Source organism: Bifidobacterium sp. B4079 (assembly GCF_026537385.1).
Classification (GTDB): Bacteria; Actinomycetota; Actinomycetes; order Actinomycetales; family Bifidobacteriaceae; genus Bombiscardovia; species Bombiscardovia asteroides_I.
This window is the reverse complement of the sequence record NZ_JAFNMH010000001.1, coordinates 576714-634384: the sequence shown is the minus strand read 5'-3', so window position 1 is coordinate 634384 and position 57671 is coordinate 576714. Positions and strand designations below refer to the sequence as shown.

The following is a 57671-nucleotide window of genomic DNA, read 5'->3' as shown; positions in this document are numbered from 1 at the left end:
TGAGATCGGGTCGGAAGTGCATGTGGGCGCGGGAAACCTCTTCGTAGCACCTGTCCAGGTGGGCGACGGAGTCACCACCGGAGCAGGATCGGTCATCCGCCATCCGGTTGAGGACGGGGCCATGGTCTATTCCACCAATGACCAGCATCAGGTTCCGGAATGGAAGCCCGCTTGGGAGCGGTAACCATGACAGCATCTGTTCCACAAGAAGGAAAGGCGTGACAAGTGCCAGCATTGCAGGAATCCATTGACGCGGTCCGGGTGGCCGCTCGGGCTGCCAATGATGTCAAGGCCATGGACATCATGGCCTTCGACGTCTCCCAGCCCATCGCCATCACCGACATCTTCATGGTGGCCACCGGCAGCAACGAACGTCAGGTCCTGGCCATCGCCGAGGAGGTGGAGAAGCAGCTCCACCTGCAGAAGAACCTGGATCCGCGCTCGCGGGAGGGCGTCCAGGAGGCCCAGTGGGTTCTGTTGGACTACGGTGACTTCGTCATCCACATCATGCACAAACAGGCCCGGGCTTACTACGACCTGGAACGGCTCTGGAAGGACTGTCCCCAGGTGGACCTACAGCTGGAGCACCCCCTCACCCTTGCTGATGATGACCCGGACGGCCAGCTGGCCTCCAAGGCGGATGATCTGAACGCGGATGATCTGCGCAGCCGTTTCGCTGATCCTGAGGAAAGCCATGACTGATTCGGCTACCGCCGTTGAGGATGGACGGCATGTACGCTCCATGACCGTGGTTCGCCATGGGCAGACCTCATACAATGCAGGGCATCGGATGCAGGGTCAAATCGACATCCCCCTCAACAGCGTTGGCCGCTGGCAGGCGGAGAGGACAGCCGAGGAGCTTCGCGCTGAATACGTGGACGGCGCACCCCAAGACCGCCAACTGCTGGTGGTCTCTTCTGACCTGGGTCGGGCTGCCGCCACCGCTCATGCCTTTGCCGACCCCTTGGGCCAGACGGTTCATTTTGATCCCGGGCTGCGTGAACGCGGTTTCGGGGAATGGGAGGGAGCCAGTGCCGAGGAGGTTCGTCAACGCTGGCCAGAGGATTACGAATCCTGGTCCCGAGGCGCTGGGGGAGAGTTGCTCCACGGTGCCGAGACCAAGGCCCAGGTGGGCAAACGAGGCTTGGAAACCCTGAACCGATGGATCCACCGGGCTGGTCCGGACACCGATCTCATGGTCTTCTCCCATGGGTCCTTTATTGCCGAGGCCCTTCAGGCCCTATTGGGTATGGCCAGCGCATATCCTGAATACCTGGGCCTGGTCACCATGCGCAACGCCCACTGGGCCCGATTGATGCCGCGAGACCTGCCAGACGGCGGTCTGCGCTGGTCAATGATCGATTACAATCGCGGTCCGGCCATCGCCATGCGTGGGGACTGGGACAATCCCCGGGGGCTGGTCCAGACCGACTGAGGTTCCTGGGCGGTCGGCCGACCATCACAGTATCGCCATGACCACCAGCTACCATAAGAGCGCAGCAACCAGCCGTTGGATCAAAAGGGGTCGGAGTGAAGCAGTTCTTTCATGACATTTCATGGGCGCAGATCATCGCCGGTGCTCTTGCCGCCATGACCTCCTTTTGGCTGGCCGCCAAGATCGGCGTGGCGGGATCCATTATCGGCGTAGCCATAGGTTCCATCGTCTCTGCCGTGGCCTCGCAGATCTACAAGAATGTTTTGGAAGCCTCTGGCCAGAAGTTGCAGGAGTCCGTGGTCGGCGGTGCTGACCAGGACGATGACGACTCGAAAGCTGATTCGAATGCCGATTCAGTCGCGGATGGGCAGACCACGACGTTGCCGGCCCAGGGTAAGGGTCATTCGGACAAATCCAGCGATGCTGCCGATGGATCCACCCAGGTCATGCCCCCTGTCGGTGACGAAAAGTCGTCAGCCAAGACAGGCAGAACCATCTCATCCAGCAATGGTCCACGGACCCATGCGGCCTCCATTACGACAAACAGCAAGAAGAAGCTGGATCAGCGCCGCCGCAACGTCATCATCGTCTCCGTGGTCAGCGCCTTGGTGGCCGTACTGCTGTCCGCCCTAGCCATCAATGCCCTGACCAAGGGCGAAGGCACCGACAAGGTGGTTCGCAACGTGGTCAGCCCACCGACCAGCCAGGAGGTAAGCCCCAGCCAGGAGGAGACTCCCTCCAAGCCCGCGCGGCGCACCGAGGAGCCTGAGTATCAGGCGACCACGGGTGCCCCCCAGAATCAGCACCCTGGGACGAATCAGAATCAAGGCAGCGAAGAGGGATCCGGGCAGGGTCAGCAGCAGGGAGGGAACCCCACGGGCTCGCCTTCGCCGTCTGCCGATGCGACCGGCTCCACCCCCAGCCCCTCAAGCACGGCTCCTACGCCACTGTCGTCACCGACGGGCACGACCAGTCCATCTCCCTATAACTGACTTGTCGGTCGGCGCGGCACACCCATCCCGCCATATAATGTGACCAGTGTCACTTTCTGACGGGCAAGGTGCTCGTCACTAAGGACCAGGTCCCTAAGGCGGGATCAGCAATGAGAAAGGTGTGTATATGCGCAAGGTTCTGTGCTCTCCAGGCTCCTATGTCCAGCAGGAGGGCGCCATGGGAAAGCTGGCTGGGGAATACGCGGCTCTGGGCACCAAGGGCGCCCATCTGATCGTCGATCCGGTCATTGACGGGCTCTACCACGATGACATTGTTACCTCCTTTGAGCACGATGGGATCCCCTATGAACTCATGAAATTCGGCGGCGAGTGCTCCATGGAGGAGATCGACCGCCATCGTGCCCATTTGGGCGGCAGGGACGCGGTGATCGGCATCGGCGGCGGCAAGACCTTGGACACCGCCAAGGCCGTGGCCCACTTTGCCCACCTGCCGGTCATGATTGTGCCCACAGCTGCCTCCTCGGATGCCCCCTGCTCCAGACTGTCCGTGCTATACACGCCTGAGGGTGTCTTTGACCGTTACCTGCCCCTGCCTGCCAACCCCAACGTGGTCCTTATGGATACCGATATCATCGCTAAGGCTCCGGTACGCTTCCTGGTATCAGGACTGGGCGATGCCTTTGCCACTTACTATGAGGCAGCAGCCTGCGTGCAGTCGAACGCCGTGACCATGACCGGAGGCCACGCCACCATGGCCGCCTTCGCACTGGCCCGCCTCTGCCGTGACACCCTGTTGGAGGATGGGGTCAAGGCCGTAGCCGCTGCCAAGGCCGGTGTGCGCACAGCCGCCCTGGAGAAGATCATCGAAGCCAACACCTTGCTGAGTGGACTAGGCTTCGAAAGCTCCGGCCTGGCTGCTGCCCATGCCATCCATGACGGGATGACCGTCCTGGATGGCACCCACTCCATGCTGCATGGTGAAAAGGTGGCCTTCGGCACCTTGGCCCAGCTGGTTCTTGAGGATCGTCCCCTGGAGGAGACACGCAGGGTCTACGACTTCTTCCGCAGCGTGGGCCTGCCCACCTCCCTGGAGCAGATCGGCATCGGACAGGCCAGCGATGAGGATCTGCTCAAGGTTGGCGAACATGCCTGCGGTCCTGACGAGACCATGGGTAACATGCCCTTCGAGGTGACCCCCACCGATGTGGCTCACGCCCTGCGTGCAGCCGATCAGCTGGGCAAACAGTTCTGAGTCCTCTTTCTCAGCCCTCCCTCTGAAGGGCCAAGCGGCAGCCAGCATGAAGTCGGTGGCCGCTTGGCCCTTGCCTGGTTTTATGGTGGTCACCCTTGCAGGCGGGCAGGAGCCTTTCGTACGGCTTTTTCATCCGGACAGGTAGCTGAACCTGGCTGTGCAGCGGAAAGCGCTCCTGCGCAGAGGACGCCCGAGTGGGCATCGCCTGCACCATTGGTGTCTCTGGCGTGGACCCTGAGGGGTGGGAATGTACTGGCTCAGCCCTGCATCCCTGGTCTGGCAGCAACTGGCACCAAGGGCACCGGCCCTGAGAACCACCGGATTATGCAGTTCCAGCGAGAGTGAACGGCAGATGCATTCCAGTCCGGTTTCATCACGAACGTCGGGTTGGCGCCCCAGACGTCCCGCCAGAATTGGTCCCTCGCATTCATTCAGCGACCAGATCGGATGCAGTCCGTTGACCGTTTGCAGCACATCCGGTTCAATATCGGCCACCATGGGTCCCACATCGAAGAGAACCCGAAATGCTTCGCCCTGGCATATACGTGCGAATCCGACCAGGCTCTGGGTGTTGTCCTTGCAGCAGAATGAAGACCCGCTTAGGCAGATGACATCGCCGGAAACCGGGTTCATGCTTTCGTAGGTGCCCTCCGGTACTCGGGCCTGTTGGCTATTCCTACCGGGGCGACTCGCATGGCGGCCCCGTTAGCAGTGCCGGTCCTTCCCGTGGTCATGGTGTCTGCCCCGCGGCGAACCTGTTCCAGGGCCAGTTTCATCGAGGGCCCGAGCAAGTCGAGCGATCCGCGCGACTTCATGTCGTCCTCCCAGGTCAGAAGGCGCTTGACGAACTCTTTGGGATCGATGTGTCTTGCCCTCGATGATCAGTTCCGCCACAATCAGTGCCTGCTCGCTGTCATCGGTCGCGGATCCCGCTGGCATACCGGGAGCTACATGCCCAGCGTCCCCCAAGGACGACCCAGTGAGCGCGCCCAGAGCGCCCTTTTCAGTTCTGGCCATTGTTGCGCAAGCCTCCGGGGTCGTTGCCATAAGTCCATCAATCTGTCTGCAGATAGATTGCGAAATTATTCATCAGGATCATTGTAGGTCCTTGGAACATTGTCGACGCGACAGATGGAGCAGGCACGGCTGGCAACGCAGAGGGGAATCTGAGCGAGTTCCACCCTATGAAGAGGAAGATAAAAACAATGCAGGCAAGTTAGGATCAAGTACTTGATCAAGGTATGGGTTCAATAAAGTATGGACGGCTAATGGCTGAGATTGTCCGTTGATACCGTAACTGAGTTTGGCTCTGTATCTTAGTCCAGGCTCTCGCGGTTGCAGAGGTGTTTGATATAAAAAAAGAATCCCGAGATGACCTCGGGATTCTATCTGTGGAGCTAGGGGGATTCGAACCCCCGACCTTCTCCATGCCATGGAGACGCGCTACCAGCTGCGCCATAGCCCCGTACTTGCCTTGCTTGGTGAAGCCTTGCTTATAGTACACCGGGATTGGCGAATGGAGCAACTCAGTGTGTTGCCCCGGAATTACAGGGATTGTGAGCTATTTGATGGATTATATCCTCGAATGGTTTTGGGTCATTCATGAGCTTGCAAGTGCGCTAGCATGAGGGCAAGGGGCGACCAAAGGGGTCGGCGGCAACTGAAAGGCGGCGGGCCATGACAGGCAAAAATGATGCCGAAGTGCAGGCTGAAAAGCAGAGCAAGGATCATCCCGGGGACCAGCTCATCATCAACTGCCTGCCCTTGGATCAGGGAGAGCGACAGGAATTCCTTCGGGCAGCACCGGGCATTCGTCAGGAGTTCGTCGTCGGTACGGACATGCGGCAGCGCATGCAGTGGCCCATGGGTGTCCCTCAATCCTTCCGGTCGGAGGCCACAATCATTTTGGGCAATCCGTCGGCCGAACAGGTGGCTGCCTGTCGCAACCTGATTTGGCTGCAGACCAGCAGCGCGGGCGTGGATGCCTACCTGAAGCCGGGAGTCCTGCCCCAGGATGCCGTGCTGACCAGTGCCTCCGGCGCCTACGGTCAGTCAGTCTCCGAGCATATGTTCGCCATGATGTGGGCCCTGATGAAGGACCTGCCGGGCTACCGGGACAACCAGCGCATGGGTCGTTGGCAGCCTCGCGGGGCCGTCCTTTCGCCCCGTGGCTGCCAGGTTCTGGTCTTGGGCACAGGGGACATCGGAGCCTCTTTCGCTCGACTGGCCAAGTCTGTAGGCACTCGGACCACCGGCATCAGGCGCCATCCTGACCAGCCGGTGGATGGGTTCGATCGACTGGGCGGTTTCGATGATCTGGATGTCCTCCTGCCTGAGATGGATGTAGTGGCCCTGGCCCTGCCTTCAGCGCCGCAGACCAGGCACATCATCGATGGCCATCGTCTTGACTTGATGAAGTCCACCGCCCTGCTGATCAATGCTGGCAGGGGAGATGCCGTGGACTGCATGGCCTTGGCTCAGGCCTTGGATGAGGATGGCATTTTCGGTGCAGGCCTGGATGTGACCGAACCCGAGCCCCTGCCTGAAGACCATCCGCTCTGGAGCCAGCCACGCTGCCTGCTTACCCCGCATGTAGCCGGGGGAGCCCACTTGGCATCCAACGTGGATAAGATTCTGGAAATCTGCCTGGATAATCTTCACCGGTTCACGGATGGCAGGCCCCTGCGCAACCGGATGAGATGACCGCCATGCCGACAGAGCAAAGCCGCAGCGGCCGCAGCCATCGGCGGACGACAGCTCTGCGGTGGGCGACCTTCCTGCTGGCGCTTGCGTTGATTGCGGCGGGCTCCTTGGCCCTGGCTGGCAGACTGACGGGTGTCGGGCCTGGTCGCCATTCAGACAATCATTCCGGCAGACAAGCTGAAAGCTCCTCCGCCAACGGTCACGGGCCGCTTCCAACAGCCCTCCTGGGTATTCTCCCGAGCAGACTGCGGCTCATCCGCTTTTGACTTCTCCTGTGGACTATGACCACGACAGTGTAGATGACTACATGGCCATGGTGTCTGAGCCCATCAGGAGGCACTCCGCCATCCTCGTTATGACAGCGGCTACTATCAGGGTGGCTATCCGCCCGATGACCGAGGCGCCTGCACCGACGGGATCTGGAGGGCCTTTCGGCAGGCCGGCTATGATCTGAAGGCCATGGTCGACGCCGACATTGCCTCGTCTCCTGTGGCCTATGTCGGAGTCATCAGTAGACCTGATCCGAACATCGACTTCAGGCGCACCAAGGTCCTCGGCGTATTCCTGTCCCGGCATGCCCAGCGTCTGACCAACGACACTTCGGCAACTGACCAGTGGCAGCAGGGCGACATCGTCATTTTCAACGCCTCCTGGCACATCGGCATGGCCTCTGATAGAAGGGATAGCCGGGGCATTCCCCTGCTTCTGCACAAGATGGGCCAGCGCGCCAGGGAGAATGACTACCTGGGATCGCTGAGCCTCGCCCCGTCACTGGCCATTTTCGCTTCGATGCCTCCAAGATCCAACCCGCCGTCCTGAAGCCATGGCGGGGATGACCAGGGACTATCCTGCGGAATTGGACACGGCGGTAACTGGTTATCTGCTACTATCGGTTCGGCCAGACACGTCGGCCAGGTTCGAGCAGATCAGCAAGGCTTCCAAGGCTTATATGGATATGCCTGTCGGCATCTATTGATGTTGAGTTGGTCAACGTCTTAGTCCACTGGCATCGACTTGGCTGACCTGCGTGCCCCCTTGCACGATGAGGTGAGTTCGCGTGTGGACGTTGAGGATGAATGCACCATGGTCATCGTCGGCATTCCACGGACCGGGGAGCGCGACGGGGAGCTGCTGCGAGACGATTGCTCTGTCCATCATCCTCACCGAGGATCTGGTTGTCACCGTATGCATGCAGAACACCGTCCTGCTTTACTCCTTTTGTAAATTCGCCCTCATCAGCCAACCAAGCCACCACCAGTGAATCTACCGGGTTGGGCATTAAAGACGACTCCGGAGTCGAAGGACGGGTCCCGCATGGAGCTGTTCGCCTCGGTGGTCGCCGACGAGGCGAGAAAATCTCTCAGATTGGTCTCGAAGAAACTAGACTCCGATCTGTCGGAGCCATCGGAGATGCTCCTTCACTTGATGCGCACGGTGAGCATGACTTTGCAAGGGCCGCCGGTTACGTTCCGGATTCAGCGAACAACGCGACGAGTACGTGCCGTTGTTCTGATTACTGTCCGTGCAGACGGGCGACAGTCCGCGTGGCTGCCGTGGCTGCTCTAGCTGGCTTGGATTACCTATGTGGTAGTCCTCGCTTGGGCAGCAATGACCGATTGGTTCAACGCAAGGAGATAGCCGAACGCAGTCTTTTGCCTATGGGGCCGATTCCTTCGTGCACCGACCTTTTCTTCATAAATGAAAATCATTGAATTTTGACTAATTCAGGTTTGCTGCCAGCTTGAAATTGCAAGTGAATATTGCGAGCTTTGCTGTTTTCAATGCCTTTAATGTAGATTCTACGGCGTTGTGGAATCCCATACGAGAAGGGGCGGCCATGAAGAGGTCCGTCACAGTAACTTCTATTCTTTCTATACTCGCGATGCTCCCATGCCTAGCTATGACGCCATTGACAGCATCCGCAGCAGCTGCGGAAAGCCCTTACGGTGGCCTAAAACCGATCTTCTTTGGCGGTGAATTACACGGAACTAAGGCTTCTTCTGTAGAGGTTGAAGGACAAGGCACACTGTCTGTAACAATGAATTAAGACTCCGGAGAAATGTCATACAATGATTTCAACGGGGTCCAGATAATCATGTCACTCACTGAGCTTATTAATAAGGCAGCCGAAAGTATAGAGAAGATGCCGGAAGCACACAGCAACAGCAGCTTCTTCTACAGGCGCAGGGGCCAGTCCCATACGGCTACAGGAACAATGTGTGCTACCTTCTTGTAACCTACACGTAGGTCTTTTATCCATGATGGCGCATGGGCAGCCGTGTTGGCGCTGGTTGGCGCAAATCCTGCACTTGCTGCTGTCGTGGCTGTAGGCGGATCAACTTTTTGGTGGTGGATTTCACAATATTGCTGATAAAAGGGAATTAACTTGGGTTGGATTATCGTCATCACGACACTTGTAGGTAGCCTGTTGGGCTATCTATGGGGGAGAAGGCATAAGGACGACTAGTAATCAAAGACAATATCTTTGCCGCTGATTTTTTATCGACAGTAGCGGGTGTTCTCTTGATTCAGGCTCTATGCGGTCTCGGGCTCGGTGTCTTCAGACACCAAGCCCTTGTATTCTCAAGGCCGCGTCGGGGCGGCGTGTTCCCCGCTGACGCGTCGTTCGTGCATACCCGGTGTGCCGGTCCCGTGGCGACACTTTGTTCTGATTAATGTCCGAGCAGGAGGGCGAACGGTCGCTGGCGTTTTTGTCACACATTCAAAGAGGATGGCCGCTTTAGGATTTACCCTGGTATTGTGACCAGGCGGAGCAGCTTTGGCTCCATCAAAAGACGACTCCGGCATCATGACGGTCAGCGATGTCAATCGGTCTATGACTGATCGGGAGTACAGAACTCATACGATTTCTGGGAGGAAAGGAAGGAGCGAGGGATATGAGCGAGCCATAAACGACAGCAAAAATGGAATGCTGGCCTACGCTCGTCATCGATATTTGCACGGCACTGCGGCGACTGATCACTGGTAGTTGGGTGACATCGCCGTCTTTGACACCTCTCGACACATTAAGATGGCCTCCGGCATAAGGGGTAGCGGGGGCGTTCCTTTGCTCTTGCATGATTTGGGCCAATATGCCATAGAAAACGACTGGCTGAGCTCTTTGGTCCATCATTTCGGCACTAGGATTTTTCGCTACGATGCCTCCGAAATCCAACCCGCCGTCCTGAAGCCATGGCGGGGATGACCAGGGACTATCCTGCGGAATTGGACACGGCGATAACTGGTTATCTGCTACTATCGGTTCGGCCAGACACGTCGGCCAGGTTCGAGCACGAGAGGCGGTGATGGCGATGATGAGAGTATTCAGCACCATGAACGGGCAGATCGAGCAGATCGGCAAGGCTTCCAAGGGCTCATGGATATGCTTATCGGCGCCTACCGATGTCGAGCTGGCCAACGTCTCCCAAGCTACTGGCATAGACTTGGCTGACCTGCGCGCTCCCTTGGACGATGAGGAGCGCTCGCGTGTGGACGTGGAAGACGAGTACACCATGGTCATCGTCGACATTCCCCGGGCCGAGGAGCGCGACGGCCGGGACTACTACGAGACCATTCCTTTGTCCATCATCGTCACCGAGGATCTGATTGTCACCGTCTGCATGCAGGACACCGTCCTGCTCCACCCCTTTATGGAAGGCACCATCCGGGGTTTCAACACTTTCATGAAGTCCCGCTTCATCCTGCAGATCCTCTACCGCAACGCCACCCTCTACTTGCGCTACCTGCGCATCATTGACCGCGAGTCGGACCGGCTGGAGCTCAAGCTGCGTCACTCCATGCAGAACCGAGAGATCCTCATGCTGCTGGAGCTCAACAAGACCTTGGTCTACTTCGCCACCAGCCTCAAGTCCAATGAGATCGTCCTGGAGAAGCTGACCGGGTTGGAGAGGATCAAGCGCTACCCGGACGACGAGGACCTCCTGGGCGATGTGATCACCGAGAACAAGCAGGCCATTGAGATGGCCAACATTTACTCAAGCGTGCTTTCGAACATGACCGACGCCTTTGCCTCCATCGTCTCCAACAACGTCAACAATGTGATGAGGATCTTCACCATCATCTCCATCAGCCTGTCGGTGCCCACGCTGATTTTCTCCATGTATGGCATGAACTTCAACCAGGGCATGTTCGGCATGCCCTTCACCGACAAACCCTGGGGCTTCGCGGTCGTGGTGATTTTGTCAGGCCTGCTGACCGCCTTGGTGACCTGGTTCCTGACGCGCTCGAGAATGTTCAAGTAGGGGCCCGGTCATGTTTGCACGCAGAATTGCGGCGGCCCTGGTGGCGCTGGTCATGGCGGTGCCTCTGAGCGGGTGCGGCCGCCAGGAGGATCGCTACCGGGCGGGTTCCATCGGGCCCAAGATCAGCGTGGGCATCTCCTTCGACCAGCCCGGCCTTGGATTTGCCCAGTCCGGCCAGTACCGGGGTCTGGATGTGGATGTGGCCCAGTACGTGGTCCACGAGCTGGGATACGCCGAGTCGCAGATTGTTTTCCGCCAGGTGAAGCCTGCGGACCGCGAGCGCATGCTCGAACAGGGCAAGGTGGACATGGTCGTGGCCGGCTATTCCATTACCCAGGATCGGCAGAGGCTGGTGGATTTCGCCGGGCCTTACCTGGCTGCGGCGCAGGACCTGCTGGTTCGCCGCACTCAGAGCGACATCGCCGGGGTGGATGACTTGGCCCAAAAGCGGGTCTGCGTGGCAGCGGGGTCCACCTCCGGGGCTCTGGTGCGCTCGCTGGCTCCCCAAGCCCTGGTCCAGGAGCGGGAGGAGTTCCCTGAGTGCATCACGGCCCTGCTCAGCGGGGACACCGATGCAGCCAGCGGCGACGACTTTGTCCTGGCCGGGTTGGCTCATGTTCGCGGCGGCGGTCAGCTGCGCCTAGTGGGAAAGCCTTTCTCCCATGAACGATACGGCATCGGGGTGCCCCACGGGGATCCGGAACTGGTGAACGTCATTGACCAGGCCCTGAAGAGGATGATGCGGGACGGATCCTTCAGGGCCGCCCTGGGTAGAGCCTCAAGGTCAATCGGCTTCTCCAATAATGGCGCCGCTCGCGCCCTGCAGCCTGACGACCACTGAGCACGGCTCCCGCCAGGACGACGGATGTTGGACACTGGCCCGGCCGTGTCCATGTGAATGGCGATAATTCACCTTATGAACGCGAATGAAGACAGGGATCATCAGCAGACCCAGGAATCCGATCAGCCTCAATTCCGCTACGATGCCGCCATGGCGCAAACCATCGAGGAGCACTGGCAGCAGCGCTGGGACAAGGAGGGCACCTTCTGGGCCGCCAACACCAAGGGCGACTTGACAGATGCCCAAGGGGAGCACGCTGAAGGCCGCAGTCCCTACTTCGTCATCGACATGTTCCCCTATCCTTCAGGCAAGGGCCTGCATGTGGGCCACCCCCTGGGCTACATCGCCACCGACGTGGTCAGTCGTTACCACCGGATGAAGGGCGAGAACGTCCTGCACGCCATGGGCTACGACGCCTTCGGCCTGCCCGCCGAGCAGTATGCAGTCCAGACCGGCCAGCACCCCCGGGTCACCACCGAACAGAACATCGCCAACATGCGCTGGCAGCTGCACAGGCTGGGACTCAGCTTCGACGACCGCCGCTCCTTCGCCACCATCGATACCGACTACGTGCGCTGGACCCAGTGGATTTTCTCGCGCATCTACGAGTCCTGGTACGACCCTGACTACCGTCGTGCGGACGGGGGGACGGGCTCGGCCAGGCCTATCAGCGAGTTGGTCGAGGCTTTCAAGTCCGGGAGCAGGCCCATCCCTGGCCATGCTGATGCCTCCTGGGATGACCTGGACGAGGCTGAGCGCTCCGAGGTGCTCAACGACTTCCGCCTGACCTACATCTCGCGCTCGCCGGTCAACTGGTGCCCCGGACTGGGCACGGTCTTGGCCAACGAGGAGGTGACTGCGGAGGGGCGCTCCGAGCGCGGCAACTACCCGGTCTACCAGCGTGAGCTCAAGCAGTGGTCCATGCGCATCACCGCCTATGGTCACCGGCTTCTGGAGGATCTGGACATTCTGGACTGGCCGGAAAAGGTCAAGCTCATGCAGCGCAATTGGATCGGGGAGTCGCACGGGGCATCAGTGGACTTCACCGTGCCCAGCCCTGACGGCGATCAGATCATGGAGGTTTACACCACCCGTCCCGACACGCTTTTTGGCGCCACCTTCGCTGTAGTCTCGCCCGAGCATGACCTGCTGCAGCACCTGCCCCAGGAGTGGTCTGAGGACGTGCCTGAGCAGTGGAAGGGCGGCTATGCCAATCCTGCGGAAGGCGTGCAGGCCTATCGCAGGGCCGCCGAGGCTAAGACCGCCAAGGATCGCGTGGATGAAGGCGGAGCCAAGACCGGCCTCTTTACCGGCCTGTACGCGGTCAACCCCATTACCGGGGCCAAGCTGCCCATCTTCACTGCCGACTACGTGCTGATGGACTATGGCACCGGAGCCATCATGGCTGTGCCTGGTGGCGATCAGCGCGATTATGACTTCGCCGTTAAGTACGGTCTTCCCGTCGTCTATACAGTCAGTCCGCTGCCTGAATCCGGTCAGACGCTGGATGGCTATCGAGGCAAGGCGCCTTTCGTCTCTCACGACGGCATTGTGGTCAACTCTTCGGTCCGGGCCACACAGGCTGCTGGCGACCAGCTCAGCTTGGACGGCTTGCGGGTTGATCAGGCCATCGAGAAGGTAACCGAATGGCTGGAGTCGGCCGGTGTGGGCCATGGGACGGTCTCCTACCGGCTGCGTGACTGGCTCTTCTCCAGGCAGCGCTATTGGGGCGAGCCCTTCCCGGTGGTCTATGACGACCAGGGCCTGCCCCACCTGCTGCCTGACGACCAGCTGCCGGTGGCCCTGCCGGATGTGCCCGACTACTCGCCCAAGACATTTGATCCCGAAGATGCCCAGTCCAGCCCCGAGGCACCACTGAGCCGCAACCAGGACTGGGTGAATGTAACCCTGGATCTGGGCGACGGCCCCAAGGTCTACCACAGGGACACCAACACCATGCCCAACTGGGCTGGTTCTTGCTGGTACTACATGCGCTACATCGACCCTAAGGACGATCAGCATATGGTCGATCCGGAGGAATACGACTACTGGCTGGGCCCCAAGCATAACTCTACGGCCGGAGAGTCAGGCGGAGTTGACCTCTATGTGGGCGGCGTGGAGCACGCGGTCCTGCACCTGCTCTATGCCCGCTTCTGGCACAAGGTCCTCTACGATCTGGGATACGTCTCGTCCAAGGAGCCCTTCCACAAGCTCTTCAACCAGGGGATGATCCAGGCCTACGCCTACACGGACCGGCGCGGCCAATACGTGCCGGCCGCCGAGGTAGAAGAACATGAGGAGGGCGGCAAGGTCAGCTACTCCTGGCAGGGGCAGCCGGTCAACCGCGAGTTCGGCAAGATGGGCAAGAGCCTCAAGAACATCATCACCCCTGATGACATGTATCGCACCTATGGGGCTGACACCTTCCGCCTTTACGAGATGAGCATGGGCCCATTAGACGAGTCCAGGCCCTGGAACACACGCAACGTGGTGGGCGGCATGCGCTTCCTGCAACGGCTTTGGCGCAATGTGGTGGACGAGCAGACCGGCGAAGTGGTTCTGGACGAGGGAGAGCCCGACCAGAAAACCCTGAAGCTGCTCAACACCACCATCCATGATGTAACGGTGGAGATGGAGGCCATGCGGCCCAACACGGCCATTGCCAGGATGATCGTGCTCAACAACCATCTGACCGGGCTAAATCCGACGCCCAGGGCAGCCATTGAGCCACTGGTGCTCATGCTCTCTCCCATCGCCCCCCATATCTGCGAGGAGCTCTGGAGCCGGCTGGGTCACAAGGAGTCCCTGGCGCATGCCCACTGGCCGACCTGGGATGAGCGCTATCTTGGCGAGGACACAGTCACTGCCGTGGTCCAGGTCAAGGGCAAGGTCCGCGGCAAGCTGCAGGTCAGCCCCGACATCGCGCCCGACCAGCTCAAGACCTTGGCCTTGTCCCTGCCCGCCGTTCAGGAGCGGCTGGGCGGCAAGGAGCCGCGGAAGGTCATCGTCAAGGCGCCCAAGATCGTTTCGGTCGTGCCAGCCTGATTCTGCGTTGCCCGCAGCCAGGCTGTGGACAGGCGATGATTTTCGACCACATAGCCCCTCGGCCACATATCGGGGGGCTTTTCATGCCATGCTGGGCCCATGAGCATCAACATCACCCAGCCGCCGGCGCCGCCCCTGCAGGCTCTGGCCTTGAATCAATCAATTCGGTCGGAGCGGTCAGCCGAAGGCAAGGCCAACTCCCAGGTTCGACGGGATAGGCCCGTCTGGTCGTTTACGCCGCTTCAGGCCTTGACAGCCATCCTCATTCTGGTGGCGGCCCTCGCGGTCAGTCTGACCCTGCTTGCCCAGCAGGGACGGGTGCTGGCTGGGGGAGTAGATGAATCTGGGACTAGGTCGTCGGCTCAGGTGAACGGTGATGCAAACAGTGCGGCACATCGAGGCAAGCATGCTTCTGGAAAAGACCGCAGCCGTGATACTCAGGGTGAGGTAGGCGGCGAGCAGGCTGATCCAGTCTCAGGATCCGCCCAAGATGCTGACAGAGTCGACAATGCCCCTGCAGTCGCGGCCTCAAGTGCCGGCACGGGGAAGGTCGATCAGGCAGGACGTGTGAACATCAATGCCGCCAGCCAACAGGATCTGGAAAACGTCAAAGGGATCGGTCCGGTCACGGCAGCAAAAATACTGGAGCATCGGCGCGCCATTGGCGGCCGCTACACCTCAGTAGACCAGCTTCTGGATGTTTCTGGCATCGGCGCCAAGACCCTGGCCCGATTACGCCCATATCTGGTGGCGCAATGATAGCAGGTCATTCAAGAGTTCACGATGGGGTCTACGATGCAACTGACCGGGAGAACGGCAGCCGCAATCTTCGGATGCTACCTGCTGCTTGTCTGGCTTGGGCGGTTGCCCTGCTGGTCCCTTGGCTGCTGGACCGGAGCATGGGCGGATCGGCGGCAGGATCAGCCAAGGGCGGCGACTGGGCCAAGTCCGTGGGGGAATCCAGAGGCGGCATGGCCGGTGGAGGCATGGGTACGACGGTCTGGCTGATGCCGCTCGTCCTGGCTCTTCCATTACTCCTTACAATGCTCCTGCTTGCCACCAAATTCGTCCGCTTGGTCGCCGCAGAGGACCCCGATTGCAGGAGTCGGGTATTTCGTCGGCTCCATCGCTCATGGAGACGGAACCATCTGCCCCGAGTGTGCACGCGTCTTGGGAACAGGAATAATTGGGGCAAAAGTCGTTGGAGCAAAGACCATAGGCATACACCCTGCGTGGATACTACGAACACTATAGACACCGGCTATTTGGACACCAGGAACACCAGTCATGTGAACGCGACTCATTGGAATAGTCGGTTTCATTGGTTGCGCCGGTTTTCAGATCATCGCTTGTATGCTGTCCTCAGGCGCTATTCCGCTCATAGATCCTCCTCGTTCCGCTCTTCTTCTATGTCTATTTCTGTCTCGTCAACGTTGACGTCCGCTTGGTTTGGTCCTCGGAGGCTACCGATGGTGGCCGTACTGGCTGCAGTAGCTTTGGCTGCGGCAACTGCCGCCGCAGTTGGTCATGAGACAGTGCGTGGCGGGCCGGCAGCCCGTCAGATCCGTCAGGGGAAGGCGCTGGCCGAAGTGCGTGGCAAAGGTGTGGGACTTATGAGCTCATCCTCTCGTCGAGGCTGGGACTGCCAGGCGGAACTCAAGTTGCAATGGGTGACTGTGGCTAGGGTGCGCATGCCCTCTGATGAACGGATCTTGCTCTTTGGCCGTGGCCGGTCATGCCTGCTGCGGCAGGGCGGACAGTATCGCGCACGAGGTCTCTTGGAGCGCTCCGCTTACGGCCGCCCTATGCCTTGGCTGGCTGTGGAAAGCCGCATAAAAGAGGTCAGACCGCCAGGACTTTGTAGGCGATTGATCGCTCGCATGCAAGGAGCCTTTCTCGAACAGACCAGCAGGCTGGACGACCAGGGGCGGATCCTGGTACCGGGATTGACCATGGGCATCCTGGGTAACCAGGCCCTGCCCGGGTCGGGTGGTTCGCTGGGCAGGCCGGCAGTGGAACCCGCCTATGTCGCCCGTCTGACCCAGGATTTCCGGACATCGGGCATCCTTCATCTAATGGCTGTCTCCGGCGGGCACTTTATGATCCTGGCCTCGTTGCTGGTTTTGATCATGCGGGCCCTGCGCTCGCCGCCCTTGCTGATGGCCTTGGTTTTGTCTGTAGCCTATCTGGGTCTGGGTATGCTGATGGTCCCCGGGGATTCAGTCTTGCGAGCTCAGGCTATGGGGCTCCTTTCGGCATTGGCTCTGGCTGCTTGCAGGCCTGCCCAGTCGTTGAACACGCTGTCCTGGTGCGTCCTGCTGGTACTAATTCTGCGGCCTTCCATGGCTGCAAGCTTCGGCTTTGCGCTCTCCTGTGGTGCCGTGCTGGGCATCGGCCTGGGCAACCGGTGGTTGACGGCCCTCCTTGAAGACCATCTTCCGGCATTGCTGGCACGTCCATTGGCCACGACCCTGTGCGCTCAGGCTGGGACTCTTCCCGTGCAGGTGCTGATGAGTCCCGGACTGCCTCTGCTGGCCCCACTGGCCAACCTGCTGGTCACTCCTGTGGTCGACGCTGCGACTGTGACCGGTCTGCTGTCCCTGCTCACCTCCTGGCTCTGGCCCCCATTGGGGCTCTTGCTGGCCCGACTGACCTCCCTGGGTACTGCAGTCATGGCTTTTGCCGCCACGTGGCTGGGTGAGGCGGCTGCTCCAGCGGCCTGGCCGCCTGGGCCAGTTGGCAGTGCCTGCCTGCTTGGTCTGGGTCTCATGGCTGTGATCGATCATCGGCTGATTCGACTCATCCGCGCCCAGATGCGGGACCATTCATGGTCGGCTGTGACAGACGAGGATTCGGGGGTCCCCTTTCGGCCATCGGCTTGGGGGTCGCTCAAGGGCTGGCTGCGGCAGACCAATGGCCTTCTAGCCCAGTTGGTCTTCAGAAAACGACCGAGGTTAATGTCCAGTGATGAAGGGAGATTTGAGTCATGACCAAAGCTCAGCAGGAGAACCCTTCCGTCCATCTGGTGGTCGGCGGCGATCCCTTCTTCAACGGGCAGCGCGTCAAGGAGCTGTGCGCACAGGCATGTGCCGCTCATCCGGACAGCGAATACATAGAGATGGATGCGGCAGACTGCGACGCTTACACCTTTCAAGAGGCGGTTGGCCCCTCCCTGCTCAGCCAGACAGCCGTGGTCCTTCTGGATGATCTGCAGGCGGCCGATGAGGCCTTGGCCCAGGCCTTAGTGGATTTCTGCCGCGAGCCCGCAGAATCCGAATCCAGCATTGTCATCGCGCGCCATGACGGGGGCAACCGGGGTCGCAGGCTTCTGGACCAGATGGCACAGGCCGGAGCAGTCATAGAGCATATACCGGATCTGAAGAAGTTCGACGACAAGGTCGACTTCGTTTATGGGCAATTCAAGGCCCACCAGCGTCGCATTCAGCCACGGGCGGCCCAGCGCCTGGTGGATGTCCTGGGCGAGCGCATTCCGGAACTGGCCGCCATGTGTTCCCAGCTCTGCTTCGATTTTGACCAGGATCCCATGACCTTGGAGATCGTCAACCGGTATTTGACTGATAACCCTGCTGTATCTGGATTCGCCGTGGCGGACAGGGCTCTTGCTGGCAGGCCTGCACAAGCTGTCGTCGCCTTGCGCTCAGCTCTGGAGCAGGGTAACGAACCAGTATCCCTTATCGGAGTATTGGCCCTGAAGCTGCGCACGCTGGGCAAGGAGGCGGCCATCGAGTCGGGATCCATCATCACAGCCGAGGCCAAGGCCGCCTACTGGCAGTTGCGGGAGGCCAAGAGGCAGCTGCGTGGATGGACCTCCTCCGGTCTGGCGGTCTGCATCGAGGCCTTGGCCCAGGCTGATGAGATCAGCAAAACCAGCAGCGGAGATGCCCGCTATGCTCTGGAACGGGCAGTGGAGTTGATTGCCGCCAAGGGAAGGACATTGGCATGAGACTGCAGGGCAGCACCGGGCCACAGGATGGATTTGAACTGGTCGTTCCCACGGACGAGGACATGCAACGTCTGGGCAGAAGTCTGGCCTCGTGCCTACATGGCGGGGACGTGATCCTCCTGTCTGGACCCTTGGGGGCGGGCAAGACCACGCTGGCCCAGGGGCTGGGCATCGGACTCGGAGTGGACGGCCCTGTGGTCTCTCCCACGTTTACCATCGCAAGAGAGTTGCATGGCCATTTGTCAGACGGCTCGCCGGTCACCCTGATCCACGTGGATGCCTATCGGTTGGGAGGGCAGGGCTATCTGCCCGGTGAGGATGCTGTGGATCGGCTCCTTGACGAGCTGGAGTCCCTTGGTCTGGATGAGGAATTGGAAGACCCGGGCCAAAGGACCATCATCCTGATGGAATGGGGCGAGCAGATGGCCTCTGCCCTGGCCGATCAACGCCTGGAAGTAACCATCGACCGACCTGTGGATCCCCGGGAAGATCTTGACGCGCCACCCAGCTCCCAGGGTCAGCGTATGGTACGTCTGCGTGGGGTGGGTCCTTCATGGGCCACCAGACTGGAGAAGATGAGAAAGGCGATGACTGCATGAGCGGGACCGATACGCCCCTTTTGGTGATCGATACCTCATATGGCTCGACTGTTGGGCTGCCCGAACGGGAGCCTTGCATCGAAACCGACTCGCGCTCGCACGTGGAACGCCTCCAGGTCAATATCGCCAAGGTCATGGATCAGGCCGGGCTGTCTGCAGACGATTTGAAGACCATCGTGGTGGGACTGGGCCCTGCGCCTTTCACCGGTCTGCGGTCAGGCATTGTCACCGCCAAAGCCCTGGCGTTTGCCACCGGCGCCCGTCTGCTGGGACAGGACATCCTGGAGCCGCAGGCCCGCTATGCCTATAGCCGGTTCAAGCAGCAGGTCAAAGACCATACCCGGCTCCTGGTTCTGGCTGTCAACGATGCTCGACGTCGGCAGCTCTACTACCGTCTCTTTGATGACTTTGGAGACCCGGAAGCCCCGGCCCGACCACTGATCGAAATGAGCATCGACTATCCAGCAGCTATCTGTGAGACAATTACGGCCATCACAGAAGAGCGGGAGTCCCTTGACCAGGGCCCTGCCACTCTGGTCATTAGCGGCCACGGAGCCGGTCGCTACGCTGACCAGTGGGAGCGTCTGGGCAAGCATCCGGATATACGGGTGGTGCTGGACGAAGGATCCTTCCTGGAGGATAGGAATCGGGGGACAGGTCTGATGGCGGCTTGTGCATGCCGACGTGCCCAGCAGGGACTGATCGACCCCGTGGAGCCGCTTTACCTTCGTCGACCGGACGTCTCGGTGCCCAATCCGCTTAAGCACGTAGCAGTTCAGTCATGATTCGCAGGGCGGCCTTGGAGGACCTGGACCAGCTGGTCGACCTGGAGGCGCGCGTCTTCGATGATGAGGCCTGGAGTCGGCAGGCGCTGTGGTTTGAGTTGTCTGCGCCCTCGCGCACCTACCTGGTATGGGAAGATCAGGGCGCCATCCTAGGCTACGGAGGGTATTGGCCTGGCGAACGGGATGCCGAGCTGATGACCATCGGGGTGCTGCCGGAAGCCCGGAATCGCGGCATTGCAGGATCCCTGCTGGCCAAGCTGATTGCTGGAGCCGATCGCCAGGGTCTGCAGCGCATGAACCTTGAGGTGCGGGTAGACAACCGCGCGGCCATTCACCTATATGAGGACTTCGGCTTCTCACAGACGGGCTTATGCAAAGGCTATTATCAGCCTGAAGGCGTGGATGCCTGGGCGATGACCAGACCTTTAAGCTCGGCCGGGCCTGGTCCGGTGGGTTCTGTCGGAAGCGAGCTTTCAGAAGGACAGGAAAGGATTATTGACCATGAGTGAGCCTCTGGTGCTTGGCATCGAATCCACCTGCGATGAGACAGCGGCCGCCCTGGTTCAGGGCAACAGGCTGCTGTCCAACGTGGTGGCATCCTCCATGAACGAGCATGCCCGCTATGGGGGCGTCATCCCTGAGATCGCTTCGCGAGCACATGCTGAATCCTTTGTACCGGTAGTCTCCAAGGCCCTGAAGGATGCGGATATGGATCTGTCTCAGGTGGATGCCATAGCGGTCTCAGCTGGCCCGGGACTGGCTGGTTGCCTGGCCGTAGGCGTTTCCGGTGCCAAGGCGCTGGCTTGGGCGGCGAAAAAACCCTTGTACGGCATCAACCATGTCATCGGACACATAGCGGTCACTCAGCTCCAGTTCGGTCCCTTCCCTCAGAATGCCCTGGCCCTGATCGTCTCAGGCGGCCACACCTCGCTGCTGCATGTGGATGACCTGGCGCGATCGGTTCAGGTGGTGGGCACCACCCTGGACGACGCGGCAGGGGAGTGCTTCGACAAGATTGCACGCCTGCTTGGCTTCCCCTATCCTGGAGGTCCCCACATCGACCGCCATGCCCGTCTGGGCGACCCTCACGCCATCGCCGTGCCCCAGGGGCTGACCAAGGGTCGGGCCGGGATCGAACATCCTTACGACTTCAGCTTCTCCGGGGTCAAGACCGCCGTGGCTCGATGGGTCGAACGCAGACAGCAGGCGGGGCTCGACATTCCCGTGGAAGATGTCTGCGCCTCCCTGGCGGATTCCGTGGCCACTGTCCTATCCCGTAAGGCCATGGCCGCCTGCCACAGGTTCGACACGGATACCTTGATTGTCGGCGGCGGGTTCTCAGCCAATTCTCAGCTGCGCGGCAAGCTTCAGGAGTTCGGCGACCAGGAGGGCATCAAGATCCGCATTCCGAAGATCAACCTGTGCACGGACAACGGTGCCATGGTGGCCATGCTGGGTGTCAATCTGGTTCAGGCTGGCCTGGCCCCCTCTGCACCTGACTTCTCCATTGATTCAGCCATGCCCATGGACAGGATCCTCATGTAATCGACACGCCAATTTGTCGGATACGGAGGTCCTGACTATAGTATGGTAATTGTGTTCAGCGAGAGTTGAACGGGACATTCCCGCATAGCTCAGTTGGCAGAGCGTTCGACTGTTAATCGAAATGTCGCTGGTTCAAGCCCAGCTGCGGGAGCTCTCAACCGCCGGTTCTCCGGCGGTTTTCTTTATGTGAGCCCTATCGGTGCTATCCGCGGTGAAGAGGTCTGCCTTGCAATGGGCCAGTCTATTAGTTTCGACTGAGTGGCTGATAGGAGATGGTTGAGGCTCTGTCTCTCTATGTGTTTTCTTTGACCCCGTGTGCAGAAAGTCGGCTTTGGGCTGTGCCTATATATGCCAGTCATAAGACCCTACAAATCCCTAAGACATCGTGTTGCTGCGAATGCGTGTTGCGCGTCTTTTCAGTCAAATTAGAACAACGTTGTATGTATTGTTGATTCGGCCCTTTCTTTTTGTTGTATAGTATAGTCAGTGATGTGCAGGGCTGCACGAAAAAGGCGAGGCAAAGAAATGGTTCTTATGCATATTTCGTAGTGAAAACAACGTTGTACTCAAAAGGTGACACCCTGCACTGCTGATGGATTCAAAAGGCAGGGGAAAGGAGACCAGATCCATGGAAGAACGGAAGCAATCAAAGCCTGGAAAAGCGCATCTGATTCTGGACACGCGGACAAGGCCCATTCCCATCAATGAACGCGTTTTCGGCTCGTTTGTCGAGCATCTGGGTCGTGGTATCTATACAGGCATCTACGAACCTGATCATCCGACTGCAGACAAGGCGGGATTCAGACAGGATGTCATTGATTTGGTAAAGGAGCTTGGCGTCACTGCTATCCGCTATCCCGGCGGGAATTTTGTATCCGGCTATCGCTGGGAGGATGGTGTCGGACCGCGTTCTGAACGTCCTAAGCGCATTGATCTGGCCTGGCATTCGGGCGAAAGCAATGAATTCGGTCTTCATGAGATGGCGGATTGGCTGGACGAGCTGGGCGGCAACGAGCTCATGGAGGCAGTCAATCTTGGTACACGGGGTATTCAAGAGGCGCTTGATCTACTTGAATACGCCAATGTTCCTTATGGCACGGCTTTGTCCGACACGCGTCGACGTAATGGCCGTGAGCAGCCGTTCGGAATTCGGATGTGGTGCTTAGGCAATGAAATGGATGGTACTTGGCAGATCGGTCACAAGACCGCCCATGAATACGCCAGACTGGTTACTCAGACTGCAACAGCGATGCGCATGGTCGACCCCGATCTAGAGTTGGTGGCCTGCGGCTCTTCTTCGCACAGTATGCCTACCTTTGGTGAATGGGAACGCACTGTACTGGAGGAAGCCTACGATCAGATTAATTTCATTTCCTGCCACGCGTATTATGAGCCGCACAATCGCGATATGGCCAGCTTCTTGGCTTCCGGCGTCGATATGGATGGGTTCATCCGCGATGTAGCCTCAGTCATAGCGGCGGTTCGTGGCAGACTTAAGAGCAAGCACAAGGTCTATATATCTTTCGATGAATGGAATGTTTGGTATCAGGATGCGGAACCGAGTAAGTCTCCAGTAGGTATAGGCAACTGGCCTCAAGGTTCCAGACTTCTGGAAGATATATATTCGGTTGCTGATGCAGTGGTGTTTGGCGACCTGCTGATCACCCTGCTCAGAAATGCCGATGTCGTTCATGCCGCCAGTCTGGCTCAGCTGGTCAACGTCATTGCTCCAATCATGACAGAGCCCGGTGGTCCTGCTTGGAGACAAACCATTTTCTTCCCGTTTGCCCTGACTGCCAAATACGCAAAGGGTGGCAGTGTGCTGCCCTCTCAGGAAGATTCTGACGCATGCAAAACCAGTCAATATGGCGATGTGCCGATGACGGACTCTGTGGTGGTCAGAGGAGCCGATGGTTCGCTGACAGTTTTCGTTGTCAACCGCAGCCTTGATCGGAGCGTGGAGTATTGCTCCGACCTTTCCGGACTCTATAAAGCTGAGAAAGTGGTTGTTCAGAGCCTCCATGATGAAGATATCGCTGCTCGCAATACGCTTGGGGATCCCGAGCGTGTCTGTTTGCGGACGCGTAAAGACTTTACCCTTGAGAACGGCAAACTGAGTATCATGCTTCCTCCGGTTTCGTGGACGGCTATTCACATAGATTGATAATTGCAAATTGTTGCTTTCCATATATATTCATTTCCACATATATTCAAAGGAGAAATAATGAGGAGAACTGTGAGAATCATCGCAGCCGCGCTTTCGGGAGTCTTGGCGATTTCCATGGCTGCCTGTGGCGGCCGCGGAGGAGCCAAGAGTGAAAGTCAGGCTGAGCACAGCGATAAAACTGCGAATGCCAATGCACAATGCCAGAACAAGGTTAAGAAGCCGAATGCAGAAAAGGTCACCGTGTGGGCCTGGTATCCAGCCATTCAGAAAGTAGTCGATGACTACAACGAGAACCACGATGATATTCAAGTGTGCTGGACGAACGCTGGACAGGGAAGTCCTGAATACACCAAATTCAATAATGCTATAAAGGCCAAGTCCGGCGGTCCTGACATCATCCAGCTTGAATATGAAGCAATGCCGCAATTCGTCGCGGGGGTTCAGAAGCATCTGGTTGACCTTAGCAAGTATGGCATGAATGATCACAGGCAGGAGTACACGGAAGGCGCCTGGAAGAGCGTGAGCATGGGCGGCGGCAACTCCGTTTATGGCGTTCCTGTCGATCTTGGCCCCTTCGTCATGTATGTGCGTCAGGACATCTTCGATAAATACCACGTCAAAGTTCCAACCACCTGGAAGGAATTCGAGCAGGCAGGCAAGGATCTTAAAGCCGCCGGTTTCGACGGATTCCTGAGCGATTGGGCTCCTAACGGCACTGCTGTCAATCCTGCGCTCTTTGCTCAGGCTGGAGAGAAAGTGTACAAGTATTCGTCAAAGACGCCTGACAAGGTAGGCATTAAATTGGATGCCCCAGGCGTGCAGAAGGTTCTAAAGTACTGGCAGAACCTGGTCAAAGAGGGCCTGGTCGACACCACGGACGCCAATACGACCGACTGGAACAACAATATGATTTCCGGCAAGTATGCCGCCTATGTTCAGGCTTCCTGGCTGACTGGTTACATCAAGGGCTTGGACAATTCTTCAAGCGGGAATTTCAGGATCTATAAGGCACCGGTTTGGGATGACTCCACGCCTCAGGTCAACCAGGGAGGATCCGCTTGGGCTGTAACTGATCAAGCAAAAGACACCAAAGCAGCGGCCAATGTTGCTCACGATCTGTTCGACTCAGATACAGCACAGCATATCGGTGTCACCGATGGCGCATTGTTCCCATCTTGGAAGAAGCAGCTCGCATCGGACGCTTTCAAGAACATGCAAGAGCCATTTTTGGGCAACCAAAAGCCTAATGAAGTCACTATTCCAGTGGCTAATGCTTGGAAAGGCGACGAGTTCCTGCCCTTCCAGACTTATGCCTATGACGAACAGACCAAGTCCTTCTCTGCAATTGTCAAGAAAGGCAATGATTGCGAGGAGACCCTGAAGGCTCTGGAAACCAAGCTGAACAATTATGCCAAGCAGCAAGGTTTCACCATAGAGTGACTGCTCATTTTAATTGGAGGGATGTCGTAATCGGTGTCCCTCCTTTTTAGGAGGTTCTGAAATGGCTTCGAACGCAATGGTCAAGCCGAGAAAGACGAAAGCCAATGTCGGCAACAGTCATAGGGCAATGTGGGGATGGTTCTTCACGGCTCCCTTTGGGGTCATCTTTCTGCTGTTTCTTGTGATACCGCTTGCTTACGCATTCTATGTATCATTGTTTACTTATACACAGGTCAACGGGGAGTCCTTCTCGGGGTTCGCCAATTATCAGCGCGTTTTTACTGACTCGATATTCCTGGTCGGTATGGGGCGCGTCATTCTCTACACCGTTGTCATGGTTCCGATCCAATTGGGTCTGGCGCTGATATTCGCGCTGCTCCTGGACTCTTTTAAAAACAGGTTTGCTTCGGTCTCTCGCCTGGTTATCTTCCTGCCCTATGCGATTCCTGGTGTTATTGGTGCCTTGATGTGGGGATTTATGTACTCCAAGAATATGGGTCCGTTTACTACCATATTTGGGCTGTTCGGAATGCAGACTCCTGGATTCCTCACCGCCAATGGCATCTTCGGTTCATTGGTCAATGTCGTGACTTGGCAATGGACGGGGTACTACATGGTAATTCTGTACTCGGCCTTGCAGTCCATTCCGCATGAGCTTTATGAGTCGGCCAGAATAGATGGGGCTTCTGAACTGAAGATCGCTACAAGAATCAAGGTTCCGATGGTGTCAGGATCGTTGGTCATGGTGACCATCTTTTCCCTTATCGGCACCTTGCAGTTCTATACCGAACCCACCATTCTGCGCAATCAGGCGCCAACGGTAATACCGCCGGAGTATACGCCCAATATGTATGCGCAAGCTCTTGCTTTCAATTACAACCAGACTAATTACTCTGCCACGGTTTCGTTTGCTCTGGGATTGGTCGTAGTGATATTCAGCGTTTTGTTCATGAGACTGACTCGTCATCAGTCTGGATTGGAGGACTGACATGTCAGCCACAAGAACAAGTGGCGTTCGCAGAAGTGCCAAGCGCGTCCAGGGGAATACCAGCGTTTTTGTGTATGTAGTACTGATATTGGCCATGGTCTATTTCCTCCTGCCTGTATGGTGGCTGATCGTTGCCTCTACAAAGTCGAACTCTGGATTGTTCTTCGGCGCCCATGGCTCTATGTGGTTCGACAAGAATTTTGACCTGTGGAAGAACATCAGCCAGCTTACGACCTATCAGGATGGCATTTACTGGCGCTGGATTTTCAACTCCTTCCTTTATGCTCTTGTAGGAGGATTCGGCGCCACGGTAGTGGCGGTTATGGCCGGGTATGGTTTTTCCAAGTTCAGATTCCGTGGACGAAATCTATACTTCAACATCGTTCTCGGCGCTTTGATGATTCCTTCGACAGCCTTGGTGATACCCACGTTCCTGCTGATGTCTGACATTGGTATGACCAACACCATTTGGGCTGTGCTTTTGCCGTCCCTGCTTAATCCGATGGGTGTTTACCTGATGAGGATCTACTGCATGCAATCCCTACCCGATGAAATGATCGAGGCGGCTCGAGTTGATGGGGCAGGCGAGTTGAGAACTTTCACACAAGTTTCTCTGCCCATTATGATCCCAGCAATTACTACAGTCTTTCTGCTGTCCGTCGTGGGTGCCTGGAACAACTTCTTCCTACCCCAAGTTGTTCTCACTAATCCAAAGTTGTTCCCGATCACGGTAGGACTGACCCAATGGCAGACAAAATCCCAGGCCGGAGCAGCATCAGAACAGGTCTGGAATCTGGTGACTTCAGGAGCCTTCATCTCGATTATTCCCATGGTCTTGGCTTTCCTCTTCCTGCAAAGGTACTGGGTAGGAGGATTGACGGCCGGATCGGTCAAATCATGATTCAAGGAAGGGCCTGGTGTTTAGGCTGTATCTTCTTTGTTGAGATAAACTGAAAATAGAATTGTTGTTACGTATTCCGAATTCGCATAAGTCCACTATGTGGAGTTGCGCGAATTCGGAATATATGTAATTGCCGATTGGTAAGGGGCTCTATTGACAACCAGAGTGACTATCAAGGATGTAGCCAGGCATTCTGGTGTTTCCATCAAAACAGTGTCCAATGTCATCAACGGTACAGGCAGCATGCGTGATTCCACCAGAAAACGCGTGCAGGACTCCATTCGTGAACTTGGCTACATGATCAATGTATCGGCCCGTTCATTAAAAACGGGTGCCACCAAGCTTATAGGCCTGGGGATTTTCGATTTTTCGCAGCCATTCGCCCCTTATTTGGCAGATAAAGTCATAGACATATCACGAAAACACGGATACGGAACAGTAATTAGCACATACGGGTCGGACGGATCAGGTCTGCCTGTCATCATGGACGAAATCACAAAGCTGTCAGCAGATGGGTGGCTGCTTTTTTCGGACCAGCCTTTAAAAAACGGAGGCATCATCCTCGATCAGCCTTATCCGATCGTTCTAGCCGGTGATTACAACTCCTATGATCGTGTTGACTGGGTGACTATGCCTAATACGAGAGCCATTCGGTATGTCACAGGCAGGTTACTGGATATGGGATGTCGTCATATAGCAGTCTTCGGTGCACCGGAGAAGTCAAAGACGCGCAATGAATACATGTGCGCTACCGAAGGCCTGCAGGAACTGAGAATTAGGGGATATATAGAGGCCTTCGAAGAGCGGGGGCTGCCGGTGGATTGGCGGATGCTTCTGCCGAAGGATTGGATGGAAGGAGTCAGTGGCGTACAGGCTGTGACACAAATGTTGTCCAGAGGTATACGCCCGGATGCGATTATTTGCCTGACTGATGCTATGGCACTGGGTGCCTTGCATGGTTTGCAGAACGAGGGAATCCGTATCCCTGAAGATGTCCAAGTCGTGGGATTCGACGATGTGCCGGAGTCGTCCTATTCGACTCCATCACTAACGACCATTGATCCATGCCTGAATGACTACGTTGAGCATGCTATTGATATGTTGATTGAGCGCATCCATGGGTACAAGGGCAAATCCAGGACCTTTGTGACTGATTTCCGACTCGTTGAGAGAGATTCAACCCTGGCGTTCCCGACAGAAAAACATACTGTAGCAATAGCTGCAACTAACAGAGCAGTGGGGGCCCGACCTTTGAATGTGATTTAAAAGCCACCAGAAATGAGATCGTTTGTTGAAGCAATTTCTAGTGGATTTGCTTTGAGGCTGGCCATCTGTGTGCTTGGTTGATTTTAGTTCTCCAACTTTTTTAGTATCCTGGCAGTAGTTTCTCATTCGTATATTTTGCATCAGACGAGATGCACATGAGGATCTATCTGCATTCAGCGACGGTTGGTCTGGCCTTTACCTGCTTTTGTAAGAAAGGTTCTCGATTTCCATAATGCAAGATTCAGTCAACGCGTTTGACAGGTCTTTTTCTCATTCCTTGTACTCTTGCATGAACAATCACTGTCAGGTTCCTGTCTGGGCGAGCTGTGGACGACTGCATATTCGACCACATGTTCCTGCTCGATCACTGCGATTCCGGCATCCAATCCATCATGATGGTGGGCGCTCAATCGGGTACCCATGATGACGGAACGAAGGTGCGACTATGGCCTGTGCGCGTGACCATAAGAACAAGGGCATAGGGCGAGTTGCCAACCGGATGCCCATCATGCCTTCTGGCTGTCGGCCTCCCTGGTTTCCCAGGACGCTGCTGGTGTTGATCCTGGCACTTGTCCTGTCGGCCGCTGGGCCTACGGCAACCGTCACGGCTCAGCCTGCGCGGGCTCTGCCTTCGGCTGCAGCTCCGGTGCAGAACGGTCGAGTTGCCTCATCGACCTCAGTCTGCCGCCGGGGCTGGCTGTGGCCGCTTGAACCTCTACCCGCCCATAAGGCCGCCCCAAGGGTTATACGTCCCTTTGACCCTCCGGACCGTCCGTGGCTGAGCGGTCATCGAGGGATTGATCTGGCGGCGGAGCAAGGCAGTATTATCCGTGCTCCGGCAGACGGCATCCTCGCCTTCGCGGGTTCCGTAGCAGGCAAGGACGTGGTCTCCATACATCACGGCAACCTGGTCTCCACCTATGAGCCTGCACAGAGCTCTCTGCCAACAGGGACCTGGCTGCAGGCCGGGGCAATTTGGGGAAAGGTAGAAGGGGCCTCCGACCACTGTGCTCAGGAATGTCTGCACTGGGGTCTGAAAAACGACCAAGGCCATTATCTGGATCCCGGTGCCAAAGTCGGAGGGCATCGGATTCGACTCAAACCCTTATAGAAGCGACAGCGCCACTCAGGTGACTCGCGCGTTTACAGACCGGGTATATCGCCAGCCCGGGGGAGCGGTTAGAATCGTTAAGCACAACGCCGTTTCAGCAGGGAGTGGTCATGCAGAACATGCAGCAAGAATTCACGCGTCCGCTTGAGGAGCCGATAGATGCTGATGCCAGCGTCTTCTCCCTGCTTGAGGACAGGGTGGAGCGCCTGGGGGATGATCCTTTGATCGAATACCGGAGCGGACGTGAGTGGAGCACCATCACGGCCCGTGAGTTTCTGGATCGTGTGATCGGACTGGCCAAGGGGCTTATGGCCCGGGGGATAGGTCGGGGGGATTCGGTGGCCATCGTCTCGCACACCAGATGGGAGTGGACTGCTCTGGACATGGCCATCCTCGCCATTGGAGCGGTGACGGTGCCAGTCTACGAGACAGACTCGCCTGATCAGATCCGGCGCATCTTCAACGACTCCCATGTCGGCATGGCCTTTCTGGAGGATGACGACATGAGAGCCCGGGTGGACGCGGTTCGTTCTCAATGCGCCTATCTGAACGACCTTTATGTGATCACCAGGGGAGCTCTGACCACCATGACCGCCTATGGACGGGCGGTGGACCAGGCGGACTTCCAAGCCCGGACCGACTCGGTGCAAGGCTCCGACCTGGCTACCATCGTCTACACCTCAGGCTCCACGGGCAAGCCCAAGGGCATTGAACTCAGCCATAGCAACATCGTCTTCACTGTGCGATCGGGTGCTCAGGCAGTCCCTGACATCTGCCTGGGCGAGGGCAGACGGCTTCTGCTCTGCCTACCCCTGGCTCACGCCTTCGCCCGCTGCCTGCAGTTCTTCGCCATCGCCACGGACCTCACCTTGGGGCTTACCGGGTCCATCCGCAATCTGCTCCAGGACATGCAGACCTTCAAACCCACTTTCATCCTGGCTGTGCCGCGAATCTTCGAGAAGATCTACAACGCCGCATCCCAGCGAGCCGGCACAGGCGCCAGGGGCAGAATTTTCCTGAATGCTGCAGGTGTGGCCAGGCAGTGGTCCCGTCATCAGCAGACCGGCAGCCGAGTTCCTGTGTCGCTGAAGACCAAGCACCTCATGTATACGGGCACTGTCTACGATCCCATCCTGGAGGCCCTGGGTGGCCGGGTCAAGTATGCCATTTCGGGCGGAGCCCCTCTGGACAGGGACATTGCGGACTTCTTCAATGGCATAGGCCTGCCCTTGCTGGAGGGCTACGGCATGACCGAGACCATGGGTCCGGTGACGGTCAACCCCACCAAGGGCTACCGGCTGGGCACCATCGGTCTGCCCATGCCCGGCATCACCGTGGGCATCGACCAGGAGGACCAGCTATGCGTCAAGGGCCCCGACGTCTGCATGGGCTACCACAACCATCCCGAAATCACCACCAGGCAGATTCGCGACGGTTGGCTGCTGACCGGCGATCTGGGCAGTCTGGACGAGGACGGGTTCGTTCGGTTGACTGGCCGGCGCAAGGAAATCATCATTACTGCTGGTGGCAAGAACATCTCGCCGGTGTTGCTGGAGACGGCCGTTGAACGTTCGCCCATCATCAGCCACTGTATGGTCATCGGGGACCGCAGGCCATTCATCTCGGCCTTGATCACCCTCAATCCCGAGGAGGTTGACCGCTGGCTGCGGGACCAGGGCGCTGAGCCTTTGAAAGATGCTGCTGCGGCTGGGGGGAACCCCATCATCCGTACCGAGGTCGACCGTGCCGTGGATGCGGCCAATGCCGAGGTCTCCCGGGCCGAGGGCATTCGCCGCTATCTGATTCTGGACCAGGACTTCACTCGAGAGAACGGTCTGCTCACCGCCTCATACAAGCCCCGCCGGCAGGAGGTTCTCAAGCGGTATGAGGATCGGATCGAGCGGGAGATCTATGCTCAGAGACCCGCGTCTGCCGGTTTGATGTAGCCGGTATCGATCAGCGTCGCCTTGAGGTTGGAGGCTGACACCGCAACCAAGGGTCTTGACAAGCGGCGCACCTGTTTGCCGTTCTGGTTGATGGCCTGGATCGTGTTCATGGCTGGCACCTTACCCTGGCTGTTGAGGCCGATGCAAGCCTTGGCGATATCAGCCGCCAACCCAAGCCTGTCCTCTAGGCCGGTCATCCACTGACGTCCGTCCACGATTTGAGGGATGTTGTCCACGTAGGCGCCATATCCGCTGATGATGGGCCAGGCGGCATGGTCGTCCGAGGGCGTGGTTTCCTGAGTTTTGCCCGTGGTCTGCTGTGAAGAATCTGCATCCGACCCTGTCTGATTCCGGGTTGCAGGGTCCTGGGCGGGTTTGGGAACGCGCTGCCGATGCAGATCCTGGCGGCCGGCCATGGATCCGACAATGCCTGATATGGAAATCTCCGGGTTGACATCTGCCGATGTACCTCGATACCCCAGATCCCCGAGCTCAGAGACCACCCCGGAAACAATGAAGTCGTTCATGGCCAGAATGCCGTCCACCTCGGTACGGGTCTTGGTGCCATCGCTCATGGCCAGACGGGTCGCCAGCTCCTTGCCGGTAGCAGCAGCATCCTTGCCTGGGTCAAAAGTGACCGTCTGCCAGTCCTTCTCGGTGCTGTCTGCTTGCAGGCGCCCCGAGGGGCTGACAGCCCGGCCATCCCTGAAATAGGGGCCAAGCACTTGCCAGATTCCGGCGAAGGCCTGGGCGGGGAAAGAACTCTGTGCATCCTGCTCCTCTTGCCTTCCCTGCTGAGCCTGGCTGGCTTCAGCATCCTTGTCGGCAGAGGAGGCATCAGAGGAAGATGTCTCGGCTGTGCGGTTCGGCAGCAGAATCTCGATGCGGCAGGGGTTGTTCTTGCTGGCCTTGTCCAGCTCCAGCTTGCTGGCCAGCTTGTCCGCCTGCATTTGACCGATGGCCCGTGCATCAGACAACTGTACGAACAGATCCGGCTGAATGCCCGGCACCTGATTGGCCAGCAGCACCAGATGCATGCCCGCGCCCGCGGCCAGCCGCAGAGATGAGACCAGGCGTGCGCTCGCCTTGTCTCTGGCATCAGTATCCAGTGACTTGCTGATGTAGTCGCCATACTGGCGGGTAATGGAGTCAGGCGAGGTCATGGGTGCCACCACCAGTGTGGTCGGCTCTGCGGTCTTCCCGGCCTTGCGCTCTGAAAGACGGTTGACCACGTAATCCTGCAGTTCCTTGCTTTGATCCTCCAGATTCCCGCTGGTGTAGGCATCGATGCGCTTGCCGGAAAGATGCTCCTTGGTCAGTGCCGCCTTGAGCTCTGGAACCAGGGCGGCCCACTTGTTGATGGGTGTGTGCTGGGAGAGGGTGATGCCGTCGGAGGGAGTGAAAATGGCCACTCGACCGGGCACTTCGGCAGCTGCCGTGGAGGTCGCCTGGCTCTGCGGGGCGTTTGGGGAGGATGGTTTCCCTCCGATCATGGCCGGACCGCAGGCACCAGCCGATGCCACCATGAACAGGCATACCAGCAGGGCCAGCAAGCCTGACAAATGCCGTGCAAAGCCGGTCTTCTTCACGTTCGCTCCTTCGTTCCGACAGAACCCGACTCTGGTCGGGTTCCGAGCAACCATTATGGGCTCTCGGGCAGGAGCGTATGGAGCCTCCTTGCTTTTGCGCACAAGGTTCTCGCCTAGGGACAGACAGTCAAAACCGAACTGAGCAGATTAACCGCCTGCGACAGCCAGGAGATGATGCCGTGCCTGATCCGCTAGTCCGCCCTGGGGTCCTTGGCCGCTGTCGTATTCGAAACCATACGCTCGGCGAGGGCATGGTCCAGGGCATCCATAAACCCTTCGGTGTCCAGCCAGGGCTGGTCAGGACCGACCAGGCTGGCCAGGTCCTTGGTCATGCGGCCGGAGCGCACGGTCTCGACGACCACGGACTCCAGAGTTTGCGCAAACTGAAACACCTTGGGTGTGTCATCCAGCCGCGCCCGCTGCTTGAGTCCGCCGGTCCAGGCGAAAATGGATGCGATCGGATTGGTGGAGGTGGTTTCCCCTTTGAGCCAGCGCCGGTAATGCCTGGTCACGGTTCCATGGGCGGCCTCTGCCTCTACGGTCTGCCCATCGGCCGTCATCAGCATGGAAGTCATGAGGCCGAGGGATCCGAACCCTTGAGCTATTGCATCGGATTGAACATCGCCGTCGTAGTTCTTGCAGGCCCAGACATAGCCTCCCTGCCACTTGAGGGAGGAGGCCACCATGTCGTCAATCAGCCGATGCTGGTAGGCCAGCCCCTCTTGTTCGAACCGACTTTGGTACTCCTGCTCGTAGACTCGGGCGAAAATGTCCTTGAACCGGCCGTCATAGGCCTTGAGGATGGTGTTCTTGGTGCTCAGGTAGACCGGGTAGTGCCTCTGCAGGGCATAGTTGAAGCAGGAGCGCGCAAAGTCACGGATGGAGTCGTCAAGGTTGAACTGAACCTGGGCCACACCCGGACCTGGGTAGACGGTCACTTCTCGGGTCACCGGCTCGCCCCCGACATCGGGGGTGAAGGTAACGCTCAGCTTTCCAGGCTCGGGCACGGTAAAATCAGTGGCCTGGTATTGGTCGCCAAAGGCATGGCGGGCCACCACGATGGGTTTGGACCATCCGGGAACCAGTCGGGGGATGTTGTCGATGACGATGGGCTCGCGGAAGATGGTTCCGCCAAGAATGTTGCGAATGGTGCCGTTGGGCGACTTCCACATGTGCTTGAGACCGAATTCCTTCACCCGGGCCTCGTCCGGGGTTATTGTGGCGCACTTGACGCCCACATGCTCGCGCTGAATGGCCTGAGCCGCCTGCACGGTGACCTTGTCGTCGGTGGCGTCCCTGTTGCGGATGCCCAAGTCATGATAGTCCAGGTCCACATCCAGATAGGGCAGAATCAGCCGTTCTTTGATCATTTTCCATATGACCCGGGTCATCTCGTCACCGTCGAGCTCGACGATGCATCCCTTCACGGCGATCTTCTCCATGGCGACCTCCTAACAGTGGGCGAGTCGGGGGCCGGATCCTGCTCCCGGTGCCGCAGTTGCGCTCGCGGACAGTTCTATCCCAAGTTTGTTACCCTCCGTTCCCCTGCTCGTAACCCGTTCGTAGCACGCCGGAGCGTCATCATGAGGCGCTAGGCTGGCAGGTATGACACAGGAAATCGAAATCGGTCTCGGCAAGAAGGCCACGGTGGCCTATACGCTCGATGATGTCTCCATACTCCCATCAAGAAGGACCAGGGATCCCCAGGATGTGTCCACGGCCTGGCAGGTGGATGCCTACGAGTTCAACCTGCCTCTTCTGGCGGCGCCCATGGACTCGGTGACCAGTCCGGAGACGGCCATTGCCTTGGGACGGTTGGGCGGACTGGGCGTGCTGGACTTGGAGGGTTTGTGGACCCGATACGAGGATCCGCGCCCTCAGCTGGATCAAATAGCCCATGCCTCGCCGGAGCAGGCTACCGGAGTCATTCAGGAGGCCTACCGTGAGCCGGTCAAGGCGGAACTGATCACCCGCCGTCTACAGGAGATTCGCAAGGCCGGGGTCACGGTGGCCGGTGCCCTGTCGCCTCAGCGCACCCAGGAGTTCTACGCTACAGTGGTCGATGCGGGCGTGGATCTCTTCGTGATCCGCGGCACGGCGGTCTCGGCTGAGCATGTCTCCACCAGTCATGAGCCTTTGGATTTGAAGAAGTTCATCTACGATCTGGACGTTCCGGTCATTGTTGGCGGGGCTGCTACCTACCAGGCTGCCCTGCATCTGATGCGCACGGGTGCTGCCGGGGTGCTGGTCGGGTTCGGCGGGGGAGCCTCCTCTACTGACTCCGCCACCATCGGAATTCAGGCTCCTATGGCCACGGCCATCTCGGATGTAGCCGAGGCGCGTCGCGACTACCTGGACGAGTCCGGTGGCCGCTACGTTCAGGTCATCGCCGACGGGGAGACCGGCACCTCGGGGTCCTTTGTCAAGGCTTTGGCTATGGGGGCCGATGCGGTCATGCTGGGCACGCCTCTGGCCAAGGCCATGGAGGCTCCCGGTCAGGGCATGCACTGGGGGGCCGAGGCACATCATCCTGAGCTGCCAAGGGGTCGCAGGGTCCAGGTTGGCCAGGTGGGGAGCCTGGAGCGCATACTCTTCGGACCCAGCGATCGCACCGATGGCAGCCTGAACCTGATCGGGGCCCTGCGCCGGGCCATGGCCTCCACCGGCTACGTGGATGTCAAGAACTTCCAGAAGTGCCGCGTGGCGGTGACTTCTGCTCCCCGCTGCTAAGCCGGACAGGGCATTCAAAGCCTATTTATCCACAATCGGTATCAAGGCCGGTTCAGGTTGACCACATTCCTGAACCGGCCTTTACATTGCCTCAGCGCATTCTTACTCTGGACGTAATCGCTGTCGTTGCGTCGGTCGCCCAGTGCACCTCGCCGGCATGATAGGGGGGGGGACAAGCACATCGAAGTGCGAGGAGACAAGTATGACGGAGTACATGGATCTGGCGCCGACCTGGGATGGGAATCAGGCTGTCGGGGATTCGACAGAAAAGGACGTTGGCGGCTGGTGGCCGTCTACCTCTGCTCAGGTGCCGCTGGGACTTGGGGACATCAATCTGACAGTGCGCACTGTCAACTTCGTTCGGCCGACAGATACTGACGGGCATGAGGGGCTGACGGGTGATCTCAAGCGGATTCTGGTCAACCTGTGTGCGTTGGCATCCAGGGTCTTCGATGTGCTGCGGGGCCGTCTGCCGATGAAGAGTCTGGACCGCGTGCTCAACCGCGTCTGCATGGAACGGCTGGCTATGCTGGCCCAGCTGATGCGTGATCGGCATCTGGGCATGGTTCGCACGTCGGATCATGTCGGCCTGGCTTACCTGCCACTAATTCCTAAACTGGTCGAGCTCTACGGCGTGGACTGCGACCGGTACGAAACGACCATCGGATTCCTGGTCGGCGAGCGCACGGTGCTGACCAACCTGATCGTTGTCAGAAGCGGTTCGCGCTGGCTCTGTGTGCGCTTCGACATTGGCTAGGCGACGGATTTGGCGGGTTGACCCATATGATGGTGGGTATGTTGCGTGAATTTACGGTCGAGCTTCAACACCCGACGACGGACAAGGACACCATCTATTCACTCCTGGCAAAACGCACCGCCCGCGACCCTGAGGAGCTGGTTGCCCAGTGGCAGGATCCCATGACCAGAAACTGGCACGATGTCAAGGCCGGGCAGATGTCCGCACGGGTTCGCGCTGTGGCCAAGGGCATGATGGCCCTGGGCGTGGAAAAGGGCAGCACCGTGGTCATCTATGCCTCCACCAGCTATGACTGGGGGGTCACGGACTTCGCCTGCGCCGCCATCGGGGCGGTCTCGGTACCCATCTACGAGACCGACTCGCCCAGCCAGGCCCAGAAGATCGTTCAGGACGTGGACTGCGTTCTGGCCTTCGCCGGCGACTCGGAGCATGCGCAGATTCTGGAGCAGGTTCGTGGGTCCTCGCCCAAGCTCAAGTATGTCTTCAATTTCGAAGCCGGGGGTCTGAACGCAGTCAGCGAATTCGGCCAGGGGATCGACGACGAGCGCCTTGACCAAGCCATAGCCCAGGTCAAGGCCGACGATCTGGCCACCATCGTCTACACTTCGGGTTCCACCGGGGAGCCCAAGGGCGCCATGCTCTCCAACCGGAACTTCGTCCACATCGTCTTCGTGGGCTGGGATGTGCTCTACCACATGCTGGCAGCGCCTTCCCGCCTGATGCTCTTCCTCCCCCTGGCCCACTGCTTCGCCCGCTACATCCAGTACGTGGCCATCGGCGCCCAAGGCGTGGTCGGATACGTCTCCAACGCCAAGCACCTGCTGACCGACCTGCGTACCTTCCGGCCCACCTACCTGCTGGGCGTGCCCCGTGTCTTTGAGAAGGTCTACAACGCCGCCTCGCAGAAGGCCGGCACAGGTCTGGCCGGCAAGGTCTTCGCCAAGGCCACCAGGCACTTCATCAAGTGGTCCAAAGACGAGCAGGAGGGGCGCGGCCACTCGCCGCTGACCCGCCTGGCCCACGCCTTCTACACCAAGACCGTCGGCAACACGATCGAATCGGCCCTGGGCTCCAACCTGAGCTACCTGGCCTGCGGCGGCGCGCCCATGAACGCCGACCTGGCCCACTTCTTCAACGGAATCGACGGGATCACCTTCATTCAAGGCTACGGGATGACTGAGACGGCAGCCCCCTGCATTGTCAACTTCGAGGATGCCAACGAGGTGGGGTCGGTCGGCCGCCCTGGCTCGGGCATCACAGTCAGGCTGAGCGACGACGACGAGCTTCTGGTCAAGGGCCCCAGCGTCTTCATGGGCTATTACCACCAGCCAGAGCTGGATTCCACCGTGCTCGATAAGGACGGCTGGCTGCACACCGGCGATCTGGCCCAGATCGACGACCAAGGCTTCGTCTTCATCACCGGTCGCAAGAAGGACGTCATCATCACCGCCGGCGGCAAGAATGTGAGCCCGGCTCCTATGGAGGATGTCATCAGCACCTGTCCGATTGTCTCCCAAGCCGTGGTCGTGGGCGACGGCAGGCCCTTCGTGGGCGCCTTGGTCACCCTGGATGCCGGCATGCTGAAGTCCTGGCTGGTCTCCCAGGGTCTGGACGCTGACATGAGCATGGAGCAGGCCAGCCATAATGATGCCATCCATGCCTTCATCCAGCAGTATGTGGACAAGGCCAACTGCAACGTCTCGCGGGCCGAGTCGGTGCGCAAGTTCCTAGTGCTGGACAAGGACTTCAGCCAGGAGGACGGCACCCTGACCCCCAGTCTGAAGGTGGTGCGCCCCGAGGTGCTTCGCCAGTATTCCGAACTTGTGGACAAGGTCCTCTATGCGCCCAGGACGTCAGCCAAGCCCGCCGCCAAGGAGAATGACATCGTCAGCAGGGCACGGACCACTGTGAGCGACTCCCTGGCCAGCATGACCGGACACAAGCGTGATGGTCGCCAGGAGGAGGAAGCAACCCCAGAGAACGAGAAGAACGGCCGCGACGGCCGGGATGACGAGGAGTAGGCAGTGGCGATTCGTACAATCAGAGTGGTTCCCGATCCGGTTTTGCGCACCCCCTGCGATCCTGTGACCAGCATCACCCCGGCTGTCCGCACTCTTGTGCGTGACCTGGTGGACACTGTCGACGACCCCGGCAGGGCAGGCCTGTCTGCCAACCAGATCGGCGTGGGCCTGCGCGTTTTCTCGTATAACATCGGCGGCAAGGTGGGCTACATCATCAATCCGGTCATCGATAAGACCTCCGGCGAGCAGTATGGCGAGGAGGGATGCCTGTCCCTGCCCAACCTCTGGTATCCGACCAGACGGGCCGACTACGCCCGGGCCCACGGCATCGATCTGGACGGTAAAACAGTGACTCTTGAAGGCCATGGCATTATGGGGCGGATGATCCAGCACGAGTGCGATCATCTGGACGGCCATGTCTATGTGGATCGGCTGGAGAGCGATGTCCGCCGCAAGGCCATGCAACAGCTGAGATCAACCAGGTAGGCAGAAGGAGAACACGATACCCGTGGTCATTGGCCTTGGGTATCATAGTAATCCGGCGTGTCATTGCGCATGTCCGCTGTCACGGGTGGACAGGCGCGCCAAGAGTATTCCCGAACGCACGCCGCGAATTCGCGCCATGTCCGCGACGTCCTGTGTCGGTCGGCTCCTCGGAGTTGCACGCAGGTGCACATGGCCAGGCAATAACCGACAATGAAAGGTACGGACATGGCACAGATCACCATGAGCGAAATGCTGAAGGCCGGCGTCCACTTCGGACACCAGACCCGTCGTTGGAACCCCAAGATGAAGCAGTACATCCTGATGGAGCGTAACGGCATCCACATCATCAACCTCTTCAAGTCGCTCGGTCTGATCGACCAGGCCTATGACTTCATCAAGCAGACCGTGGCCCACAACGGCACCGTGCTCTTCGTGGGGACCAAGAAGCAGGCCCAGGAGGCCATCAAGGCCCAGGCCACCCGGGTGAACATGCCCTACGTCTCCGAGCGCTGGCTGGGTGGCATGCTGACCAACTTCCAGACTGTGACCAAGCGGGTCGGCCGCTTGAAGGAGCTGGAGGAGATGGACTTCGACGACGTGCACGGCTCGGGGCTGACCAAGAAGGAGCTGCTGCTCCTTCGGCGCGAGAAGGACAAGCTGGAGCGTCAGCTGGGTGGCATCCGCAACATGAGCCGCACCCCTTCGGCCCTGTTCGTGGTCGACATCAACAAGGAGGCCCTGGCGGTCTCCGAGGCCAACAAGTTGGGCATCCCGGTCGTGGCTCTGGTGGACACCAACACGGATCCTGAGCTCGTCACCTACCCCATTCCTGCCAACGACGATGCCATTCGCGGCGTCGAGCTGCTGACTCGGCTCATGGCTGATGCCGTGGCTGACGGTCTGCTGGAGCGCTCCGGCAAGGCCGCCAAGACCGAGGAGGCCTCCGACCAGCCTATGGCCGAGTGGGAGAAGAACCTGCTGGAGAACAAGGACGGACAGCCGCAGGAACAGGGCCAGGAGGCCGCCCAGGCTCCCCAGGCCGAGCAGCCTGCGCAAGAGCAGCAGGAGACCCCCGCTGCCGATCAGGCCGCCTGAAACCTGGCGCCTAGATAGATACATCCAGGAAAGACCAGATAGGAGAGTTTCATGGCAAAAATCACCGCTGCACTGATCAAGGAGCTGCGTGATCAGACCGGCGCCGGCATGATGGACGTCAAGAAGGCCTTGACCGAGGCCGAGGGCGATATGGCCCGCGCCAAGGAGATCATCCGCGCCACCGGCATCCAGGCCGCAGGCGCCCGTGAGGGCCGCAAGGCTCAGGAGGGCCTGATCGCTTCCACCGTCGTCGAGGGTGGACAGGGTCAGATTGGCTATGCCGTCGAGCTCAACTCCGAGACCGACTTTGTGGCCAAGACCCCTCAGTTCGTTGAGTTCGGCCAGGAGGTCATCGGCGACGTGGCCAGGGCCGATGCCTCCAACGCCGAGCAGGTCGATGCTGCTCCATCCAAGTCCGGCACCGTCAAGGAGACTGTAGAGGAGGCCGGCGCGCTCTTCCATGAACACGTCAAGGTCGGCCAGGTGGCCCGGGTCGAAGGTCCCCGTGTCGAGATCTACGCCCACCGCAAGTCCGTGGAGATGCCCCCCTCCATCGTGGCCATGATCGCCACTGATGAGGCAGGCGCCCAGGTCGCTCATGAGGTGGCCCTGCAGATCTCCGCTATGAGCCCCAAGTGGCTCAGCCGCGAGGATGTGCCCGCTGACGTGGTGGAGTCCGAGCGTCGAGTGGCCACCGAGAAGTCCCAGGCCGAAGGCAAGCCCGAGAAGATCATTCCCAAGATCGTCGAGGGGCGTCTAAACGCCTTCTTCAAGGAGACCGTCCTGCTGGAGCAGCAGTACGTCAAGGACACCTCCAAGACCATTGATGACCTCTTCAAGCAGGCTGGCGGCAAGGCTTTGGCCTTCGCCCGTCTCGAGGTCGGCAAGGGCGACGAGGAGCAGTAAGCAGTCCGGCAATGTCTTAGGTCGTCTCGCCTGATCCTGCTTGAGTGGGTAGGCCGGACGGCCGGCATTAATGGCAGGGGAGCGGCTTCCATGGTCGCTCCCCTTCTTGTGTTTCGGGCTGATTCCCCGGGCCTATTACCTGGGTCTTCTCAAGGAGGTGTTGTCGCCCAGCCTCGATACCCTATTAGCGGCGTATTACGCACGTCATCATGTTTGGAGAAAGGGCTTTTATGACCGGATCCGATTCAGCGCAAAACCCAGCATCGTCTCGTCGTGTGCTGCTCAAGCTCTCCGGAGAGGCCTTCGGGGGAGGCGAGGTCGGCATTGACGTGCAGGTGGTCAAGCGGGTGGCCAAGGAAATCGTCCAGGCAGTGCAGAGCGGCGTGCAGGTCGCCATTGTGGTGGGCGGCGGCAACTTCTTCCGCGGAGCCGAGCTCAGCCAGGCCGGAATCGAGCGTTCGCGCGGCGACTACATGGGCATGCTGGGCACGGTCATGAACTGTCTGGCCTTGCAGGACTTCCTGGAGCAGGATGGTCAGGCCACCAGGGTGCAGACAGCCATCACCATGGGCCAGGTGGCCGAGCCCTACATCCCGCTTAAGGCCATCCGCCACCTGGAGAAGGGGCGCGTGGTCATCTTCGGCGCCGGATCCGGCATGCCTTACTTCTCAACCGATACCGTCTCCATCCAGCGGGCCTTGGAGATCCATTGCGTCGAGGTCCTGATGGGCAAGAACGGTGTGGACGGCGTGTACACGGCTGATCCGCACAAACAGACATCTGCGCGCATGTTCACCAATCTGAGCTACCAGCGTGCACTGGTGGACAACCTGGCTGTTATGGATGCGGCAGCGCTGTCCATGGCCCGGGACAACGACATGCCTATCCGTGTCTTCGGACTGGAGGGCGAAGGCAACGTGACCGGGGCGCTCAAAGGCCAGCGTCTGGGCACCCTGGTTCACGGCGGTCCTGATCGTACCCTGTGACTGGCTGCGGGCTCGTATCGCGCCGCTTGGCCCCCGTGGCCCCATGGCCGTAGAGTATAAGAACGACGGACCTTACGCGCACAGGCGGATGGTCTATACAGCAAGGAGCACATCATGACCACAGTGGTGGACCAGGCCGGAAGACAGATGGACAAGAGCATCGAGGCGACCAAGGAGAATTTCTCGGGAATTAGGACTGGGCGTGCCAACCCCTCCTTCCTCAACGACATCATGGTGGAGTATTACGGCACTCCCACGCCCATCAAGTCGCTGGCTTCCATAGGCGTCCCGGAGCCTCGCACTCTGGCCGTCACCCCCTTCGACCCCTCCCAGGCAGGCGCAGTCGAGAAGGCCATCCGCGACTCGGACCTGGGCGTCAACCCCAGCCGCGATGGCAACGTCATCAGGGTCACCATGCCCGAGCTGACCGAGGAGCGCCGCCGGGACTATGTCAAGCTGGCCAAGAACAAGGCCGAGGAGGGCAAGGTGGCTGTCCGCAACATCCGGCGCAAGGTCAAGGAAGAGCTGGAGGCTAAGGTCAAGGATGGCGACCTGGGTGAGGATGAAGGCAACCGGCTGCAGAAGGAGCTTGAGACCGTCACCAAGCAGAAGAACGACATGATCGACCAGCTTCTGGATGCCAAGGAGAAGGAGATTCTCGAAGTCTGATCCGCATGGGGAGGATCCACTGTATATGAGTACTAAGGAAAGCTCTGTCGAGACGGCCGGTCAGGATGCCGTCGCAACCCTGAATAAGCGGACCGGGCGTAACTTGCCGCAGGCGGTAGCCACTGGCGCGCTTCTGGTGGTTATCATCCTGGCCTGCATCCTGGTGCGCATCGATGCATTCATTTACCTGATTGTGGTTTTCATGACCCTGGGGCTCTGGGAGCTGAGGGTGGACTTTGCCACGGCAGGCCTGCATATACCGGTGGTCGAGCTCTGGATCTGCTCGGCGGCCACCATGCTGGCCTCCTTCTATGCGCCGGACCATGTGGCGGTCATGACAGCCGGAGTTTTGGTCACTGCCTTGGTCGGGGTTCTTGCGGCCACCCGCAACCACCGCCTGGGCGGTCGGCTGGTCAAGGCAGTGAATGCCAAGTTGTCGGGCAAGGATGCGCAGACCATGGCCGATGCCTCCTATGGCACCACAGGAGGGGAGAGCCGGTCAAGCAGCCTGGCCAATGTGGGCGTTACCCTCCTGACCGTTGTCTATATCACCCTCCTGGCCTGTCTGATAACCCTGCCCACCACCTTCGGTGGGCATCCTGCCGCGCACGCCTTCATGGTGATTTTCCTGCCTGCCTTAAGCGACATTGGCGGACTTCTCTTTGGCTCGATCTTCGGCAAGCACAAGATCTCGCCCCGTATCTCTCCTGGCAAGTCGCTGGAGGGGCTGGCAGGTTCCATGCTCTGCTGCCTGGTCGGCGCCCTGGTCATCTTTGCGGCTACCTACCCCATGGCGGATTGGGGACGGATCTGGTGGGTCGCCCTGCTCATGGGCATCATGGTCGGAGCCACAGGAACTCTTGGGGATCTGAGTGCATCCTTGATCAAACGCGACCTGGGGATCAAGGACATGGGCCACCTGCTCAAGGGTCATGGGGGGGTCCTGGACAGGGTGGATTCCATCCTCATGTCCGCACCGTTCATCACACTGGTTCTTTTGGTCACTGGTCTGTGACCGGAATCGATTGCAAGCGTATATTCATAGTTTTGTCAGATTGAATAGCTGATACAGGATGAGGTAGAGGCATGACAGACGTCGATTTGGCCGGTGCCGAGCCTGAGACCGGCATCACCCCCGGAGGCAAGGAAGGAGCTTTCAGGGATGTTCTGGCGGCAGACCATGCCCGACGAGGCAAGCCGCCGCGCCACTTTACGGACATGGACGAGCAGGAGCGTCAGGAGGTCTGCGCTCAACTGGGCCTGCCGAAATTCCGTGTCTCTCAACTGGCCAACCATTACTTCAACCATCTGTCCACCGACCCGGACGACTTCACGGACTTTCCCGCGGCCAGCCGCCAAGATTCTGCACGCCTCTTCTTCCCTGAACTGATAACCCCGGTCGCTGTTCAGAAGGCGGATCAGGGGACCACCGTCAAGACACTCTGGGAGCTCTTCGACGGGTCCAGGATCGAGTCTGTGCTCATGCGCTACCCCTCCAGGGCCACCCTCTGCATCTCCAGTCAGGTCGGCTGCGGCATGGGCTGCCCTTTCTGCGCCACAGGTCAGCTTGGATTGACGCGGAACATGTCGACTGGTGAGATTCTGGAACAGGTCAGGACTGCCTCCCAGATGATGAGGTCCGGACAGGTTGCCGGAGGTCCAGGTCGTCTGAGCAATATCGTCTTCATGGGGATGGGCGAGCCCATGGGCAACTACCGGGCTGTCCTGTCCGCCGTCAGACAGATCAGCGCTTTGCCCCCCAAGGGATTCGGTATTTCGGCCAGGAACATCACCGTCTCCACGGTCGGCGTGGTCCCTGGCATCCGCAAGCTGGCCAAAGAGGGGATTCCTGTCCGTCTGGCCGTTTCACTCCATGCTCCCAGCGACAAGCTGCGCGACGAGCTGGTTCCCATGAACCGCCGCTTCAACACCGCCCAGGTCCTGGATGCGGCCCACGACTACTACCTGGCCAGCGGCAGACGGGTCAGCATCGAGTATGCCCTGATGCGTGGCATCAACGACCAGGCCGAGCATGCCCACCTCCTGGCCAAGCGCCTCAACCACTACGGGGACGACTGGGCGCACGTCAACCCCATACCCCTGAATCCTATTGAGGGGTCTCGCTGGACTGCCTCCAGGCCCGAGGATGAGCAGAGCTTCCTGGACATTCTCCATAAGGCGGGCATCACTGCAACCATGAGGGACACACGAGGATCGGACATCGACGGCGCGTGCGGGCAGCTGGCAGCCAAGGCCGTCAAGCTTCAGGCCTGATTCAGCATTTTGCAATGCTCATGCCATAGTGCGGACACGCTATGGTTTCCGGACACTGCAGAAGCTAAAGTCGTTACTCAAACAAATCGGTTCAGGCAGGAAGGCAGGTCGCATGACGGTAGCGGTTCGTGTCATTCCATGCCTTGATGTCGACCAAGGCCGTGTGGTAAAGGGCGTCCATTTTAAGAATTTGCGCGATGCGGGCGATCCGGTCGAACTGGCTTCCGCCTACTACCAACAAGGCGCCGACGAACTGACCTTCCTGGATGTGACCGCTTCGGGCATTGGGCGAGCCACCATGGTGGACCTGGTCAAGAGCACTGCCGATCAGATCTTTATTCCGCTGACCGTCGGCGGAGGCGTGCGCACCCCGCAGGATGTCGATACCCTCCTGCGGTCAGGCGCCGATAAAGTCGGCATCAACACGGCAGCCATTGCCAATCCGCTGGTCATCGGAGACATCGCCCAGCGGTTCGGCCGACAGGTTCTGGTGCTCTCGGTCGATGCCCGCCGATCTGATGCACAGGGCATTACCTCGGGATATGAGGTGACCACCATGGGCGGCCGCCAGTCTGCCGGCATTGATGCCATCGACTGGGTCAAGCAGGCCCAGGAGCTCGGAGCCGGTGAGATCCTCCTCAACTCTATGGATGCGGACGGGACCCGTCGGGGATTCGATCTGGAGATGATCGCCGACGTGCGCAAGGCCGTATCCCTTCCGCTCATTGCCAGTGGCGGAGCAGGCAAAGCCGCCGATTTTCCTCCAGCTGTCAAGGCCGGGGCCGACGCGGTCCTGGCAGCTTCCGTCTTCCATTTTGGACAGGTGTCCGTCAAGGATGTCAAGCAGGCGCTCCATGCGGCCGGGTATCCGGTTCGATGGCAGGCCTAACCATTCCCGCAGACAATTTTCGGCACTGCAAGGCGCATGGCTTTTACAGGCCCGTTGGCAGCCATCGTGAAACCATACCATACGAAGACAATCAACCGACAAGGTCATGTCGGACAATTCAGCTGAACCAGTTGGATGAATATAAGGAGGATGAGGATCAATGCCACAGTCTTCGAAGGACCAGGAAGTACGTTTGAATCCGGGCATAGCAGCCAGGCTCAAGAAGGATGCCAAGGGACTTGTGGCCGCTGTGGTCCAGCAGTATGACAGCCATCAGGTGCTCATGGTCGGGTACATGGATGAGGAGGCCTTGAGACGCACCCTGACCACGGGCAGGGTCACCTTCTGGTCCCGCTCCAGGCAGGAATACTGGCGCAAGGGAGATACCTCCGGGCACGTCCAATACGTCAAGGGCGTCAGCATCGACTGCGACGGGGACGCGTTGCTTATCGAAGTCGACCAGGTGGGAGCGGCCTGCCATACCGGACACAGGTCCTGTTTTGAAGCCGGAGGACCCTTGCCAGCGGTGCAAGGCAACCGTACGCAGGCACAAATGCGGAGCGAGGAAGGGTAATCCAGTGCAGAAAGACGCTAAGGTTGTGGCAGGGAACACACAGGAAACTGGAGGGAAGGGCTCTATGACCGTCTTGGATGAACTGGTGGCCGGCGCCGTAGAGGATGCAAGGAGCCGGGTACAGAAGATTCCCTTGGAAAGCCTCAAGCAACAGGTCAGGAGCATGAAGCGCAAACCCCTGGACACTGCGCGACTGCTCAGGGAGAGTGTCGGCATTCCAATCATCGCGGAAATCAAGCGTGCCTCGCCCTCCAAGGGGTACCTTGCCGACATCAAAAACCCCGCCGCCCTGGCCCGGCAGTATGCCAACGGGGGCGCTTCGGCCATATCGGTCCTGACCGAGGGCAGGCGCTTCCTGGGGTCCTTGGAGGATCTGCGGCAGGTCAGACAGGCCGTGGGCATTCCCGTGCTCAACAAGAACTTCATTGTTTCTGACTATCAGGTCTGGGAGTCCAGGGCCAACGGAGCGGATATGATCCTGCTGATTGTCGCTGCCCTGGATGACACCCGCCTCAAGCACCTGCTCGACCTAGCCGGGAGCCTAGGCATGACCGCCCTGGTCGAAACGCATGATCGCCAGGAGATCGAGCGGGCCATCGCGGCCGGTGCCAGGGTGATCGGCATCAACGCCCGGAATCTGAAGGACCTGAATGTTGACGTTGACCAGTATGCCCGGCTGGCTTCCAACCTGCCCAAGGATGTGGTCAAGGTGGCCGAGTCCGGAGTGTTTGGCACGGTCGAGTTGGAGCGGTACGCCCGTGCCGGGGCCGATGCGGTTCTGATAGGAGAAGGCCTGGTCACCTCCCAGGATCAGGAGGGTACCGTCCGCCTGCTGGTTCAGGCTGGTCACAGTTTCAAGGCCGCCGAGGCAAGGCCTCTGTCGACCCATGACGGTCCCTATTTCGGCCCCTATGGCGGACGTTTCGTACCTGAGGCCCTGGTTGGCGCCCTTGACGAGCTGGAGCGGGTTTACAAGGAGGCCAAGGCTGATCCGGCCTTTCGTGAGGAGTTGAACAGACTCAACAGGGTCTATGTGGGGCGCCCCTCGGCTCTGACGCCAGCTCCCAGGTTCGCCAAGCTGATCAGCGATCGGGTCGGCGGCCAAGTCAGGGTCTTCCTGAAGCGGGAGGATCTGAATCACACTGGTGCCCACAAGATCAACAACGCCTTGGGTCAGGGGCTTCTGGTCAAACGTATGGGCAAGACCCGCGTCATCGCGGAGACCGGCGCCGGTCAGCACGGTGTGGCCACGGCTACGGTCTGCGCTCTCCTGGGCTTCAAGTGCCGAATCTACATGGGGCAGATCGACGCCCGCAGGCAGGCCCTGAATGTAGCCAGAATGAGGATGCTGGGAGCCGAAGTCGTCGAAGTGGCCACCGGGACCAGAATCCTCAAAGATGCCATAAACGAGGCCCTGCGCGACTGGGTGACCAACGTGGAGTCCACACATTACCTGCTGGGCACGGTGGCCGGCCCCCACCCCTTCCCGACCATCGTCAGGGACTTTCAGAAGGTCATCGGCGAAGAGGCTTCCGCACAGCTTTCCGCATACGGCATCGACCATCCCGACGGGGTTGTGGCCTGTGTCGGCGGAGGCTCCAACGCCATCGGCATCATGAACACCTTCCTGGACGATTCCAGGGTCTCCCTTTATGCATACGAGGCCGGCGGAGACGGACCCAGCTCGGGCAAGCACGCCATCCGTCTGTCGCCAGGCACAGGACAAGTCGGCGTCTTCCAAGGGGCCAAGTCCTATCTGTTGGAGGACGACCAGGGCCAGACCATGGATACCTACTCCATCTCCGCCGGCCTGGATTACGCCTCGGTTGGACCTGAGCACGCCTGGCTGCACGACATGGGCCGGGTCAAGTATGACTATGCGACCGATCAGGAGGCCATGCAGGCTTTCAGTGACCTCTGCCGGACCGAGGGCATCATCCCTGCCCTGGAGTCCTCGCACGCCCTGGCTGGAGCCAGCAAGGCGGCCACCGACCTTCTGCGCAGGGGAATCAAGAATCCTGTCATTCTGATCAACATCTCAGGCAGGGGCGACAAGGATGTAGCCACGGCGGGCAGGTGGTTCGGGTACCTGTCCGAGCAGGAGGCCAGCGATCTGGAAGCCCAGGCCGGGCACAGCAAGAGCGATCAAGCAGAAGAGGAGGTCCGATGATGGTCAACCAGCAATGGCAATGGCAGAAAGCCCCCGTCCGGCCCGCTCAGCCAAGGGGGGTCAGCCGCACGCCCAGCCCGTTGGCGTCCACTTTGCAGGCCCTTCGCCAGCAGGGCAGGCCGGCATTCATCGGTTACTTCCCCTACGGATTCCCCGACGTGCCCACATCCTTGGAGGCCATGCGGGTCATGGTGAAAAGCGGGGTCGACATCGTCGAGATAGGACTGCCATACAGCGACCCGGTCATGGATGGCCCGGTCATCCAGGCAGCCAGCAAGTGCGCCATCGACAATGGCGTCAAGGTCGAGGGTGTCTTCGATGCTGTCCGTCAGGTCCAGGCAGATGGCGCAAGGGCACTGGTCATGAGCTACTGGAATCTGATTCTGCATCGCGGGGTAGCTGATTTTGCGCGGCGCATGGCCGAGGCCGGCGGGTCCGGGCTGGTCACCCCGGATCTAATTGTCGACGAATCCGGGGAATGGATAGAGCAGTCAGATCGGTATGGCCTTGATCGGGTCTATCTGGTCTCGCCAGACTCCACCGATGCGCGTCTGCAGCTCACCTCACGCGCTGCCAGGGGCTTCGTTTATGCGACCTCCCGGATGGGCGTCACCGGGGAACGAGCCAGCATGTCCACCTCTGCCCAGAACTTGGTGGCGAGGGTCAGGCTTGCTGGCGCCCCTTATGTATGCGTAGGCATCGGGGTTTCGACCGCCCAGCAGGCTTCCCAGGTCGGCGCATACGCGGATGGGGTCATCGTCGGCTCGGCCCTGGTCCACTGTCTTCTGGATGACGAGGGCAGGCCGCGGAAGGACCGCAGAAAGGCGCTGGAAACCCTGTCTGAGGTCTGCTCCGACCTACGCTGGGGCATCTCCCAGGCCAGGAAGTGAATGGTGCTGTAAGGCCCAGGGGCTAGATTGGGGCTTTATGACGCTTGCCTACATTCCATCGCCGGGAATATCCAGTTTTCAACTGGGGCCGGTCACTATCAGGTTCTATGCGCTGACCATGCTCCTGGCCATCATCGTGGCTGCCTGGATCACGGCCAGGCGCTGGAAGAAGGAGGGTGGCCGGACCGACCAGATTCTGGACATCGCCATCTGCGCAGTACCGGCCGGTATCGTCGGCGCAAGGCTCTACCACGTCATCACCACCCCTGAGCGGTATTTCGGAGCTAATGGCAACCCAGCAGACATCCTGCGCATCTGGCGCGGAGGCCTGGGCATCTGGGGTGCAGTTCTCCTGGGAGCTCTGGCAGCCTGGGCCTGGTGCCGCCACAAGAATTACCCGACCGCCCTGCTGGCCGACAGCGTGGCTCCTGCCCTTCTGGTGGCCCAGGCCATCGGGAGGCTGGGCAACTGGTTCAACCAGGAGCTCTACGGGGCTCCCACCATGCTGCCCTGGGGACTGAAGATCGATGCGGCAGGTTCCGCCATCGGCAGTAGCGAACAGTGCTATGACGGGGCCACCTGCCCGACCGGCACCCTCTTCCAACCCACATTCCTGTATGAGATGATCTGGAATCTAATCGGCGCGGCCCTCCTGGTCTGGATCGGTCACAAGGCGGTGAACGTCCTCAAGGCCGGCTCCCTCTTCGCCCTGTATGTCATGTGGTACACCCTGGGGCGCACCTGGATCGAGGCCCTTCGCATCGACTTCGCCCACGAATTCCTCGGGGTCAGAGTCAACGTCTGGGTGTCCATGACGGTCTTCTTCCTGGCGGCTGCAGCCTTCGTCCTCATAGCGCGCAAGGGCAAGCCGACCTCCCTGCTGTCAGAAAAGCTGAGGACCATCACCGAGCTCGAGGTGCGTCAGGAATCCGAAGCCCAGAACAAGTAGGGCAGGGTCGGCCACCCAAGGGTCGGGACCTGTGCAATTGAGCCACAAACCGGTGCCGCCGGTCTTCCGTACAACATAGACTAATCTCCATGAGCATTCAGATAGCACCCAGCATTCTTTCCGCCGATTTCGCCAACTTGGAGCGGGATCTCAAGGCTATTGCCAATGCCGATATGGTCCACGTGGACGTGATGGACCACCACTTTGTTCCCAACTTGACGCTTGGCGAGCCTGTGGTGGAGCGCATCTGCCAGGTGACCCACCTGCCGGTGGACGTCCATCTGATGATCGAGGACCCAGACCGCTGGGCTCCTGAATTCGCCAAGTTGGGTGTAGCCTCCGTCACCTTCCACACCGGGGCCGTCCATGCCCCGGTCCGTTTGGCCCGCCAGCTGCACGACATGGGGGTCAAGGCCTGCCTGGCCGTGCGCCCTGCCGAACCTGTTGAGCCGATCTTCGATATTTTGGATGAGTTTGACATGATTCTGGTCATGACCGTGGAGCCAGGCTTCGGCGGCCAGCAGTTCCTGGACAATCAGATGCCTAAGACCCGCCGCCTGCGTGACCAGATAACCGCCCGTGGCCTCAAGACCCACATCCAGGTCGATGGCGGGGTAAGCCCCACTACGGCCCCCATCGTGGCAGAGGCTGGAGCCGATGTCCTGGTGGCAGGCTCCGCGGTCTACGGCGCTGACGACCCGGCCAAGGCCATTGACCAGATCAGGCAGGCCGCACAGGTAAGCTACAAGGACTGACAGGTTTTGCAGGAAGAATGGAGATAGCCAGATGAAGACCTTCGATGGGTTGTTTGCAGAGCTCACAACCAAGGCCATGGAGCGCCCAGAAGGATCCTTGACTGTTGCCGAGCTGGATAAGGGCACGCATTTCATCGGCAAGAAGATCAATGAAGAGGCCGGGGAGACCTGGATCGCCGCTGAGTACGAGGGCAAGAAGCGGACGGCCGAAGAGATGAGCCAGCTGCTGTATCACATCCAGGTCATGATGATCGATCGGGGCATCACCCTGGAGGATGTCTACAGGTACCTGTGACTCTCAATCCCATCCCGCTGTAGATTCGCTTCCGCAATTAGGAGGTTGGCCGTGTTGAAGGTCGCGGTGCCCAATAAAGGCATGTTGTCCCAGCCCGCATGGAGGCTGCTGTCAGAGTCTGGCTACCGTCTGCGTTCCAACGACCGGCAGTTGGTCGTTGATGACGTGGACAACGGCATCCAGCTCTTTTACTTAAGGCCCAACGACATAGCTGTCTATGTCGGCCTGGGGACCATCGATCTGGGCATCACGGGGCGCGATCTTCTGCTGAACTCTGGCACCGGGGCTGTAGAAGTCATGCAGCTTGGATTCGGCGCGTCCGCCTTCAGGTTCGCCGCTCCGGGGACTAGCTCCATTAGGACCTTGCAGGACGTGGACGGCAGGCGGATCGGCACCACTTTCGACCGACTTCTTGAGGACTACCTGACAAGCAAGGGGCTCAAGGCCGAACTGATCCACTTGGACGGGGCAGTGGAGTCGTCAGTCCAGCTGGGAGTAGCCGACCTGATCGCCGATGTGGTCTCGACCGGCACCACCCTGCGCAATGCCGGGCTTCGGGTTTTCGGCGATCCCATTCTGAAGTCGGAGGGGATTCTCATCAGGTCGCCCCGCCTGGATCCGAATGATGAGCGGCTAGCGGTCATGTCCCGCAGGTTGGAGGGCGTGCTGACAGCCCGTCGCTATGTACTGATGGATTACGACATCCCGGTCGAGCGTGTAGCCATGGCTGTAGGCATCACGCCCGGGTACGAGTCGCCGACAGTCTCCTCCCTGCACGACAAGCAGTGGGCGGCTGTCAGGGCCATGGTCCCCAGGGACCAGGTGAACAACCTGATGGACCGTCTCTATGAGATCGGTGCGCGTGCCATCCTTGTAACAGCCCTTCAAGCTTCTAGAATGTAGTCGGATGGCACTGATCGATCGAATTTCACGCAGTAGGTACAGCCCTGAGCCGCGTTCCGTGATTCTCACTGTACCGAATCTCATCAGCCTGCTCCGCATCCTATCCATTCCTCTTATCGCCTATCTGGTAGCCAACCGGCATCTGATCATATCCCTGGTAGTGATGCTGATTTCGGCCCTGTCAGACGGTGTGGACGGGATCATTGCCCGCAGGTTCAACCAGGTCAGCAAGCTGGGGCAGATCCTGGACCCGGTGGCCGATCGTCTGCTCATTCTCTGCTCCGTCCTTGCCTTGAGCATCGCCTCCATCCTGCCCTGGTGGCTTCTGGCCCTCGTCGGTGCTAGGGATGTGCTCATGGGCCTGCTGGTTCTGGCGCTGGCCCAGCACGGCTATGGCCCTCTACCGGTCCACTTCGCGGGCAAGACCGGGACGGCCGTGCTCATGCTGGCCATACCTGCCCTGATTTTTGCGGATGTGGGCACGTCGGCCTTCTTCCGCTTCTTCCATCTGGTGGCTCTTGCAGCTGTGATCTGGGGTGTGGCGCTCTACTGGTTGGCCGGGCTGATCTACGCACGTCAGGGCATCGGACTGCTTTGCCAGGACCGTCAGGACGGTCATCATGACTGAGCTGCAAATGATGCCTGAATCCTTCCCTGTGCCGCCCGACCGTGCCCTGATTCACCGCCGGGCGGCTTTTTCGCATTCCACTGTTGGTTTGGAGCGCCACTATGTGGATCAGGAAAGTTCTGAGCCTGCCCAGGAGTCCACACGTCGGCGCATGGCCGATGAGTCCCTGAGGCTGATCGATGATCTGACCAACCGCCCCATGGATCCCATGTTCGAGGATGCCCGCCTGTTGCCCGCTGAGCGCCGATCACCGCTGAGCGTCTGGGTGAACAGGATCCTGGTCTTCGTCATCTGTGTGCTGGTCGGATTGGCCGGCACGGGCATAGTTCAGGTGCTGCACCGTGATCCGCGTCAGAAGGTGCGCGAAAAGCTGATTACCCAGGTAGAGGCGGTCAGCAAGCGTGCCAATGACCTTAACGGGCAGATTTCTGACCTCAACGGCAATATCGACACGCTTTCGGATCAAGTGGGCGGCCAAGGTCAGAACAGCACCCAGACGGCCGACGATCTGACTAACGGCACCAGCAGGGTGCAGGGCCAGGGCATCGCCATCACCCTGGCCAACCCCATAGCCTCCAAAGATGCCCAGGACAATGCTGATCAAATCAAACTGGTCACCGACCAGGACCTGCAGTGGTTTCTGACCAAGCTCTGGTCTGCGGGTGCCGAGGCCATCGCCATCAACGGCAATAGAATAGGAACGCAGACCGCCGTGCGCACGGCTGGCCAGACCATCCTGGTGGGGACCGCTTCCATCGAGGCACCATACAAGATCGAGGCTATCGGCGATCAGAGCGCCCTGTCTGATCTGATGGCCCGAAGCGATCTGCAAAGCCGCCTGCGTGACATGAAGAATGCGAACATCACCGTCAATGTGAACAAGCAGCGGCGTCTCAGCCTGAATGCTGTAGGTCTGCCTAATCTGTCCTATGCCGGAAGGAGTCATTGACATGTCGGCAATTCTTGGCCTGATCCTGGGCGTGGTGGCGGGCATATTCCTCAAGCCCGACATTCCCATCGTCCTGCAGCCCTATCTGCCCATTATGGTGGTGGCAGCCTTGGATGCATTGATGGGCGCGGTCCGTTCCTACTTCGAGCGCAGCTTCTCGGACCGGGTCTTCGTGGTCTCCTTCATCTCCAATGTGATCACCGCCACTCTTCTGGTCTTCCTGGGCAATCAGCTGGGTGTGGGCTCCCAGCTGTCCACGGCCGTCATCGTGGTCCTAGGCATCCGCATTTTCTCCAACGTCTCCGCTATTCGACGTTTCATTTTCAAGGGGTGAGCATAATGAGACACACCCTCATCAGGAAGAAGCGCGATGAACGGATGCCCGAGAGCATTCCGCCCAGGCGGCCTGGGCGGGTCAGGGCTCCATCCGACGATACGCAGACCGGCGCTTTCCCGGTGGTTCGTCGGCGGCCTCTGCGCACACTCAACTCCAATGCCACCCGGGTCAGGCTGGTCACCAGCGTCCTGGTGGCCCTTATGTGTGCGCTGCTGGGCTTCGGGTATGCCGTCCAGGTGCGCAATAACCAGTCCTCCTACCAGAGCCTGTCCGAGGAAGAGCTGGTGCGGGTGTTGGATGAGACCAGCAATCAGGTTGACAAGCTGGAAGAGCGCAAGAGCCAGCTCAACCAGCAGCTGACCTCCATCAAGTCTGCCGCCGACAAGCAAAAGGAGGCCGCCCGCATCTCCCAGCAGAACGAACAGAGCAGCGGCATCCTGTCCGGACGGCTGCCGGCCCAGGGCAGGGGAGTGGTGGTGACAGTCACCGAAGACAGCGACCGTGTGGATGCCTCGACCATGTTCAACCTGATCGAGGAGCTGCGCAATGCCGGGGCTGAGGTCATATCCTTCAATGATGTCCGGGTGGTCACCAACACCTATCTGCTGGATACCCGCACCGGCCTGCAGTGCGACCATGCCAAGTTGCACAGCCCCTACATAGTCAAGGCCATCGGGGACCCGGACAGCCTGCAGAATGCCATTCAGATAGCCGGGGGAGTGGGCTCGCGGATCAAGGTGCAATTCCATGCATCCGTTTCAGTGGACCAGTCCGATAGTGTCAAAATCGACCAGGTTCGACGCGTGCAGGACTATCAGTATGCAAAGCCTGTAGAATAGGCAATTATGACAGAACCTATTCCCACTGCAGGCGAGACGACCATCATCGGCATGCCGGCCCTGAATATTCCAGTCACCTCCAACGGTGACCGTCCACTGACCAAGGACGACCTGGAGACCATGGCCCGATTGCCCGAGGGTACGGCCCTGTTGATCTCTACCAGGGGAGCGGTGTCGGGATCACGCTATCTGCTGGACGAGGATCAGGTCAGCGTGGGCCGAGATCCAAAGGCGGACATTCTGTTGGACGACTCAACGGTCTCCCGGGCACACGCTATATTTGTACGGACCGATCATGGCTTCCGGGTTGAGGATACTGGCAGCCTCAACGGTACTTACGTCAACCGTGAACGCGTGGACCAGACAGACCTTCACAACGGCGACGAAATCATGATCGGCAAGTTCAGGCTGGTCTACTTCGATAATCGGGCAGTCATCTCCAAAAGCTGATAGGGGGCATGGCATGGCCGATGAGATGCCGACGCTGGTCCAGGGTGAACTCTTTTCGCCTGAGCAGGCCGAGGGGACGACCCGGGGCTATCGGGGAACGGTCGCGGCCAAGGTGGCTAGCATCACCTATCGGCAACTGGATTATTGGGCCCGAAAACGGATTGTAGAACCATCAATCAAGGCCTCGCATGGCTCAGGCTCCCGCAGGCTCTATTCCTTCAAAGATGTGGTCATCCTGGCCGTCCTCAAGCGGCTTCTGGATGCCGGTGTCAATCTGGTCAACGCTACGAGCACCGTGGCTTATCTTGAGCGTCGAACCGTGGGTCAGCTTGAGCATGTGACCGTGGTCTGTGACGGTGATCAGGTCACCGAATGCTCAGGCCCGGATCAGGTCTTTGGGCTGATGCAATCCGGGCGTGCAGTTTTTGCTATCTCCGTGGGCGCTATCTGGCACCGCATGGATCTGGATCTGCAGACCTGCGACCATGTGGATTTGACTACCGGACAGCTGACCCCAGGCTTGCCTGAGCAGCCTATTGACGAGCTGACGGCTATGCGCCTGCGCCAGCGTCTGGAGCACCAGCATGAGCAGCGTCAGCGGGCTGCATGAGCGGCCATGTGCGGCATAAGCAGGGGAGAAAAAATAAGCAATTTGACATAACTTACATTATCGGCCTATTCGGTCAGGGTTTCGGTTTCGCTAGTTTCCAGCGTTTTGTTCATAGTCATTCTATTAACACTGACGTTGCAATAGCACAGCTGCATTAACAAGCGGTTTGTCAATTGCATAGGGCCACCCAGGTGATTTCAGGTGGCCCCAGAAGTAATTTTGCTCGGGCTCAGTGCTGAATCTGATCGTTATCCTGACCTAGTCGAAGTAATTCTCGGCAGCTTGGCACAATTGGCCGACCTGGTCGATGACTCGATAGCAGCCGTGAGATTCCAGCTCTCCGGGTTCGGCATAGCCCCAGCCGCATCCTAGGCAGTCCAGACCGGTTTTCAGCGCTCCATCAGCATCAGTCCAGCGGTCACCGACCATGAGTGCTCGGTCTCCAAGTTTTGCATTGAAGCCAATCTGCCCAAGTGCATAGGTGATGACCTGGGCCTTGGTGATCCTGGTGGAGTCCTTGCTTGCGCCATAGACGCCATCAACCAGTGGTGCCAGTCCGAAGTGGTCGCATACCGGCAGTGCCTGGTACTCTGGTTTGCAGGTGGCCACAGCCAATGTCAGACCATGTTTGCGCATACGACTCAGCTGTTCGGGGATGCCGTCGAAGACGGTGGCGAGCAGGCGTCCAGGAATGTATTGGCCAGGATGCTCCGGATCCTTGAATGCTGCCATCTCGCTGTAATAACGCCGGTAGATCTGTACGCCCTTATCGACGTCTTCCTCCCTGATGCCGTTGTGGCGCAAGGATACTCCGATAGCTGGTCCGATGAATCGTCTGAGCTGGCTCTCATTGGGCACAGGATGACCAAGCTCTTTGAAAGTCTGTACCACAGAGGCGATAATGCCCGGATGCGAGGCGGTCAGGGTGCCGTCCAGATCCAGCAGAACCAGGCGGCGCGGTGATTTACTCATAATCGGGGAACCATCCTTCTCGGTGCATTTTCAGGCGCTTGTCCAGTACGGCCTTGAGCTCGTCCTCGGACCGGCGCTCCAGCAGCATATCCCAGTGGGTCCTGGTCGGTTTGCCGGTTTTGCCGGACTCCTGCTCGTCATGCCCCTCGAGTTGAGCGATCTGCCCGCAACGGCACTCCCACTCCTGCGGCACTTCAGCGCCCTCAGCCAGCGGCAGAATGGTCCGATGGCCCTTGGGGCAGATGTAGGCGACCTCGCTGCGTGCCGCGAAATCCACATTCTGATCGGATTCCAGGGACTTCGCCCCGATACTCATGCCGCGAAGACTGCGCTCTGCCATGATTCCTCCATACTCGTGTCCGTCACTGCCTCCAAGCTACAGAACAGTGTTGACCTGAAACTTATTCCCTGTCTGCGGCCGTGTTCACTCCACGCCCGTATAAGCCACAATGCCGCGATTGACCTGGTCGGCGGCGATGCTGGCGGTCCTGGCAAGGTGATGCCCTCCCCTGCCCAAGTAGTGTTCGACCTGAACGATCTGGGTGAGCACATCGGACAGGCGCTTGGCATTGCGCACAAAGTCCCCCGCCGTCAGATCGCTGTCGCGCAGGATGGTGGTCAGCGAGTCGCCACAGGCCCAGTCGTAGATGGTCGGCCCCAAGCCAAAGTCGAGTTCCGGGGGCAGTTCCAATCCGGCCTGATCGCAGCGTTCCTGCACTTGGGACCACTGACGTTTCATATCCTC

The 57671-nt window shown here is 59.2% G+C and carries 53 protein-coding genes, 2 tRNA genes and 2 pseudogenes (2 of these 57 cut by a window edge); 50 read left to right on the top strand and 7 right to left on the bottom strand.

What is annotated here, in order from left to right; translation table 11 throughout:
• The 5 genes from glmU to J3T95_RS02710 all read left to right on the top strand — a co-directional run.
• Positions 1-184, top strand: partial view of a bifunctional UDP-N-acetylglucosamine diphosphorylase/glucosamine-1-phosphate N-acetyltransferase GlmU gene (gene glmU / locus J3T95_RS02730; protein WP_267450575.1) — the 3' end only. The gene continues 1193 nt to the left of window position 1, outside the view; only the last 184 of its 1377 coding nucleotides appear in the window; the start codon falls outside the window, past its left edge; its stop codon occupies positions 182-184.
• Positions 185-225: 41 nt separating this feature from the next.
• Positions 226-702 carry a ribosome silencing factor gene (gene rsfS / locus J3T95_RS02725; protein ID WP_220237192.1) on the top strand — a complete coding sequence of 159 codons (477 nt, stop codon included), beginning with the start codon at positions 226-228 and terminating at the stop codon, positions 700-702.
• Entirely contained in the window at positions 695-1435 is a 741-nt protein-coding gene (locus J3T95_RS02720; protein WP_220237193.1) for a histidine phosphatase family protein, read from the top strand. The genes rsfS and J3T95_RS02720 overlap by 8 nt, the downstream gene beginning before the upstream one ends.
• 95 nt (positions 1436-1530) lie before the next feature.
• Positions 1531-2427, top strand: a complete 897-nt coding sequence (locus tag J3T95_RS02715; RefSeq protein ID WP_267450310.1) for a hypothetical protein — start codon at positions 1531-1533, stop codon at positions 2425-2427.
• A gap of 127 nt (positions 2428-2554) precedes the next feature.
• Positions 2555-3640, top strand: a complete 1086-nt coding sequence (locus tag J3T95_RS02710; RefSeq protein ID WP_267450309.1) for a glycerol dehydrogenase — start codon at positions 2555-2557, stop codon at positions 3638-3640.
• A 629-nt stretch (positions 3641-4269) separates the two neighbouring features.
• Here J3T95_RS02710 and J3T95_RS02705 read toward each other — a convergent pair.
• Positions 4270-4455 carry an ADP-ribosylglycohydrolase family protein gene (locus J3T95_RS02705; protein WP_267450308.1) on the bottom strand — a complete coding sequence of 62 codons (186 nt, stop codon included), beginning with the start codon at positions 4453-4455 and terminating at the stop codon, positions 4270-4272.
• A gap of 577 nt (positions 4456-5032) precedes the next feature.
• Positions 5033-5105 (bottom strand) — tRNA-Ala (locus tag J3T95_RS02700).
• Positions 5106-5317: 212 nt separating this feature from the next.
• Between J3T95_RS02700 and J3T95_RS02695 the strand changes: the two genes are divergently transcribed.
• The 21 genes and pseudogenes from J3T95_RS02695 to J3T95_RS02605 all read left to right on the top strand — a co-directional run bounded on the left by J3T95_RS02695 (position 5318) and on the right by J3T95_RS02605 (position 31203).
• On the top strand, positions 5318-6343 hold the full coding sequence (locus J3T95_RS02695) for a D-2-hydroxyacid dehydrogenase (protein WP_267450307.1): 1026 nt from the start codon (positions 5318-5320) through the stop codon (positions 6341-6343).
• Positions 6344-6727: 384 nt separating this feature from the next.
• A pseudogene (locus tag J3T95_RS02690) lies at positions 6728-7162 on the top strand (DUF1287 domain-containing protein); the annotation flags it as partial.
• Positions 7163-7293: 131 nt separating this feature from the next.
• Positions 7294-7562, top strand: a pseudogene (locus J3T95_RS09195) (magnesium transporter CorA family protein); the annotation flags it as partial.
• A gap of 2092 nt (positions 7563-9654) precedes the next feature.
• A complete protein-coding gene (locus J3T95_RS02685; protein ID WP_220237402.1) occupies positions 9655-10605 on the top strand; it encodes a magnesium transporter CorA family protein in 951 nt (316 codons plus the stop codon).
• 10 nt (positions 10606-10615) lie between these two features.
• Positions 10616-11446 carry a glutamate ABC transporter substrate-binding protein gene (locus tag J3T95_RS02680; protein WP_267450306.1) on the top strand — a complete coding sequence of 277 codons (831 nt, stop codon included), beginning with the start codon at positions 10616-10618 and terminating at the stop codon, positions 11444-11446.
• Between the two features lie 75 nt (positions 11447-11521).
• Positions 11522-14491 carry a leucine--tRNA ligase gene (leuS, locus tag J3T95_RS02675; protein WP_267450305.1) on the top strand — a complete coding sequence of 990 codons (2970 nt, stop codon included), beginning with the start codon at positions 11522-11524 and terminating at the stop codon, positions 14489-14491.
• 99 nt (positions 14492-14590) lie between these two features.
• Positions 14591-15250 (top strand): ComEA family DNA-binding protein, encoded by a 660-nt coding sequence (locus J3T95_RS02670; protein WP_267450304.1) that lies wholly within the window; start codon positions 14591-14593, stop codon positions 15248-15250.
• 710 nt (positions 15251-15960) lie between these two features.
• Positions 15961-17481: a ComEC/Rec2 family competence protein gene (locus J3T95_RS02665; RefSeq protein ID WP_267450303.1), complete on the top strand. Its 1521-nt coding sequence runs from the start codon at positions 15961-15963 to the stop codon at positions 17479-17481.
• Complete coding sequence (holA, locus tag J3T95_RS02660; RefSeq protein ID WP_267450302.1) at positions 17478-18455, top strand: DNA polymerase III subunit delta; 978 nt, start codon at positions 17478-17480, stop codon at positions 18453-18455. The genes J3T95_RS02665 and holA overlap by 4 nt, the downstream gene beginning before the upstream one ends.
• Positions 18452-19054 carry a tRNA (adenosine(37)-N6)-threonylcarbamoyltransferase complex ATPase subunit type 1 TsaE gene (gene tsaE, locus J3T95_RS02655; protein ID WP_267450301.1) on the top strand — a complete coding sequence of 201 codons (603 nt, stop codon included), beginning with the start codon at positions 18452-18454 and terminating at the stop codon, positions 19052-19054. The genes holA and tsaE overlap by 4 nt, the downstream gene beginning before the upstream one ends.
• Positions 19051-19839 carry a tRNA (adenosine(37)-N6)-threonylcarbamoyltransferase complex dimerization subunit type 1 TsaB gene (gene tsaB / locus J3T95_RS02650; RefSeq protein ID WP_267450300.1) on the top strand — a complete coding sequence of 263 codons (789 nt, stop codon included), beginning with the start codon at positions 19051-19053 and terminating at the stop codon, positions 19837-19839. The genes tsaE and tsaB overlap by 4 nt, the downstream gene beginning before the upstream one ends.
• Entirely contained in the window at positions 19836-20348 is a 513-nt protein-coding gene (gene rimI, locus J3T95_RS02645; protein ID WP_267450299.1) for a ribosomal protein S18-alanine N-acetyltransferase, read from the top strand. Before tsaB ends, rimI begins: the two co-directional genes overlap by 4 nt.
• The gene (tsaD, locus tag J3T95_RS02640; RefSeq protein ID WP_267450298.1) at positions 20341-21384 is read left to right on the top strand and encodes a tRNA (adenosine(37)-N6)-threonylcarbamoyltransferase complex transferase subunit TsaD; all 1044 of its coding nucleotides are present in this window, start codon (positions 20341-20343) and stop codon (positions 21382-21384) included. The genes rimI and tsaD overlap by 8 nt, the downstream gene beginning before the upstream one ends.
• 78 nt (positions 21385-21462) lie before the next feature.
• Positions 21463-21535: transfer RNA gene (locus tag J3T95_RS02635), tRNA-Asn, on the top strand.
• Between the two features lie 477 nt (positions 21536-22012).
• Complete coding sequence (gene arfA / locus J3T95_RS02630; protein ID WP_267450297.1) at positions 22013-23548, top strand: arabinosylfuranosidase ArfA; 1536 nt, start codon at positions 22013-22015, stop codon at positions 23546-23548.
• Between the two features lie 72 nt (positions 23549-23620).
• Positions 23621-24991, top strand: coding sequence for an ABC transporter substrate-binding protein (locus tag J3T95_RS02625; RefSeq protein ID WP_267450296.1), 1371 nt, complete (start codon positions 23621-23623; stop codon positions 24989-24991).
• Between the two features lie 61 nt (positions 24992-25052).
• Entirely contained in the window at positions 25053-25979 is a 927-nt protein-coding gene (locus J3T95_RS02620) for a carbohydrate ABC transporter permease (RefSeq protein ID WP_220237265.1), read from the top strand.
• A 1-nt stretch (position 25980) separates the two neighbouring features.
• Positions 25981-26880, top strand: coding sequence for a carbohydrate ABC transporter permease (locus J3T95_RS02615; RefSeq protein WP_220237266.1), 900 nt, complete (start codon positions 25981-25983; stop codon positions 26878-26880).
• A 153-nt stretch (positions 26881-27033) separates the two neighbouring features.
• A complete protein-coding gene (locus tag J3T95_RS02610; RefSeq protein WP_324123847.1) occupies positions 27034-28146 on the top strand; it encodes a LacI family DNA-binding transcriptional regulator in 1113 nt (370 codons plus the stop codon).
• A gap of 445 nt (positions 28147-28591) precedes the next feature.
• Positions 28592-29257: a M23 family metallopeptidase gene (locus J3T95_RS09190; protein ID WP_416378733.1), complete on the top strand. Its 666-nt coding sequence runs from the start codon at positions 28592-28594 to the stop codon at positions 29255-29257.
• A 119-nt stretch (positions 29258-29376) separates the two neighbouring features.
• Positions 29377-31203 carry an AMP-dependent synthetase/ligase gene (locus J3T95_RS02605; RefSeq protein ID WP_267450574.1) on the top strand — a complete coding sequence of 609 codons (1827 nt, stop codon included), beginning with the start codon at positions 29377-29379 and terminating at the stop codon, positions 31201-31203.
• Here the strand turns inward: J3T95_RS02605 and J3T95_RS02600 are convergent.
• Entirely contained in the window at positions 31173-32792 is a 1620-nt protein-coding gene (locus J3T95_RS02600; RefSeq protein ID WP_267450294.1) for a hypothetical protein, read from the bottom strand. The two genes, J3T95_RS02605 and J3T95_RS02600, sit on opposite strands and share 31 nt — an antisense overlap.
• 191 nt (positions 32793-32983) lie before the next feature.
• A complete protein-coding gene (locus J3T95_RS02595) occupies positions 32984-34234 on the bottom strand; it encodes an NADP-dependent isocitrate dehydrogenase (protein ID WP_267450293.1) in 1251 nt (416 codons plus the stop codon).
• 163 nt (positions 34235-34397) lie between these two features.
• Between J3T95_RS02595 and J3T95_RS02590 the strand changes: the two genes are divergently transcribed.
• The 24 genes from J3T95_RS02590 (at position 34398) to J3T95_RS02475 (ending at position 55954) form a co-directional block, all read left to right on the top strand.
• Positions 34398-35522: a GuaB3 family IMP dehydrogenase-related protein gene (locus J3T95_RS02590; protein ID WP_220237270.1), complete on the top strand. Its 1125-nt coding sequence runs from the start codon at positions 34398-34400 to the stop codon at positions 35520-35522.
• Positions 35523-35724: 202 nt separating this feature from the next.
• Complete coding sequence (locus J3T95_RS02585; RefSeq protein ID WP_220237271.1) at positions 35725-36279, top strand: hypothetical protein; 555 nt, start codon at positions 35725-35727, stop codon at positions 36277-36279.
• 38 nt (positions 36280-36317) lie between these two features.
• On the top strand, positions 36318-38300 hold the full coding sequence (locus tag J3T95_RS02580; protein WP_220237272.1) for an AMP-dependent synthetase/ligase: 1983 nt from the start codon (positions 36318-36320) through the stop codon (positions 38298-38300).
• 3 nt (positions 38301-38303) lie between these two features.
• On the top strand, positions 38304-38786 hold the full coding sequence (locus tag J3T95_RS02575) for a peptide deformylase (protein WP_220237273.1): 483 nt from the start codon (positions 38304-38306) through the stop codon (positions 38784-38786).
• A 225-nt stretch (positions 38787-39011) separates the two neighbouring features.
• Positions 39012-39881, top strand: coding sequence for a 30S ribosomal protein S2 (rpsB, locus tag J3T95_RS02570; protein ID WP_220237274.1), 870 nt, complete (start codon positions 39012-39014; stop codon positions 39879-39881).
• 51 nt (positions 39882-39932) lie between these two features.
• Positions 39933-40787 (top strand): translation elongation factor Ts, encoded by an 855-nt coding sequence (gene tsf / locus J3T95_RS02565; protein WP_267450292.1) that lies wholly within the window; start codon positions 39933-39935, stop codon positions 40785-40787.
• 230 nt (positions 40788-41017) lie between these two features.
• Positions 41018-41773 carry a UMP kinase gene (pyrH, locus tag J3T95_RS02560; protein ID WP_267450291.1) on the top strand — a complete coding sequence of 252 codons (756 nt, stop codon included), beginning with the start codon at positions 41018-41020 and terminating at the stop codon, positions 41771-41773.
• A gap of 114 nt (positions 41774-41887) precedes the next feature.
• Positions 41888-42442: a ribosome recycling factor gene (gene frr / locus J3T95_RS02555; RefSeq protein ID WP_029678900.1), complete on the top strand. Its 555-nt coding sequence runs from the start codon at positions 41888-41890 to the stop codon at positions 42440-42442.
• A 25-nt stretch (positions 42443-42467) separates the two neighbouring features.
• Entirely contained in the window at positions 42468-43457 is a 990-nt protein-coding gene (locus J3T95_RS02550; RefSeq protein WP_220237277.1) for a phosphatidate cytidylyltransferase, read from the top strand.
• Between the two features lie 71 nt (positions 43458-43528).
• The gene (gene rlmN / locus J3T95_RS02545) at positions 43529-44716 is read left to right on the top strand and encodes a 23S rRNA (adenine(2503)-C(2))-methyltransferase RlmN (RefSeq protein WP_267450290.1); all 1188 of its coding nucleotides are present in this window, start codon (positions 43529-43531) and stop codon (positions 44714-44716) included.
• Between the two features lie 112 nt (positions 44717-44828).
• Positions 44829-45605, top strand: coding sequence for an imidazole glycerol phosphate synthase subunit HisF (gene hisF, locus J3T95_RS02540; protein WP_267450289.1), 777 nt, complete (start codon positions 44829-44831; stop codon positions 45603-45605).
• A 160-nt stretch (positions 45606-45765) separates the two neighbouring features.
• Positions 45766-46179 carry a phosphoribosyl-AMP cyclohydrolase gene (hisI, locus tag J3T95_RS02535; protein WP_267450288.1) on the top strand — a complete coding sequence of 138 codons (414 nt, stop codon included), beginning with the start codon at positions 45766-45768 and terminating at the stop codon, positions 46177-46179.
• A gap of 64 nt (positions 46180-46243) precedes the next feature.
• Positions 46244-48349, top strand: coding sequence for a tryptophan synthase subunit beta (trpB, locus tag J3T95_RS02530; protein ID WP_267450287.1), 2106 nt, complete (start codon positions 46244-46246; stop codon positions 48347-48349).
• Positions 48349-49239, top strand: coding sequence for a tryptophan synthase subunit alpha (trpA, locus tag J3T95_RS02525; protein ID WP_267450573.1), 891 nt, complete (start codon positions 48349-48351; stop codon positions 49237-49239). The genes trpB and trpA overlap by 1 nt, the downstream gene beginning before the upstream one ends.
• 37 nt (positions 49240-49276) lie before the next feature.
• Positions 49277-50188 carry a prolipoprotein diacylglyceryl transferase gene (gene lgt, locus J3T95_RS02520; protein ID WP_220237282.1) on the top strand — a complete coding sequence of 304 codons (912 nt, stop codon included), beginning with the start codon at positions 49277-49279 and terminating at the stop codon, positions 50186-50188.
• A gap of 89 nt (positions 50189-50277) precedes the next feature.
• Complete coding sequence (rpe, locus tag J3T95_RS02515) at positions 50278-50943, top strand: ribulose-phosphate 3-epimerase (protein ID WP_267450286.1); 666 nt, start codon at positions 50278-50280, stop codon at positions 50941-50943.
• Positions 50944-50974: 31 nt separating this feature from the next.
• Entirely contained in the window at positions 50975-51238 is a 264-nt protein-coding gene (locus J3T95_RS02510; RefSeq protein WP_220237284.1) for a phosphoribosyl-ATP diphosphatase, read from the top strand.
• Positions 51239-51289: 51 nt separating this feature from the next.
• Positions 51290-52141: an ATP phosphoribosyltransferase gene (gene hisG / locus J3T95_RS02505; RefSeq protein ID WP_267450285.1), complete on the top strand. Its 852-nt coding sequence runs from the start codon at positions 51290-51292 to the stop codon at positions 52139-52141.
• Positions 52142-52145: 4 nt separating this feature from the next.
• The gene (locus tag J3T95_RS02500; protein WP_220237286.1) at positions 52146-52769 is read left to right on the top strand and encodes a CDP-alcohol phosphatidyltransferase family protein; all 624 of its coding nucleotides are present in this window, start codon (positions 52146-52148) and stop codon (positions 52767-52769) included.
• On the top strand, positions 52762-53718 hold the full coding sequence (locus J3T95_RS02495; protein WP_267450284.1) for a DUF881 domain-containing protein: 957 nt from the start codon (positions 52762-52764) through the stop codon (positions 53716-53718). The genes J3T95_RS02500 and J3T95_RS02495 overlap by 8 nt, the downstream gene beginning before the upstream one ends.
• Before the next feature lies 1 nt (position 53719).
• Positions 53720-54052 carry a small basic family protein gene (locus J3T95_RS02490; RefSeq protein ID WP_015021764.1) on the top strand — a complete coding sequence of 111 codons (333 nt, stop codon included), beginning with the start codon at positions 53720-53722 and terminating at the stop codon, positions 54050-54052.
• 5 nt (positions 54053-54057) lie between these two features.
• The gene (locus tag J3T95_RS02485) at positions 54058-54894 is read left to right on the top strand and encodes a DUF881 domain-containing protein (RefSeq protein ID WP_267450283.1); all 837 of its coding nucleotides are present in this window, start codon (positions 54058-54060) and stop codon (positions 54892-54894) included.
• 6 nt (positions 54895-54900) lie between these two features.
• On the top strand, positions 54901-55344 hold the full coding sequence (locus tag J3T95_RS02480; RefSeq protein ID WP_267450282.1) for an FHA domain-containing protein: 444 nt from the start codon (positions 54901-54903) through the stop codon (positions 55342-55344).
• A gap of 13 nt (positions 55345-55357) precedes the next feature.
• The gene (locus tag J3T95_RS02475) at positions 55358-55954 is read left to right on the top strand and encodes a MerR family transcriptional regulator (protein ID WP_416378732.1); all 597 of its coding nucleotides are present in this window, start codon (positions 55358-55360) and stop codon (positions 55952-55954) included.
• A gap of 258 nt (positions 55955-56212) precedes the next feature.
• Here the strand turns inward: J3T95_RS02475 and J3T95_RS02470 are convergent, their stop codons facing one another.
• The 3 genes from J3T95_RS02470 to J3T95_RS02460 form a co-directional block, all read right to left on the bottom strand.
• Positions 56213-56926, bottom strand: coding sequence for an HAD hydrolase-like protein (locus tag J3T95_RS02470; RefSeq protein ID WP_267450281.1), 714 nt, complete (start codon positions 56924-56926; stop codon positions 56213-56215).
• Positions 56919-57266, bottom strand: coding sequence for an RNA polymerase-binding protein RbpA (locus tag J3T95_RS02465; RefSeq protein WP_220237292.1), 348 nt, complete (start codon positions 57264-57266; stop codon positions 56919-56921). The genes J3T95_RS02470 and J3T95_RS02465 overlap by 8 nt, the downstream gene beginning before the upstream one ends.
• An 84-nt stretch (positions 57267-57350) precedes the next feature.
• Positions 57351-57671: the final stretch of a DEAD/DEAH box helicase gene (locus J3T95_RS02460; RefSeq protein WP_267450280.1), read on the bottom strand. 2244 nt of this gene lie beyond the right edge of the window; 321 of the gene's 2565 nt are visible here — the last part of the coding sequence; its start codon lies beyond the right edge, outside the window; the stop codon is at positions 57351-57353.

Coding starts and splice junctions, on each gene's coding strand:
- holA (WP_267450302.1), top strand. CDS start 17,478: ATGACCAAAGCTCAGCAGGAGAACCCTTCCGTCCATCTGGTGGTCGGC.
- arfA (WP_267450297.1), top strand. CDS start 22,013: ATGGAAGAACGGAAGCAATCAAAGCCTGGAAAAGCGCATCTGATTCTG.
- J3T95_RS09190 (WP_416378733.1), top strand. CDS start 28,592: ATGGCCTGTGCGCGTGACCATAAGAACAAGGGCATAGGGCGAGTTGCC.
- J3T95_RS02580 (WP_220237272.1), top strand. CDS start 36,318: ATGTTGCGTGAATTTACGGTCGAGCTTCAACACCCGACGACGGACAAG.
- pyrH (WP_267450291.1), top strand. CDS start 41,018: ATGACCGGATCCGATTCAGCGCAAAACCCAGCATCGTCTCGTCGTGTG.
- tsf (WP_267450292.1), top strand. CDS start 39,933: ATGGCAAAAATCACCGCTGCACTGATCAAGGAGCTGCGTGATCAGACC.
- J3T95_RS02605 (WP_267450574.1), top strand. CDS start 29,377: ATGCAGCAAGAATTCACGCGTCCGCTTGAGGAGCCGATAGATGCTGAT.
- trpA (WP_267450573.1), top strand. CDS start 48,349: ATGGTCAACCAGCAATGGCAATGGCAGAAAGCCCCCGTCCGGCCCGCT.
- tsaD (WP_267450298.1), top strand. CDS start 20,341: ATGAGTGAGCCTCTGGTGCTTGGCATCGAATCCACCTGCGATGAGACA.
- J3T95_RS02495 (WP_267450284.1), top strand. CDS start 52,762: ATGACTGAGCTGCAAATGATGCCTGAATCCTTCCCTGTGCCGCCCGAC.
- J3T95_RS02475 (WP_416378732.1), top strand. CDS start 55,358: ATGGCCGATGAGATGCCGACGCTGGTCCAGGGTGAACTCTTTTCGCCT.
- J3T95_RS02590 (WP_220237270.1), top strand. CDS start 34,398: ATGACACAGGAAATCGAAATCGGTCTCGGCAAGAAGGCCACGGTGGCC.
- rlmN (WP_267450290.1), top strand. CDS start 43,529: ATGACAGACGTCGATTTGGCCGGTGCCGAGCCTGAGACCGGCATCACC.
- J3T95_RS02465 (WP_220237292.1), bottom strand. CDS start 57,266: ATGGCAGAGCGCAGTCTTCGCGGCATGAGTATCGGGGCGAAGTCCCTG.
- J3T95_RS02710 (WP_267450309.1), top strand. CDS start 2,555: ATGCGCAAGGTTCTGTGCTCTCCAGGCTCCTATGTCCAGCAGGAGGGC.
- J3T95_RS02685 (WP_220237402.1), top strand. CDS start 9,655: ATGATGAGAGTATTCAGCACCATGAACGGGCAGATCGAGCAGATCGGC.
- J3T95_RS02470 (WP_267450281.1), bottom strand. CDS start 56,926: ATGAGTAAATCACCGCGCCGCCTGGTTCTGCTGGATCTGGACGGCACC.
- lgt (WP_220237282.1), top strand. CDS start 49,277: ATGACGCTTGCCTACATTCCATCGCCGGGAATATCCAGTTTTCAACTG.
- trpB (WP_267450287.1), top strand. CDS start 46,244: ATGACCGTCTTGGATGAACTGGTGGCCGGCGCCGTAGAGGATGCAAGG.
- tsaE (WP_267450301.1), top strand. CDS start 18,452: ATGAGACTGCAGGGCAGCACCGGGCCACAGGATGGATTTGAACTGGTC.
- J3T95_RS02500 (WP_220237286.1), top strand. CDS start 52,146: ATGGCACTGATCGATCGAATTTCACGCAGTAGGTACAGCCCTGAGCCG.
- J3T95_RS02720 (WP_220237193.1), top strand. CDS start 695: ATGACTGATTCGGCTACCGCCGTTGAGGATGGACGGCATGTACGCTCC.
- J3T95_RS02510 (WP_220237284.1), top strand. CDS start 50,975: ATGAAGACCTTCGATGGGTTGTTTGCAGAGCTCACAACCAAGGCCATG.
- rpsB (WP_220237274.1), top strand. CDS start 39,012: ATGGCACAGATCACCATGAGCGAAATGCTGAAGGCCGGCGTCCACTTC.
- J3T95_RS02480 (WP_267450282.1), top strand. CDS start 54,901: ATGACAGAACCTATTCCCACTGCAGGCGAGACGACCATCATCGGCATG.
- frr (WP_029678900.1), top strand. CDS start 41,888: ATGACCACAGTGGTGGACCAGGCCGGAAGACAGATGGACAAGAGCATC.
- J3T95_RS02665 (WP_267450303.1), top strand. CDS start 15,961: ATGGTGGCCGTACTGGCTGCAGTAGCTTTGGCTGCGGCAACTGCCGCC.
- hisF (WP_267450289.1), top strand. CDS start 44,829: ATGACGGTAGCGGTTCGTGTCATTCCATGCCTTGATGTCGACCAAGGC.
- rpe (WP_267450286.1), top strand. CDS start 50,278: ATGAGCATTCAGATAGCACCCAGCATTCTTTCCGCCGATTTCGCCAAC.
- J3T95_RS02585 (WP_220237271.1), top strand. CDS start 35,725: ATGACGGAGTACATGGATCTGGCGCCGACCTGGGATGGGAATCAGGCT.
- hisI (WP_267450288.1), top strand. CDS start 45,766: ATGCCACAGTCTTCGAAGGACCAGGAAGTACGTTTGAATCCGGGCATA.
- J3T95_RS02670 (WP_267450304.1), top strand. CDS start 14,591: ATGAGCATCAACATCACCCAGCCGCCGGCGCCGCCCCTGCAGGCTCTG.
- rimI (WP_267450299.1), top strand. CDS start 19,836: ATGATTCGCAGGGCGGCCTTGGAGGACCTGGACCAGCTGGTCGACCTG.
- J3T95_RS02620 (WP_220237265.1), top strand. CDS start 25,053: ATGGCTTCGAACGCAATGGTCAAGCCGAGAAAGACGAAAGCCAATGTC.
- leuS (WP_267450305.1), top strand. CDS start 11,522: ATGAACGCGAATGAAGACAGGGATCATCAGCAGACCCAGGAATCCGAT.
- J3T95_RS02595 (WP_267450293.1), bottom strand. CDS start 34,234: ATGGAGAAGATCGCCGTGAAGGGATGCATCGTCGAGCTCGACGGTGAC.
- J3T95_RS02615 (WP_220237266.1), top strand. CDS start 25,981: ATGTCAGCCACAAGAACAAGTGGCGTTCGCAGAAGTGCCAAGCGCGTC.
- J3T95_RS02485 (WP_267450283.1), top strand. CDS start 54,058: ATGAGACACACCCTCATCAGGAAGAAGCGCGATGAACGGATGCCCGAG.
- J3T95_RS02680 (WP_267450306.1), top strand. CDS start 10,616: ATGTTTGCACGCAGAATTGCGGCGGCCCTGGTGGCGCTGGTCATGGCG.
- J3T95_RS02695 (WP_267450307.1), top strand. CDS start 5,318: ATGACAGGCAAAAATGATGCCGAAGTGCAGGCTGAAAAGCAGAGCAAG.
- tsaB (WP_267450300.1), top strand. CDS start 19,051: ATGAGCGGGACCGATACGCCCCTTTTGGTGATCGATACCTCATATGGC.
- J3T95_RS02705 (WP_267450308.1), bottom strand. CDS start 4,455: ATGAAGTCGCGCGGATCGCTCGACTTGCTCGGGCCCTCGATGAAACTG.
- J3T95_RS02550 (WP_220237277.1), top strand. CDS start 42,468: ATGAGTACTAAGGAAAGCTCTGTCGAGACGGCCGGTCAGGATGCCGTC.
- J3T95_RS02490 (WP_015021764.1), top strand. CDS start 53,720: ATGTCGGCAATTCTTGGCCTGATCCTGGGCGTGGTGGCGGGCATATTC.